This window comes from Ralstonia sp. 25mfcol4.1 (assembly GCF_900104095.1).
Lineage (GTDB): Bacteria > Pseudomonadota > Gammaproteobacteria > Burkholderiales > Burkholderiaceae > Cupriavidus.
The window spans coordinates 1-56,433 of sequence record NZ_FNJO01000005.1 but is presented as its reverse complement, the minus strand read 5'-3'; the positions used below and the strand labels follow the sequence as shown (position 1 = coordinate 56,433).

The following is a 56,433-nucleotide window of genomic DNA, read 5'->3' as shown; positions in this document are numbered from 1 at the left end:
CGATCAAGACGCTGGACGGCGGCCACGACGTGAACGAGACCTGGTTCGAGGACGTCGAGGTGCCGGTGGAAAACCTGCTGGGCGAGGAAAACAAGGGCTGGACCTACGCCAAGTACCTGCTGGGCCACGAACGTACCGGCATTGCCGGCATCGGCCACTGCTACCGCGAACTGCGCCAGCTGCGGCACTACGCGGCCGGGACTACCGACGGCCGGGGCCGTCCGCTGATCGACGACGTGCGCATGCGCGACAAGATTGCCCGCGTGGAGATGGAACTTCTCGCGCTTGAAATGCTGCTGCTGCGCGTTGCCACCCAGGCAGCCGGCACGCCCGGCCCCGAGGCGTCGATCGTCAAGATTCGGGGCTCCGAACTGCAGCAGGACATTGCGATGCTGCAGATGGAAGTGGCCGGCCCGAACGGCTGGCCGTACTCGCCGGACTGGATGGAGCCCGGCGCGCCGCAGCCCGTGAGCGGCCCGGACTGGGCCGCGCCCGCGGCTTCAACCTACTACGACATGCGCAAGACCACGATCTACGGCGGCTCCACCGAGGTCCAGAAAAACATCATCTCGAAGATGATCATCGGTTTCTAACGCAGGGGACGACAGGCATGGATTTCACCTACAGCGAAGAACAGCAGATGCTGGCCGACAGCCTGCGCCGCTTTGTCGCATCCGAGTATTCGTTCGAGCATCGCCGCCGCAATGCGCGCGAGCATGGCGGCTTCGACCGCGCCACGTGGCAGCAACTGGCCGACATGGGCGTGCTGGGCCTGACCGTTCCGGCGGACCACGGCGGCTTTGGCGAGGGCCCCGCCAGCCAGGTGGTGGTGCAACGCGAACTGGGCCGCGGGCTGGTGCAGGAACCCGTGATTCCGGCGGCCATCGCCACGGCCATCCTGGCGCACCATGCGCCGGCCGCGCAGCAGGCCGAATGGCTACCGGCCATCGCCGATGGCAGCAAGGTGCTTGCGCTGGCCTATCTGGAACCCGCCACACGCTATCGGCTGGACGCGGCCGAGACCGTGGCACGCCAGCGCGAGCCGAACGGCTACGTGCTGAGCGGCGCGAAGTCGGTGGTATGGCATGGCGGCGCGGCCGATACCTATCTGGTCTCTGCGAAGCTCGATGGCACGCTGGCGCTGTTCCTGGTCAGCCGCGACGCCCCGGGGCTGACCGTGACCGCCTACCCGACCATCGACCGTCTGTCCGGCGCCGACCTGAAGCTGGCCGATGTGCCGGCCACGCTGGTGACGGTCAACGGGCTGCAGGCGCTGGAACTCGGCATCGACCACGGCATTGCGGCGCAGTGCGCGGCCGCGGCCGGCGCGATGGAGCGCCTGATCGAGGTGACCGCCGAATACCTGGGCGCGCGCAAGCAGTTCGGCAAGCCACTGGCATCGTTCCAGGCGCTGCAGCACCGCATGGCCGACATGCTGCTGCAGAAGGAGCTGGCGCTGTCGATGGCCTACGTGGCCGCCCAGGGCCTGGACGCCACCGATGCAGACGAGCGCCGCCGCAAGGTATCGGCCGCCAAGGTGATCACGGCACGCGCCGCACGCTTTGTCGGGCAGCAGGCCGTGCAACTGCACGGCGGCATGGGCATGACCGACGAGCTTGAGGTCGGCGACTATTTCAAGGCGCTGGCCATGACCGATGTGCTGCTCGGCGACACCGACCTGCACATGGAACGCTACAGCGCCAGCATGGCCGCGATCGCGGCCTGATCCGCACACCAGACATCAGAAGGAAGACACACCCATGAGCATCCATGGCAAGGCATACATCGTCGGGGCCTACGAGCACCCGACCCGCAAGGCACCGGACAAGACCGTGCCGCAACTGCACGCCGAGAGCGCCCGCGGCGCGCTAGAAGACGCCGGCCTGACGCTGGCCGACGTGGACGGCTACTTCTGCGCCGGTGACGCGCCCGGACTGGGCATGGTCAACATGGTCGACTACCTGGGCCTGAACGCGCGCCACGTCGATTCGAGCGAAATGGGCGGATCGTCCTATATCGCGCACGTCTCGCACGCGGCGCAGGCGATTGCCGCCGGCAAGTGCAACGTGGCGCTGATCACGCTGGCCGGGCGCCCGCGCTCGGAGGGCTCCAGCGGCATGCAGGCCCGCAACTGGGGCGCGAACCTGCCCGACCAGCCGTTCGAGGCGCCGTTCAGCCCGGTGACGGTCAACCTGTACGCGATGGTGGCGCAGCGCCACATGTACGAGTTCGGCACCACGCCCGAGCAGCTTGCGTGGATCAAGGTGGCGGCCTCGCATCACGCGCAGCACAACCCGAACGCGATGTTGCGTGAACGGGTGACGGTCGAGGACGTGCTGAACTCGCCGATGATCTCCGATCCGCTGCACCGGCTGGACTGCTGCGTGGTATCCGACGGCGGCGGTGCGCTGGTGGTGGCACGCCCCGAGATCGCGGCGAAGCTGAACCGGCCGAAGATCAAGGTGCTGGGCGCGGGCGAACACGTCAAGGGCCTGCTGGGCGGCCAGGTGGACCTGTCCTGGTCGGCCGCACGCGTGTCCGGTGCGGCAGCATTTGCCGAGGCTGGCGTCACCCCGTCCGATATCCAGTACGCGTCGATCTACGACAGCTTCACCATCACCGTGCTGATGCAGCTCGAAGACCTGGGGTTCTGCAAGAAGGGCGAAGGCGGAAAGTTCGTGATGGACGGCAACCTGATCTCGGGCGTGGGCAAGCTGCCGGTCAACACCGATGGCGGCGGGCTGTGCAACAACCACCCGGCCAATCGCGGCGGCATCACCAAGGTGATCGAGGCCGTACGACAGCTGCGCGGCGAAGCCCATCCGGCCGTGCAGGTCAAGAACTGCCAGCTTGCGCTGGCCCAGGGGACCGGCGGCTACATGGGATCGCGCCATGGCTCGGCCACCCTGATCCTGGAACGCGAATAAGCGCGAGGCTAACGATGACCACTCCCTACGTTCCCACCGTTCTCAAGGCTCCGGACGAACTGCCGGACAACGCCCCCTTCTGGCAAGCCGCCCGCGAAGGCCGCCTGCTGGTGCGCCACTGCAAGTCGTGCGGCAAGCCCCACTGGTATCCACGTGCGCTGTGCCCGTTTTGCCTGGGCGACACCGACTGGAAGGACGCCAGCGGCCTGGGCGAGATCTACTCGTTCAGCATCACCCGCCGCGCCGGTCCCAATCCGTTCTGCATCGCCTATGTGAAGCTCGATGAAGGCGTGACCATGCTCACCCATATCGTCGATACCGACCTGGACAGCGTGCGTATCGGCCAGCGCGTGAAGGTGCGCTTTGCCGAGACAGAAGGCGGCGCGCCCGTGCCCGTCTTCGCGCCGGTCGAAGCGGCCTGAGCGGAGCAGCCGATGGCAATCCACTACCAGCACCTGCGCAACCGCGTCTTTCCCCCGGTGCGCCAGCACTACACGATGCGCGACACCATGCTGTACGCGCTGAGCCTGGGCCTGGGCAACGACCCGATGAACGCGTCGGCCCTCCCCTTCGTCTACGAAGGCACGCCGGGCGGGCTGCGCGCGCTGCCCTCGCAGGCAGTAGTGCTGGGCTATCCGGGCTTCTGGGCCCGCGAGCCCGATACCGGCATCGACTGGGTCAAGCTGTTGCACGGTGAACAGCGGCTGCGGCTGCATCGGCCGCTGCCTGCGGATGCCGAGGTGGTAGGTCATAACCGCATCACCCATCTGACCGACAAGGGCGCGGGCAAGGGCGCCATCATGGTCACCGAGCGCCGGCTGGAAACCGTACAGGGCGAGCTGCTGGCCACGATCCAGCAAGTGTCGTTCCTGCGCGGCGACGGCGGCTACAGCGCACTGGATGGTGGCCAGCCCAGCGACGAACCGCTGCCGGCACTGCCGCCGGTGCCCGAAGACCGTCCGCCGGATTTCGTCGATACCCAGCCCACGCGGCCAGAGGCGGCGCTGCTGTACCGCCTGATGGGCGACTTCAATCCGCTGCACGCCGATCCCGCCGTGGCAGGTGCCGCCGGATTCGAGCGGCCCATCCTGCATGGCCTGGCCAGCTACGGGCTGGTGGCCCACGCGTTGCTGCGGCAGTGCGCGGACCATGACCCGGCGCGGCTGCGCGCGTTCGATATCCGCTTTGCCGCGCCTGTGTTCCCCGGCGAGACGCTGGTGACCGAGATCTGGCGCGATCCGCAACATGCCGGCCAGTTCCAGTTGCGCGCCAGGGTGCTGGAACGCGACAAGGTCGTGCTCAGCCATGGCTGGGCCGAGATTGCCTGATTGCGCCCCTCCGAATTCGTCTGATTCCTTCGTCATGACCGCTTCCAACGAACCTACCCCCGGCCTGCCGCCGCCGTCGCCGCAGACCGGCGCACTGAGCCATCTCCGCGTGCTGGACCTGTCGCGCGTGCTGGCGGGCCCATGGTGTACCCAGAACCTGGCCGACATGGGCGCCGACGTCATCAAGATCGAGAAGCCCGGCGCCGGCGACGACACCCGCCATTGGGGGCCGCCGTACCTGGAAGGCGATGACGGGCCCACGCGCCAGGCCAGCTACTTCGCGGCGTGCAACCGCAACAAACGCTCGGTGACGGTGGACATCGCCACGGCCGAGGGCCAGAAGCTGGTGCGCGACCTGGCGCAGCAGAGCGACGTGGTCATCGAGAACTACAAGACCGGCAGCCTCAAACGCTACGGGCTCGACTACGAGACGCTCAGCGCGCTGAACCCGCGCCTGGTCTACTGCTCGATTACCGGCTTCGGCCAGACCGGGCCCTATGCCGCGCGGCCCGGTTACGACCTGCTGGTGCAGGCCATGAGCGGGTTGATGAGCATCACGGGCCAGCCCGATGGCGAACCGGGCGGCGGCCCGTTGCGCGTGGGCGTGGCGGTGATCGACGTGTTCACGGGCATGTATGCCACCACGGCCATCCTTGGCGCGATCGAGGCCCGCCACCACACCGGGCGCGGCCAGCGCATCGACATCGCGCTGCTCGACGTGGCCATGGCGGTACTGGCCAACCAGGGGGCGGGCTACCTGAACGCCGGCGTGGTGCCGACGCGCCAGGGCAATGTACATCCGAGCGTGGTGCCCTACCAGGACTTTCCGACCCGGGACGGCAACATGCTGCTGGCCATCGGCAATGACGGGCAGTTCGCGCGCTTTTGCGAGGTAGCCGGTGTCGACTGGGCACGCGACGAGCGTTACGCCACCAACAGCGCCCGCGTCGTTCATCGCGACACGCTGATTCCGATGATGAGCGATGTCACACGCGCCAGGCCGACGCACGAATGGATCGGCCTGCTTGAGGCGGCTTCGGTGCCCTGCGGCCCGATCAACGACATCGGGCAGGCGTTCGCCGACGAGCACGTGCAGCATCGCGGACTGCGCGTGGAGCAGTATCGCTATGCGACCTCCGACCGTCCCGAGGCCGATACCGTGAACCGGATCTGCTCCACCGCCAGCCCGCTACGGTTGTCCGACACGCCGCCCACGCTGCGCCACGCGCCGCCCGCGCTGGGCCAGCACACGGACGAAGTGCTGCGCGATTGCCTGGGCCTCGGCCCGCAGGACGTGGCGGACCTGCGCGCCAAGGGCGTACTCTAGCCGGCGGCGGACATGCGGCTCAGCATCGAGTCGGTGTTGCATCTGCGCGTGGCGCGGCTTGCGCCGGCGTTCCCGGTAACGGTCACGGCCACGCGTGGCACGGCCGTTTTACGGCGCGACGGCTTCGACCGCATGCTGGTGCCACGCCTGCCGTGCCGGGTCGAAGCGTTCCAGGGCTTCGACCTGCTGATGGCCGGCAGCATGGCGCAGCCAGCCGGTTGCCGGATCGACATCGCGCCAGCAACCGACCATTCCGATCAGCCGCTGCTCCATCGCGTGCTGTCGCGGCGCATTTTCCTGCAACCCGATCTGCCATGGAGTGCCGGGTTCGCTGCCGGCTTGCTGGGCGTGTCGCCCGAACGTATCCGGCGCGCACTGTTTGCGGAAGGCGCGGCCTTCGGAGACCTGTGCCGGACGCAGCGGCTGATGCGGCTGCTGTTCGAGGCGCCACACGAGCGCGCCGGCCTGCCGTCGCTGAAACGCGGCGTAGGCTGGCCGCCGGGCCAAGACGTGGAATCATCATTCCATGACAGATTCGGCATCACGCTCGATCTGCTGCGACATGTCACGGCCGCCGACGATGTGCTGCGTCATGCGGGGCCACCCCTACGGGCCGCGCCGCCTGCCGCGCACTATTGGCCCAGCCTATCCCCCGCATAACAAACCGGTCTTGGACGCTATACCCGGAAAGGCGGATCATCGCGATCAACGGTTTTCCCCACCCACCGGAGTCTTCGATGAAGTCCGCCCTGCTCGCCCTGTGTGGCGCAGCCTCCCTCCTTGCCTCGCTGTCCGCCGTTGCCGGTCCCGACTTTGCCGTGATCGAGCGCGCGCGTGCCAACGCCCATCAGCGTCAGCAGGTCAAGCCCGCCGCATGCCATTGCGACACCGCGGCCGGCACCGGCCCGGGCGCCACCACCGGCATCCCGTCGGCCAGCGCGCCGAAGGCGGCTCTCGCGCCGATCCATACCAGCTGACACCGCCGGCAGGCAAATTCCTGCTCAGGCCCCTGTCAGCGCCGCCACACGGCCCGCTTCGGCCACGAAATCGATGAACCGACGCACCCGCACCGGAATATGGGTGCGGTGCGGGTAGTACATATAGAGACCGACATTGTTGCTGTCGAACTGCCGCAGGATGGGTATCAGGCGGCCGGCGGCGACGTCGTCGCGAACCAGGAACATCGACAGCTGGCCGATCCCCATGCCGGCCCGCACGGCGGCGATCTCGGTCTGCACGTCGTTGAAGGTTGCCACGGCGGGCACGTCCTGGAATACCAGGTCGCCGTCGATGCTCAGTTCCCACGGCACCATGCGGCCTGTCACGGGCCGCCGGAAGCCGGTGCAGGCGTGCCGCAGCAGTTCGTCCAGCGTGCGGGGTTCGCCATGCCGTTCCAGGTAGGCCGGCGCCGCGCAGATGACCAGCGGCAGGTCGGCCAGCCGGCGCGCCACCAGGTTCTGGCCCGGGCTTGTGCCCGACCGGAAGCCGACATCGATGCGTGATTCGACCAGGTCCGTAAAAAGATCGCTCAGTTGCAGGTCGAACGTGATGCCTGGATGCGTCGCCCGGAACTGCTGCATCAGCGGCACCAGCACGTGGGTGCCGACCGATGGCGGCGCGGTCAGCCGGATCAGGCCATCGTCCTCGCTTTTGGCACTGCGCACCTGCGCCAGGGCTTCGTCGAGCTGACGCAGCCCGGGGTCGGCCAGTTCGAACAGCCGGGCGCCTTCGTCCGTCAGGCTCAGCTTGCGGGTGGTGCGATGCAACAGCCGCACGCCCAGGTCTTCCTCCAGCGTGCGCACGGCCTTGCTGACGGCCTGGGGCGTGACGCCGGCCTCCACTGCGGCACGGGCAAAACTCCTGGCCCGTACCACGCCCAGAAACAGTGTCAAGACGCGTGCCCTGTCCATAATCCTCGCGATGTATTCACAACCTGCGGTTGGCAATGGTGCAAGAATACCTGACCGGGAATCCGGGGCGGCCGCCTGAATCTCCTAAGTCGCTTTTCGAAAACATTCACTTCGGCGCTGGCGGGCAATCGGGGAACATCGGTTCCATCCGCATCGATCCCCAGGAATCCAGCCACCCATGTCCGCCTGCGGCAGCCAGCGCGGCGCCACCGTCCGACTGTCCCTGCGCCACAGGCTGGCCGGCCTGACGGCTGCGGCGGCGCTCGCCCTCCCGGGCATTGCCCACGCATGGACGGCCGGCGGCAGCGGCGGCGCGGCGGCAGCGACGGCATCGCCCGATACGCATTCGGGTCCGTATCGCGGCATCGTCGGCCCGGTGGGAACCCCGGAACCCGCGCCGCCCGAACCGCCGCTGTGGGACCGCGCGCTGCCCTTCTTCGCCCAGCGCGTGATCGACAAGGGCTACAACCTGCCCAATCCGTACGACATCGGCTACTCGTACTTTGACGGCTACCAGCGCTACCAGCTCAGCGACCTGCAGGTATCCGCCGGCAACAATCCGCTGCGCGCGGCCGATTTTGTCCAGTTCCAGCAGTCGCGCATCCATAACACGTCGAACCAGGTGCAGGTGGGGGCCTGGCTGTTTCCGTTCATGAATGTGTACGGGATCGTCGGCAACGTGCAGGGCAGCGGATCGATCGACATCGGCTTTTCGTCGCTGACCGATCTGGAACGCTTCTTCGGCATCAACGTCGGCTGTGGCGGGCGTCGGCCACGGGCAGCGTGCAGCCAGCCGATCAAGCTGCCCACGCAACACGCCAACTACAGCGGGCACACCTACGGCGGCGGCTTCACGCTGGTGGGCACTTACAAGCATCTGTTCTTTTCGCTGCCGGTGACATACACGGTGGCGGACATCACCATGTCCGAGACGCCCATCAAGTCGATCAACATCGGGCCGCGCGTGGGCTGGAATATCCGGCTGGGCCATGGGCTGGGGCTGCTGACCCCGTATGTCGGCGCCACGTACTTTCGCACGCGCGCCACCATCACTGGCCATTTCGACGTGCCCCTGCCCGACACCGACGGCCAGACCGCGCGGCTGAACTACCAGATCGGCGAGCATGTGACGGGATACTGGAGCGGCTCTGTCGGCGCCAGCTGGACGATCAACCGCAGCTTCGGCCTGCTGATGGAGATCGGCTATGGCTATAACCGCAACAACATCATCGCCACCGGCTTCTTCCGGTTCTGACGACCATGCGCACCGCCCCGCTTACGGCTTCTCTCTGCACGATGCTGCTGGCGGGCTGCGCCGGTAGCGCCGTGGCGCAGACCGCCGCCGCCGACGCTGCGCCGGAGTCCAAACCCGGGCCCGAGCACGTGAGCTGGATCGACAAGGTGCTGAACAAGCTTGGCGCGTCGAAGGAAGTGGACCTGAGCCACGGCATCGACTGGGGCGTGCTGCCCGGGCCGTTCTACAACCCCGAGATGGGACTGGGCGTCGGGGCCGCCGCGGTAGGCCTGTACAAGCCGAAAAACGCCGGGAAGGACACGCAGCTGTCGACGCTGAACCTGCACGGCTTCCTGACCACCTCGGGCGCCGTGGGCATCGGCGTGGACAACAACACGTTCTTCGCCGACGACAGCTATCGCTTTGTCTTCAGCGGCGCCCTGATCAACATGCCGACCTCGTATTGGGGCATCGGCTACGACAACGCCATCAACGACGCCAACAAGGAAGGCTACACGCGGCGCGGCATCGTGGTGCAGCCCCGCGTCATGGTGCGGGTGCGCCCCAATATCTACGTGGGCGGCGGCTACGATTTCGAATACGACAATGCCGCCCAGCTGGACCGCGGCGCCAGCAGCGCACTGGCCACCGACCCGCACGGCACGCGCGTGCTCAGCAGCGGCCTGACCGCGCATTTCTCGTACGACACGCGCGACTTCCTGCCCAACCCTTACAAGGGTCAGGCGCTGCTGGTCAATGGCACGGTCTACCGGCGTGCCATCGGCAGCGACAACGACTTCGAAGCGCTGGAAATCATCTACGACAATTACTTCCGGATGCGCGAGCGCGATGTGCTGGCCTTCGACATCTACGGCAAGTTCAACTGGGGCGACGTGCCGTGGAGCATGATGTCCAAGCTTGGCGACAACCGGCGCATGCGCGGCTATTTCATGGGCCAGTATCGCGACAAGGCCATGCTGACCGCGCAGGTGGAATACCGCTAGCATATCGCAGGACGCCAGGGCATGGTGTTCTGGGCCGGCACCGGCGCCATCGCCGGCAACCCCGGCGCACTGACGTCGGCCCACTGGCTGCCGAACGCCGGCGTGGGTTACCGCTTCGAGTTCAAGCCACGCGTCAACGTGCGGTTCGACGTCGGCGTCGGCCGCAACACCAAGGGCGTCTACTTCCAGATCAACGAGGCGTTCTGAAGCCCCGGCGTCTTCGAGGGACAGGAAAGCGCCGCGGACCCTTCGGCCCGCGGCGCCTTGATGCGTGACGCAGCCCGGAATTACTTGCCCAGCTTCATGCTGGTGGGATCGGCGGTCAGGTAACCGACCGAGGCGCCCAGGCCGTTCTTGTAGTTGGCGAACACCAGCGGCTCCACCTGCGCCTTGACCTGCGTCTTGATGCCGTCACCAGCGTGCTGGAAGTTGCTCATGATGTAGGTCCAGCCGTTGATCTCGTCCACGGCGTGCAGGCCCGTCGATTCCGCGCCCGCCGGCACCGACATCAGGCGCGACAGCTTCTTCGTGTCGACGTTGTACGCCCACAGGAAGTTGTTGGTGTGGCGGCTGCTGTCCTCGCCGATGAACAGCGTGCGCAGCTTTTCCGAGAACTTGAGGTTGTCCGGGTTGCCGAGGGTTTCCGGGTCCGACGTATTGCCCAGCGCATCAGCCGTGATGTCCTTGCCGACGATCAGCGCCTGGGTATGCACAGGCATCCATTCGCTGTTGATGGCGGCGCCAGACGTATCCTTCTGGCCGCCTGCCAGCTTGTGCTGCAGCACGCCGCCCGAGTTGATCGCAGCCGGCACGCCGATACCGCTCTCGGCGTACCAGCCCTTGGCCGTATTGTTTATCACCATCGAATCGACGATGTTCTGCAGCGCGGAGTAGGCGATCTTGTCCTTGATATTGACCGTCGTGCCTTCCATCTTGGTGAAGCCCATGCTGCCGCCCATCAGGGCTGCGTAGCGGTGGGTTTCCAGGAATGCGGCGACCAGTTCCTTGCCCGGCTTGACGCGGACCCACTGCGCGGCACCGCTCAGCATGATCTTCGTGTACGTCGTATCGGCCGGATCGGTACCCGAGTAATCCATGATGTCGGCGAACGTGTGCGACTTGGCCCAGGCTTCCACCTGCGCGCTCGTGGCATGGCCCAGCTTGATCCAGGTGAGGTCGGCGCCGGCGGCAGCAGGGTCCACCGAGAAGCCCGAACCGACCTTGGCCACGTAGAGCGTACCGGCCGACAGGTCCTTTTCCTTGTCGGCGACGAACACGAACAGGCCGCTGTTGGTGGCGTCGTCGCCCATCAGCACAGTGCGGTTGTCAGGCATCACCTGCACCAGCTCGTGCGAGATACGGCCCACGCAGTAGTGTTTCTTGATGGAGCCCGTGCCGTCGGGGTTGACCGTGACTTCCGGCAGGTGGCCGTACAGGTACGGGTTGAACTTGACCGTCGAGGTACCGTACAGGTTCAGCGCATAGTCGATGCACTGCTGGTTCGTGTCGGCGGTGCGCGCGTCCGGCTCGTACTCTTCGCTCGACAGGTGGGTGTTCCACGGCGACAGGCTGGCGCCGCAGGTGATCCACAGGCCGTTGGCCCCCGACGTGTCCACGTTGTGGTACTTCACCAGCGTCAGCTTGCCGGTGGCGGGGTCCTGGTCCAGCGTCAGTACGGCAATCGGGGACGGCAGGCGGCCGTACATGTCCTTGGCCTTGGCCTGGTCCCACGTCGTGTATTCGAACTGCACCACGGCGAAGACCGTGTTGCCCTTCACGCCGGCAACCTTGGCGCCGTCGATCTTCAGCAGCGACGTGCCGTCCGGCGAATCGGAGAAGAACTGTTTGGCGCCGGTCACCGACGGATCGATGATCGGGCTGTTGTTGATGTTGAAGTAGCCGCCGGCCAGGATCTGGCCGCCATTGCCGTCCGGCACCATGTCGCCGGTCATGAAGAACGGCTGGTACGCCAGCTTGTAGGTCTGCGTGCTGCCGTCGCTCAGCTTCACCGACAGGCTGGAGCCGACCGTGGTCGTGGCCATGGCGGCCGGGTTGCTCAGCGAAGGCGCGGCCATGCCCGTGAACTCGGCCGAAACGAAGCTCGGCGTGACCGTGGCCGGGGGCGTGGTACCGCCCGGGGTCACCGCTGCAGGCGCATCGTCGCCGCCGCCGCAACCAGCCAGCAGCGAGGTGGAAGCCAGGCCCAGCGGCAGCATCGGCGCGCCGGCCAGGAGTTTCAGGGCCTTGCGGCGCGAAGCGTCAGGTTTTTCGAACATCTGTATGGTTCCCGTCTGGTTGTTATCGAACGCGCCCTGCCAATGGCCGGCCATTCGCCTTGTGAGGTCGGCGGCACAAGGCCGCGCCGGAACGCATCCTATGGCGCGTTTATGACAACAAGTTGAACCCGACGTGAATGACCCATACATCCAACACCCTGTTGCATGTCCCGCCGCGGGCCGGTACAAATCGCGGGCGAAAAAAACGCCGCAGCCAGGATCTGGCCGCAGCGTGTCAATTCGCCGGTCCGCACGACACCCACTATGTCGCCCGTTGCACCCCATTTCTGGTTCGACCGGCTTGTCCTTTCATGGCAGAGGAAAACCGCCACGGAACGGATCGTAATGGCCGCCGATGTCCGTCTCATGACAACGTGTCTTGACATACGGTCAGGCCAATCCATGGCCGATGTTTGACCTGGGAGAGCGGTAGACCGGGCTTCGAATGGCTACCGGAGTGTGGTGAAAATCAAACGGATACCGGAAACCACTCCGGATTTTTTCTCATGAGCACCACAAATTCAGGTATCTGGGGAATATGTCATCTTTAGCCTATTGAAGTGATCAATCGGGCCGGCTATGGTTCTGCGCATAATATTTTCCCCGGCAATATATGCAACCCTGTGCATATATTGTTCGCCCCAGTCGGAAAAACAATGATCCATTCCATGACGGGACGCTCCCTGCGTCTCCAGCCGCCCTCATCCCCGGCCCCTTCGGGTCACGCCGGCGCGCGTCCGCGCGCCCGATTCCGTTTATCCGTTTTGTAGCAACCCGTAGCAACCGTCGCCATTCCCGGGCCAAAACGTCTCTGAAAGCCCGGCACGGCGACAACCTCTGGAGGTAATCCGCGCCGAGGGTGTGACGGGGTCAACCGACGGGCCACCCAGACCCGGCGGACGCGCCAGACTGCACGGACGGATTACCGAGGATCCACGACTGGAGAACATCCAATGAGCAGTGTTATGAATGAAGGTGGCATGCCGTCCCAAGGGCCGGCGCCGTTCTTCTCGAAAGAAGCGACCTACGCCAAACCGGGATTTTCGCGCTGGATGGTGCCGCCCGCCGCGCTTGCGGTACATCTCTGTATCGGCCAGGCCTATGCATTCTCGGTTTTCAATGCCCCCCTTTCCAAGGTGATCGGCATTACCGAATCCGTGGCTGACGACTGGAAGCTGACCACGCTGGGCTGGATTTTCTCGCTGGCGATTTTCTTCCTGGGCATTTCGGCCGCATTTGCCGGCAAATGGCTGGAGCGCGTCGGCCCGCGCCGCACGATGTTCACGGCGGCCTGCTGCTTTGGCGGCGGCTTCCTGATTTCCGCGCTGGGCGTCTATACCCATCAGATCGTCCTGCTTTACCTGGGGTACGGCGTGCTGGGCGGCATCGGTCTGGGTCTGGGCTATGTGTCGCCGGTGTCGACGCTGATCCGCTGGTTCCCCGACCGTCGCGGCATGGCGACCGGCATGGCCATCATGGGCTTCGGCGGCGGCGCGATGATCGCCGCGCCGCTGTCGGTGGCGCTGATGAACTACTTCAAGAGCGCCACCTCGGTGGGCGTGACCCAGACCTTCCTGGTCATGGGCGTGGGCTACTTCATCTCGATGACCATCGGCTCGCTGGCGATCCGCGTCCCGCCGCCGGGCTGGAAGCCCGAAGGCTGGACCCCGCCCGTGGTCGAGAACAAGATGATCACGCGTAACCACGTGCATATCGACGAGGCACTGAAGACGCCGCAGTTCTACCTGCTGTGGCTGGTGCTGTTCCTGAACGTGACGGCCGGCATCGGCGTGCTCGGCCAGGCGTCGCTGCTGATCCAGGAAAGCTTCAAGGGCAGCGTGACCGCCGCGGCCGCCGCCGGCTTCGTGGGCCTGCTGTCGCTGTTCAACATGGGTGGCCGCTTCTTCTGGGCCTCGTCGTCGGACTGGATCGGCCGCAAGAACACCTACTTCGTGTTCTTCGCGCTGGGTGCCGTGCTGTACTGGCTGGTGCCGCAACTGGGCGCCAGCGGCAATATCGCGCTGTTCGTGCTGGGCTACTGCGTGATCATGTCGATGTACGGCGGCGGTTTCGCCACCATCCCGGCCTACCTGGCCGACATGTTCGGTACCGCCTTCGTGGGCGGCATCCACGGCCGCCTGCTGACCGCCTGGGCGGCGGCAGGCATCGCCGGCCCGGTGCTGGTGAATTACATCCGCGAATACCAGGTGGCGCACGGCGTGACGGGGGCCGAAGCCTACGCCATGACGCTGCACATCATGGCCGGCCTGCTGGTGGTGGGCTTCATCTGCAACCTGCTGGTGTCGCGCGTCAACGCGAAGCACCACATGAGCGATGCCGACGTGGCCCGGCTGGGCGCCAGCGCCGGCGCGGCCCATTGATCAGGAGTCACAAATGGATAACCAGAACCTCAACGCGCAACCGACCAACAAGGGCCTGCTGGCCGCCTTCTGGCTCTATGTGCTTGTCCCGCTGGTCTGGGGGGTGTCAAACACCATCACCCAGGCGATGAAGCTGTTCCAGTAAGCGCCTGCCCGCGCCGGGCAAGCACCGAAGGCCGCAATCGCTTGCGGCCTTTTTTTGTTTTTTGCGGCAACGCACGGCTGAAATGCTGCATTCCCCACGCCAGCCTTGCACATTGCCGCCGGCTTCATACACTTGACGGGGCCTACCTACCCTTGGAGTTCACATGAAGATCGACCTGTCGGGCAAGACCGCCCTGGTAACCGGATCCACCGCCGGCATCGGCTTTGCCACGGCGCGCGGCCTGGCCGGCTCGGGCGCACGCGTGATTCTCAATGGCCGCAGCCAGGCCAGTGTCGACAAGGCCATCGCGGCGCTGAAGGCCGCCGTGCCCGATGCCAACGTGGCTGGCTTTGCCGGCGACCTGGTCGATGCCGGGGTCTGCGACACGCTCGTCAAGACCCATCCCGACGTCGACATCCTGGTGAACAACCTGGGCATCTTCCAGCCGCAGGACTTCTTCGAGATCCCGGACAGCGAATGGTCGCGCTTCTTCGAGGTCAACGTGCTGACCGGGGTGCGGCTGTCGCGTGCCTATGCGCCGGGCATGGTCCAGCGCAAATGGGGCCGCATCGTATTCGTGGCCTCGGAGTCGGGCGTCAACATCCCGGTGGAGATGATCCACTACGGGTTCACCAAGACCGCCCAGCTGGCGGTGTCGCGCGGCCTGGCCAAGCGGCTGGCCGGCACCGGCGTAACGGTGAACTCGGTGCTGCCCGGCCCCACGCTGTCCGAGGGCGTGGAAGCCATGCTCAAGGATGACATCGCAAAGACCGGCAAATCCGCCGAAGAGGTGGCGGCCGATTTCGTCAAGGCACACCGGAGCACCTCGCTGATCCAGCGCGCGGCCACGGTCGACGAGGTGGCCAACATGATCGTCTACGCGTGCTCGAAGCAGGCGTCGGCCACCACGGGCGCCGCGCTGCGCGTGGATGGCGGCGTGGTCGACACCATCCTCTGAACGAAGGGCTGCCGGCAGCCTACCCGCGGCGGTGGCGCACCAGCGCGGCCGCCATGGCCGCAGAGGCGCCCACCACCAGCGCCGTCGTCAGGACCGGATGGCGGGTGGAGGCCGTATAGGGACACGATTTCATTGTCCGGCGGTCTCCGGTCCGCTCTATCAGACTGTTGCCGGCGGCGTGCAGCGCGTTGTCGTCGCGCGGCCCCGCCGGCATGTCGGTCTGCTGGGCGCGGCCCATGAAGCGCCGCATGAAGCGGTCGAACGCGTGCGGCGCGTAGTACGCCGCTGCCGAATACGCCTTGGCGGCTGCCCCGACGAACATGTCGCGACGCGGGTGCTCCGCGGCAAACAGGATCGCTTCCGCGGCCATCGATGGGTCGTAGAGCGGCGACGCCTGCTTTGGCTCCACGTGCAGGAAGTTCTTCGCATGGGTGACGATGGGCGTATCCATCCCAGCGGCCTTGATCAGCGTGACCGATACCGGCGCCTTTTCCTGCTCCAGCTCCAGCCGCAGCGTGTCGGTAAAGCCCTTGATCGCATGTTGCGACGCCACATACGCGCTTTGCAGCGGCAGCGGACAGTCGCAGGACTCGCTTCCCATGTTGATGATGGCCCCGCCGTTCTGGCGCAGGTGCGCCACGGCGGCCAGCGATCCGTGGACCACGCCCCAGTAGTTCGTTTCGAACAGCCGCCGGTGATCTTCGAGGGGCACATCGTCATGACGGCCGAAGATCGTCACGCCGGCATTGTTGATCCAGGTATCGAAGCCGCCAAAGCGGTCAATGGCCGACTGCGCCACCTGCGCCACGTCCTCGTGCTTGCCGACATCGGCGGCGACGGTGATGACCTCGGTACCGTGTTCGCGAAGTTCCTCGGCCAGTTTTTGCAATGCATCCTCGCCGCGGGCCACCAGAACCAGCTTGGCGCCCAGCCCGGCCGCCTTGCGCGCCGTGATAAGCCCCACGCCGCTCGTAGCGCCCGTCAGCACGATGACCTGTGAGCCAATCTTCTTCAGCATCTTCATGTTGCCCCTCTAGCTGCGATGAAAAGGAATTGGGCCGCGCCCCTGGCTGTCGTCGCACATCCCGTGCCCGCGCAGGGCGACCCCTCGCGCCAATGTGCGGCGCAGCAAGCCCGGTCAGGAATTACAAACCCGGAAACAACCCCGGGAAAAATCCGCCCCCCGTTGTAGGACGGCTCCCGCTTTCGCGCGTGGGGCGCGCTGCATAAGCTGAAATGACTCCACCGCCTCAGATTCCGTCCCATGGCCAAGTCCGCTGCAGCCCCCGACCCATCAGACGCCCCGCTGGGCAAGTACCAGCGCAAGCGCGACTTCGCGGCCACGCCGGAGCCGAGCGGCAAGCGAGCCCCCGGGACCACGAAGGCGGCGAAGGCCAGCAAGTCCGCCAGTCGCAGCGGCGCCCATGCGTTTGTCATCCAGAAGCATGCGGCGCGGCGCCTGCACTACGACTTCCGGCTGGAACTGGACGGCACGCTCAAGAGCTGGGCCGTGCCAAAGGGGCCCAGCTACGATCCGGCCGACAAGCGCATGGCCGTGCACGTGGAAGACCATCCGCTCGATTACGCCGATTTCGAGGGGGTCATCCCCGCCGGCCACTACGGTGCGGGCACGGTGATCGTCTGGGATCGCGGCGAGTGGATTCCCGATACGGACCCTGAGGCCGGCTATCGGGACGGCAAGCTCAAGTTCGAACTGCGTGGTGAAAAGCTGCAGGGCCACTGGACGCTTGTACGCATGGGCGGCAGGAAGGCGCGCGACGACAACGCGTGGCTGCTGATCAAGGAGCGCGACGAATACGCGCGGCCCGCGTCGGAGTTCGACGTGGTGGATGCCATGCCCGACAGCGTGCTGGCCGGCACGGCGAAGGCGCCCACGAACCAGACCGCTACCGGGAAGGACAAGCAAGCCTCGAAAAAGACGTCGAAGACGGGCAGCAAAGGCGGCAAGGATGGCAGCGGGATGCCCGCGCTGCCAGCGGGCGCCAGGAAGGCTGCCCTGCCCCTGGCGCTGGCGCCCCAGCTGGCCACACTGGTCGATCAGCCGCCCGCCGACCCCAGCCGATGGCAATACGAGATCAAGTTCGATGGCTACCGCATCGTGGCGCGCATCGATGGCGCCGATGTACGGCTGTTCACGCGCAATGGCAACGACTGGACCGCGAAACTGCGCCCGCTCGCGGCCGAGATCGCCGCACTGGGCTGGCCGGACGGATGGCTCGACGGCGAGATCGTCGTGGTGGACAAGCACGGCATCACCGACTTTCAGGCGCTGCAGAACGCCTTCGAAACCGCGCATGCCGAATCGATCCAGTTCTACGCGTTCGACCTGCCCTGGTTTGCCGGGCACGACCTCCGCGCGGTGCCGCTGGCCGAGCGACGGGCCTTGCTGCACGGGCTGCTGGCCGGTCACACGTCGGGCCGCGTGCGCTTCAGCGACAACTTCGAAGGCGACCCGGCCGACATGCTCGATGCGGCGTGCCGCATGAAACTCGAAGGCATCATCGGCAAGCGCGTGGACGCGCCCTACGTGAGTTCACGCGCGCCGTCGTGGATCAAGCTCAAATGCCAGAACCGGCAGGAATTCGTGATCGGCGGCTACACCGACCCCAAGGGCAGCCGCAGTGGACTGGGATCGCTGCTGCTCGGCGTGCATGATGCCGACGGCAAACTGCGCTATGTCGGCAATGTCGGCACCGGCTTCGACACGGCGATGCTCGATGCGCTGCGCAAGCAGCTGGAACCGCTGCGCACGGACGACACGCCGTTCGACCCGCTGCCGCGCGGCATCAAGGGCCATTGGGTCAAGCCCAGGCTGGTGGCCGAGGTGACCTTCGGCGCCTGGACCCGCGAAGGCCGCATCCGCCATTCCGTGTTCCACGCCCTGCGCACCGACAAGCCGGCCGCCACCGTCACGCTGGAGGTGCCCGCGAAGGCGGATGCATCGAACCGTACGCCCTCGGAAAAGACTGCCGTGAAAGCCACCGCAAAAACCGCCGCCAAGGCCGGAACGAAGGCCGCCGCAAAGACGGGCACAACGCGGGCCACCCGCGCCGCCATCGGCAATGTCGTGGTCAGCCATGCCGACCGCGTGATCGACAAGTCCACCGGGCTGACCAAGGGCGATCTGGTTGGCTACTACGCCCACGCCGCCGACCTGATGCTGCCGTTCCTGCGCGGGCGTCCGCTGGCGCTGGTTCGCGCGCCGGCCGGCATCGATAGCGAGCAGTTCTTCCAGCGCCATGGCTACACGCTGCACGTGAAAGGCGTCACGGCCCTGGACCCCGAACTTTGGCCGGGCCATCCGCCCCTGCTGGAAATTACCTCGGCGGCCGCCATCGTCGAAGCCGCGCAGTTGAACGTCGTGGAATTCCACACCTGGAATGCCAGGGCGCGCAACATCGACAAGCCCGACCAGATCGTCTTCGACATCGACCCGGGCGAAGGCGTCAGCTGGCGCGAGATCCAGGAGGCGGCCAGCCTGGTCAAGGCACTGCTCGACGCGCTGTCGCTGCAGAGCTTCCTGAAAACAAGCGGCGGCAAGGGGCTGCATGTGGTGGTGCCGCTGTCCGCGCGCGCGGGCTGGGATGCCGTGCGCGACTTCGCGCAGGACGCGGTGACGCACATGGCCCGGACGATCCCCGAACGCTTTGTGGCAAAGAGCGGTCCGCGCAACCGGGTTGGCAAGATTTTCATCGATTACCTGCGCAACGGTGTCGGCGCTACCACGGCGGCAGCCTTCTCGGCGCGGGCGCGTCCCGGCCTCGGGGTGTCCATTCCGGTGAGCTGGGATGAACTGGACGACCTGACGGGCGCCGCGCAGTGGACGATCGCCAACGTGGGAGAACGCCTCGACGAACTGGCGCGCCATGATCCCTGGGCTGGCCACGACAAGGTTCGCCAGACCCTCACCCAGGCCCGCAAGCGGCTCGACGCCGCCTGAGACGCGCCACACGCAGTCCCCGCGCCACACCGCCCGGCACCCTGTCGGCGTCCGTCTGTCAGCCATCGCGCCATCTGCGGCACGGTTCTTGCCACACTGCACCCAGAACCTGGGCCTGTAGCCGCCCGGGGCGGAACGAAAAACGATGAGACAAGACCCCGATCCCTGGTATTCGAGCGAATTCTGGCAGCGTGCCCTGATCGGCGTGCTGATGCTGGCACTGGCTTATTTGCTGGCTTCCCCGGCCGATGCTCGCGCTGCCGGTTCGTGGCTGCCCGTGCACGCGCCGGGCCGTTGACTTCTGCGGGACGCGCAACGCGCAAATGTCATAAATACAACCGATATGGGCGGAATGAAGGTAAAAATTACAAATCAGGATAGGTCGGCGCCACCTGGGAACGCCGCAGCGGTCCAGGTTACGCCGTGCCGTGCCCTGAGCGCACCGGTCTTTGCCATTATCAAAGCCAAAGCGGCGTTGTCTGCCGCCTGTCAGCCATGAATGCCACGCCTGCCCACCACCCGACGCGTCGACCGCTAGTCCTCAATGTCGAGGGCCGCGAGGGGCCGCGCTACGTCAAGAGCCGTATCCTGAACCGCGCCGACTTCGCCGTGCTTGAGGCATCCGACGGCCAGGCCGCGCTGTCATTGGTTCGCCAGCACGCACCCGACCTGGTACTGCTCGCGGGACCGCTTTCCGACATCGATGGCCTCGACGTATGCCGCCTGATCAAGAGCGATCCGCAGACCGCCCGGACCATGGTGCTGCTGACATCGCCCGGCGTGACGGACTCGCATCGCCGCGTGCAGGCGCTGGACGGCGGCGCGGACAGCTTTCTGGTGGAGCCGGTGGAGCCCGAGGAACTGGTGTCGAACATCAACGCGCTGCTGCGCATGCGCGGGGCCGAGGATGCCTTCCGGCGCACTTCCCAGGCGCTGCACGAGAACGAAGACCTGTTCCGCCAGCTGGCCGAGGCCTTCGCCGATGTGGTCTGGATCATCGATCCCGCGGCACACCGCTTCCTGTTCGTGAGCCCGTCCTTCGAGGCCTTGTGGGGCCGCCCGGCGGATTCGGTCAAGCACGACCCCACCTGCTGGCTGAAGTGGGTGACCCCCGACGATCGCGCGCGCCTGGAAGTCGAATGGGAAAGCATGCTGCGTGACGGCCGCCTGGATTCGGAATTCCAGCTCGAACGGCCGAACGGCGAGATCCGCGAAGTGCATATGCGGGCGTTCCCGGTACGCGGCGCCGATGGGCGATGCCTGCGCGTGGCCGGTATCTGCCAGGACGTCACGCGCCACAACCGCGCCGAGCGCACGCTGCATAACGAAGAGCGCCGCAAGGACGAATTCCTGGCCATGCTGGCGCACGAACTGCGCAACCCGCTGGCGCCGATGCGCAGCGCCGTAGACCTGCTCCAGCAGTTTTCTCCAAGCCGCGAAGACATGTTCCGGGCGCGCGACATCATCAGCCGGCAGTTGCATCACCTCACCCGCCTGGTGGACGAACTGCTCGATGTGTCGCGCTTCAACCAGGGCAAGATCACCCTGCGCCGCGATCTGGTGGAACTGCGCGGCGCGCTGAACACGGCGGTGGAAACCGTGCGTCCGCTGCTGGAATCGCGCCGCCACACGCTGCGCCTGGCGCTGCCGGAGCAACCGCTGCCCGTGCGGGGCGATATGGTGCGGCTCACGCAGATCTTTGCCAACCTGCTGCACAACGCGGCCAAGTTCACGCCCGAAGGCGGCCAGATCGCCGTCGAAGCCACGGCCTCCGACGGCAAGGTCGTAGTGCGCGTGCGCGACAACGGCAACGGGCTCTCGCCAGACATGCAACGCCAGCTGTTCGACCCGCTCGCGCCGGGCGCGGGCGGCGGCGACGCGGGCGCACACGGTGCCAGCGAACACGATGACCGGCCGGCCGCCGAACGCGAGACGCAGCAGCCCGCTCAGCCAATGCAGCAGGCCCAGCCCGAAGATGAGCATCCGGGCATCACGGACCCCGATGCCTTTGCCGCGCGAGAAGGCGCCGGCATCGGCCTGACGCTGGTCCAGAAGCTGGTAACGCTGCACGGCGGACGCATCAGCGCCGAAAGCCCGGGCCGGAACCTTGGCAGTACCTTCATCGTCGAACTGCCGGTGGAACCCTGGCAGACCTGGCATCCGACCAGCGGCAAGACCCGCGTGGCCCCCACGGCCGCGCACACGATCATGCTCGTGGATGACAACATCGACGCCCTCGAGGCCATGACGATGACGCTGGAAACGCTGGGCCACACCGTGGTCACCGCGCCCGACGGCCAGAGCGCCATCGCGTGCGCCGCCAGCGTGCGACCGGACGTCGTCCTCCTGGATCTGGGCATGCCGACCATGGACGGCTTCGAAACCGCCAGGCGGCTGCGCGAGATTCCCGAATTGCGCAATGCCCGGCTGGTGGCGCTGACCGGATTCGGCCAGCCCGACGACCGGCGCCGTACCCGTGCCGCCGGCTTCGACCTGCATCTGGTGAAGCCAGCGGATCTCAACGCACTGACGCGCCTGCTCGAGGAACTCGACGCCTGAGGGGCAAGCGCCCGCACAAGGACCGCAATGCATATCACACCCGAACCGGATATCACGCCGCCGAAGCCGGAAACACCGCCGCCGGAGCCGCCCGACACGACGCCGGAGCCGGTCAACGATCCACCTCCGGGCGACTTGCCCCCTCCGCCGCCGCAGCGTGCGCACCGAGCGGCGTGATCGGCTGACCCGCCATGTCGCGCGCGATCTGGAAGGGCGCCATCAGCTTCGGGCTGGTGAACATCCCCATATCGGTCAAGCCTGCGTCACGTACGCATTCGCTGGATCTCGACCTGCTGGACAAGCGCGACATGGCGCCGGTGGGCTATCAGCGCATCAACAAGCACACCGGCAAGCCGGTGGAGCGCGACGACATCGTCAAGGGCTACGAGTACGAAAAGGACGAGTACGTCGTTCTGACTGACGAGGACTTCAGGCAGGCCAACGTCGAAGCCACGCAGACGGTGGATATCGTCAGCTTTGTCGACGCCGCCGCGATCCCGCCTTATTTTTTCGACACCCCCTACTACCTGGAACCGGACAAGCGCGGCGAACGCGGCTATGCACTGCTGCACGAAACCATGCGCAAGACAGGACGCGCGGCCCTGGCGCTGGTGGTGCTGCGCAACCGCCAGCATCTGGCGGCATTACTGGTCGCAGGCAAGGCGCTGGTGCTGAACACGATGCGCTTCGCGGACGAAGTGGTGCCGGTGGCCGACCTGAGCCTGCCCGGCGGCAAGAAGCACGCCGCCAGCGCCCGAGAGGTACAGATGGCGACCAGGCTCGTGGAAGACATGAGCGAGGACTTCAAACCCGAGCAATACCACGACACCTATCGCGAGGACTTGCTGGCCCGCATTCAGGCCCGGGTCAAGGCCGGCAAGACGCATCTGCTGACGTCCGCGGCCGACGAGACCGCCGCGCCCGCCCGCAAGGGTGCCAAGGTGATCGACATGATGGCGCTGCTCAAGCAGAGCCTGGGGCAACGGGGCAAGCGCGGCGCACCCGCTGACGCGACGTCAGCCGATGAGGGCGAGCCCGCCGAAGCCGCTACCGCAGCGCCAAAAAAGAAGGCCGTCAGACGCGGGGCAGCTGGCGACCGCAAAGCGGGCACCACCAGGCGGCCAGCAGCCAAGAAGGCCGCGTCAAAGTCGTCTGCCAGCGGCAAGCGCAGCGCCAGCACCGCTAGCACCGCCAAGAAGACCCCCGCGCGCAAGGCAACCGCGAAGAAAACGGTCAAGGCCCCCGCACGCACCACCACCCGCAGGGCCGCCTGATCACGTGCATCCGTGAAGCACGTCGCCGCACGGACAACGCTGCCCGGCGCACACGAAAAAGAGCCGCGACACGTGGGAGAGTCGCGGCTCAGCGCAGTGGCGACCTGGGTCGCCGCGCATCATCAACCGTTAGTATTGACCTCGGACGGCAACACCTGCCTGCCTTAGCGTGACGACACCTTCAGGTTGTCATTCACGGAATCCACGCCTTCCACCGACTTCACCGTCTCCAGCGCCATCTGCTTCTGTTCGGCGCTTGGCACCGAACCGGTCAGGTTCACCACCCGATCCTTGGTCTTGACGTGGATGCCGGTGGACTTCAGATCCTTCGTCGCCAGCAGCTTGGTCTTGATCTTCGTTGTCAGGGCCCCGTCCGTCACGGCCTGCTTGGCATTGTCCGCGCCGGCGTCCGTCCTGGATTCGGTCGTGGCCCCGGTCGTGCGGTCGCCCTCGGTACGGCTGGGCATGCCCGACGCATTGTTGGCCGGGGCGGGATGCATCGCCGATCCGCTCGTCGTGTTCGTATCGGCAACCTTCATGTAGCCGCCGTTGTCGAGGGCGTGGGCGCCGCCTGCGGCAGCGACCGCAGCAATCGTCAGGGCAATGCGAAGCTTGGGTACGATTTTCATGTGCACTCTCCTTGTCAGCGTATCAATCACAGAGGGACGAATGCCGAAACCACGTAGGCAGCGCGCCTGGCGCTTTGAACGCTTGCACGGTAACCGGCACCTTACCCATGACTCTGCAAGGAGCGTTCCAAAGACCCGGCCGGGCCGACATGTCTTTTACCGAAGTCCGTACGGCAGGCTGATCCCCAAGAGCATGCGCCCACGTCGGTAGAGGTCTTGGAGCCCGTGCCGCCCTTCTCGCGTGAAAAGCCTGCATGCGTTGTAAATCGCGGCACATCCGATGTCTCGCATGGGCTACCTGTATGTCTGACAGATGCCATACCCCCGACTTTGATGCGTGGCACGCGGATTGCTGCTTTATCCATGCGGCAGCCCGCCGCGACTTGGACTTGGAGACAGCAATGGGACAGCAGCAAGGTAGCCAATCCGGACAGCAAGGTGGCCAATCCCAATCGGGACAAAGGCAGCAGGAGCAGCAAGGCGGCCAGCGCGGCAACCAGCAGCAAGGTAGCCAGGATCAGCAACGCCAGCAGGGTGGTGGTCAGATGGGCAACCAGGACAAGAGCTCGGGCCAGCACCAGCAGCAAAGCGGCACAGGCAGCCAGCAGGGATCGCAGCAAGGTTCCCAGCAGCAGAAGAACCGTCAGCAGTAATACTGCCGACTTCCTCACCTTTCCGGGCCCCGCAGTGACATCTCCACGGTTGTCACACCACGTCTGAAGTCAGGACGTGGCCTCATGCAAACGGGGTCCCGCGCCGGAACATCCGCCATGGATGTTCCGGCGTCTTTCGTTCGAGTTGGCCAGGCGTATCGGAGTGGCCGACCGATGCTACACGCTTGCACCCTCCGCTCAGCCCAGCCGGCCCGACACCACCGCCAACGCTTGGCGCCACACTTCGCGCTGCTGGTCGAGATAGTCGATGGCCTGACGGCCGGTCAGGCTCAGCGGCTCGGCGCCGTCCTGTGCCAGGCGCTGCCGCAGCGATGGCTCGCGCAGCAGTCGGGTCAGTCGTGCTGACAACGCGATGCGGCGTGCCTCTGGCACGCCAGGAGACGCCAGCACGCCATACCAGGCGTCTTGCTGCATGCCGACGATGCCCGCTTCGGCGAATGTCGGGACCGCCGGCGCCAGCGGACTTCGCACCCTGCCCGTCACCGCCAGGGCACGCACGCGGCCCTGCCGCATCAGTGGCAACGCGGCCTGCAGCGTACTGACGAGCACAGCCACGTGTCCGCCCTGCAAGTCCACCAGCGCACGCGCGCTGCCGGGATACGGAACATGTGCCAGGGAAACGCCGGCCTGCCGGCACATCAGTTCACCCACCAGATGAGCGCTGGAATGAATGCCAAGCGAGGCATAGGCGATTTCGCCGGGACGTTGCCGCGCATCGTCGAGCAGGCGTTGCAACGTCGCGCGTGCCTGCTCCGGCTGCGCGTGTGTGCCGTCGCCAGCCATCAGCAACACGTGAGGCGTGCTGGCAACGATCGCCAGCGGTTGTAGTTGGCGCGCCGGCGCCTCGGGGCTGCTGGCCAGCAGCGGCCCGATACTAACGGAGCCGACCGTGCCCAGCAGCAGCGTCTGGCGGTCGGCGCCGGCGCGTGCGGCTTCGTGCATCGCAATCTGGCCGGAGGCGCCCGGTCGATTGTCGACGATCGTGGGCTCGCCGTCGCCGCCAAGACTGTCCGCCACGATGCGTGCGACGTGGTCCGCACCGCCACCGGCGGCATAGCCTACCAATAGATGCAGGGGCGGAACGTGAGACGGGAACGGGGCAGCGGCGGCAGGCCGCCAGGGACGCGCGAACGGCATGGCCAGCAATGCCGCGGTGACGCGCCGGCGAGCGGGAACTGACATGAAGGCGGCGGCACGAATCGGGAAAACTGCGGCATCGTAGCACCGCCGGCCAACGTCCGCCGCCGGGACAAACCCGCCCGGACGACGTCAACGTGTCCGAGCGCCCGTCATCTCACTGCTGCGGGGCGCGACAGGCCGCCCCCTTCCCGTTGACTGCGGGGTCCATGCCGAAGACCGCCTGCGCGCCGCACTGCGAACCAAACATGCGGGCCTGGTCATGCCCCACGCCCACCACCTCGAACGACCGGTGCGCGCTGGCCTGCCCCGGCGCGGCCAGCACCTGCTCGTAGCGCCAGTAAGCGCGTGCCCGCTGCAGGCGCGTGGGGCCTTCCGCTTCAGCGCCGCAAGCCTTGTCCAGCACCCGATGGTTCGGATCGTTGTCGTCGCTGCCCACCATGTAAGTGACCTGGCGCTGCATGTAGCGCCGATAAAGCGTCATGCCATCGGCGCCGCGCGCGTAAGCCACCATGTCGCGCATGCCATAGCGGTACTTGTCGTAGTCGGCGCAGGTACTGGCGCTGTATGGCGCGAAGCGGCGGTAGTCAGGCGCCACCGGGCGATCCGGCGTGAAGTACAGATAGGACGACGGATTGGCCACGACGTAGCGCAGGTCGATGCCGGACGCCCGCACCTTTTCGTCCACGTTGTTCAGCACGGCATACCGATGCACGATCTGCGCCCCGCCCGAATGGCCGGCCACGGTGACCTGGCGCACCATCGGCAGGCGCTGCCTGTCGGTGACGAAGGCCAGCAGATCGTCGAGCACCTGCAGCGAACTGACGCCGGCGCCGGGGCCGGACACCGCGTCGTCGCCGCCGATCCAGCCCTGCACGGTCCACACCGGCATGTTGTCGAAATGCTTGGCGGCGTCGGGCGTGCCCGGGAAATTGGGCGCCACCAGCAGCACCTCGTCGGGGTTCCGGCCGCTGGCCTTCAACAAGCCTGCGCCAGCGTCGTAATAGTCGTCGCCATTGCGCTGCAAGCCATGCTGGACGAATACCACCTCCCGGATCGCGCGCAGGTCGCCATTGAGCGCGTGATTCGCATAGACCGGGAAGTCATAGCCCGCCCCTTTGCCCAGGTGCACGCGCTGCCATTGCGGCTTGACCGCGGCCGCGCCCGGTGTGGCAGCCGTGGCCGCCGTGGCCGCCGTTGTGCCGGTCTGGCCGGCACAACCGGCCAGCACCGCGCCCGCCGCGACCACGGCGATGACGGGCAAATATTGCGTAATGCGGCGCATGAAGGTGTCTCCTTTGATGTTCTGGCCGCCCGCGCGCATCGGGCGAAACGCCAATACTACGACCATGCCGGCCGCACGTAAAATATATGCATCACAAGACTTCCATATTTCTTGGATATATATCGATGGAGCTGAGACACCTGCGTTACTTCCTGGCCGTGGCGGAGACCCGTTCCGTCACGCGCGCCGCCGAACAGCTCGGCATCCAGCAGCCTCCTCTTTCGCAGCAGCTCAAGGTGCTGGAAGCGGAACTCGGCGTGACCCTGTTCGAACGGCTGCCGCGCGGCGTGGCGCTGACGCCTGCCGGCACTGCGCTCCATGCCGATGCGGTGGACCTGTTCGCCCGGATCGATCAGATGCGCGCACGCATGCAGCGCATGGCGCGGGGAGACGAAGGCGCCCTGGCCATCGGCTTCACCAGTTCCGCGGCCGCGCACAAGCTCACGCCCGAAGTACTGCGGGCATGCCGCCGGCACTTTCCGCGTGTGGCGCTGTCCCTGACCGAATGCAACGCGGCGGAAGCGATCGAACGGCTTGCCGACGGCACGCTGAACGCCGCCCTGCTGCGCGCGCCGGTACTGCATCCCGAGGGCGTGCGCTTCGACCTGTTGCTGGAAGAGGAGATGGTGATTGCGTTGCCGCTCGATCACGCCCTGCTGCGGCGCCGTGCCTTGCGCGGGCAGAACGCTGCGGCACCTGTGTCGCTGAGCGAGCTGGCATCCGATCCGTTCATCCTGGTGCGGCGACCGGGCGCACCGGGCATGTACGGCGACCTGCTGCGCGAATGCGAGGCCCTGGGCTTCACGCCGCGCATCGGCGCAGAAGTCGAACGGATGCTGACCAACCTGAATCTCGTGGCGGCCGGCGCTGGCGTCAGTGTGGTGCCGGCATCGATGGCCGGCCTGAACCGTCACGGCGTGGCCTACTGCCGGATGGTCGAGGCCGACCGGCTTCGCGCGCCGCTGACGCTCGGCTACCGCGAGGGCCAGGATGACGCCGCGCTGACGGCGCTGGTGGCACTGACCCACCGCATCGCCACGCGCCATCGCAAGAAATCGCAGGACGAAGAATAGCTGCCAGCCGGGATCGCCCCACTCCCCCGCGAGCACAGGGGCGGTCCCTTGGCAGCGCGGCGGGCGTCAGTGCAGCAACCCGATCTCGAAACGCCCGGCGGCCGTGCCGATCAGCAGGCCGCTGTTGTACAGGTAGGACGCCACCACCCCACCCGTTGCTCCGATCACGCCTGGCACCGGACTGTTGTAGGCCAGCGCGCCCGACGCTCCGTTACGCACGATGCTCGTGCCGTTCAGGGCGGCATTGACCTGTTCGCCGGTGGTGGCCATCACGCGATAGGCACCATCGGCCGCGCCGGTCGCCAGGCCCGCCGTCGATTGCTGGGCGTAGATGTTCATGCCGTACGCTGTGGCCGACCGCGTCAGGAGCACCGGTACCGGCGCACCATTGACCATGCCGCTGATCAGCGACCCGCTCAACACGCCATCGCCCGCCGCGATGGTGCCGCCCACGAAGTAATCGAACGCGTTGCGCGCAGCGTTCCATACGATGTAGCCCTTGGTCGTGTTCGTGCAGGCCGCGTCATAGACGATATAGCCGCCGCTGGCCGTGGCCGCGCACGTCTGCCAGGTGGCCGCCGACGACCGCAGCCGCGCCGAGCCATTTCGCACCGTGACCGATCCGTCTGCGACGGCCGTCTGGATACCGTTGACGTTGTAGATATCGGCCACCGCCTTGTAGTCGGCAGAGACGGTCTGGAACGCCACCAGCGGCAGGAAACCGCCGCCCGATACCGGCTTGACGCCGCCCGCCAGCACACCGCCTCCGGTCAACGAGAACTGCGCGCCATTTTCGTCGCTGGCGTACGTGCAGCCACCCTGCGAGACGAGCTGTCCGCTCAGCACGGTGCTGGCCGCACGCTGGGCGCTGGCATCGATCGTCACCGTGTACTTGAGCGTGGCGGGATCGATGCGGACCGACAATTCCTCGCCGTTGGTGTTGCCGCCCTTCCAGGTGGTGGCCACCGACGGCAGGTTCAGGCAGGACTGCACGATGCCCGAAGCGCCTTCGCACGTGTAGTTGATGGCCGCGTCGGCGCTGCCGGTGCCCTTGTACTTGGGCCACGACGGGTACTGGCACAGTGGCCGCGTGCGGCCGTAGGTGCCCGCGTTGGTGTCCATCACTTCACGGGTGCCCGGCGCCACGCCCATCTCGACCCAGTTTTCGAGTGCGGTCAGCGAATTCCACGCTGGCAGGAAGCTGCCCGTACCGTGGCCCATGCCGGGTACGGTGTAGAACCGGATGCCCTGGTCCACGGCCGCCTGCCCCACCCGCGCGATGACGGCCTTGTACCACGCGATGGTGGAATTCGGGCTGATGACCTCGTCGGCCAGACCGTGCAGCATGATCAGCCGGCCGCCCCTGGCCAGGAACGCGGACAGGTCGGGGTTCGTGGCGTCGGTCAGCGCCGACACGGCCTGCACGCGCGACGTCCAGCTACCCGGGCTGGCCGGATCGAAGGTCAGCGCGTCGAACGTGGCATTGCGGGTGACGAAGTATTTGACCCACTGGTCGCCGGTCACGTACATGTTGGCGTCGGCCGTGGTGGCCGGATTGCCAGGCACCGCCCGCGTGCCGAGGTCGCGCGTGGTGAACGGCCCCGCCACCAGCGCGCCTTCCATGAGGTTGTAGCCGCCGGCAACCGTCACGCCATTGGCCAGCGGATAGCCGAGCTGCAGCGGCTGCTCGATGGTCTTGACCGTGGCGATCTGCGCATCGGACAGGCAGGTGTCGCCGGTATCGGCGCCGCCCGCACAACGCAGGCCGGCCAGCACCTGCATGGCGCCCACGCGGCAGCCTTCCACATTGCTCACGACCTTGTCGGCCACGCCGTCGAGCGTGTCGCACGCATCCATGGCCGCCTTCTGCACCATCAGCGTCTTGTTGATATTGAGCCAGCCTGCGCCGCCATTGAGGTACAGCGCCCGGCCCACGGCCACGTTTGACAGCCGCGTACCCGTGTAGTTGAGCGCGGGCTCATTGGCGATCACGCCAGCGTAGTCCGCCGGCCATCGCTGGATATAGCTCAGCGCATCGCGGCCTCCCGTCGAGGTGCCGAGGAAATACGCGCGCACCGGCGCCTTGCCATAGCGTTGGGTGATCAGCGCGATCGCCACATCGTGCGTCTTCTTGAGCGTGTCGCCGCCGTAGTTGGCCAGTTGCTCGTCATTGGTGGCAAAGCGGCCATCGGTGATGCTGGAACTCTGGTGACCCGAATCGTCGCCCCACGTGGCGTAGCCGCGCGACAGCGGTGCAGGGTCGCCGGGCAAGGCAAAACGCACGGTCTCGGTGCCGTCGATCAGCGTGCCGTCAAAACCGCCGCCGCCGAACTGGATGCCCTTGCCATTCCACTGCGTGGGCAGGTTGACGGCGAAGTTGATGCTGGACGCCGACGCATCGACCGGCGCAATCGCGCCGCGCACCTGGCAGTACTCGCCCAGCGTGTTGCCGGTGGCATCGGCCGCGATCAGCGTGGCCTTGCTGACGGTGGCGCCGCCCGAAGCCAAGGCCAGGCTCGATGCCGGCAGGCTTGCACCGTTCAGCGCGTTGCAGGCCTCCAGCGCACTGAGCGCCGGGACGGCCGGTGCCGTTCCCGTGTCACCGCCGACCCCGGCGTTGCCCGTATTTCCTGTGCCGGCCGTGGCGGGTGCATCATCGCCGCCGCCGCAGGCGGTGACCAGCAGCGCCACTGAAAATGCAGCGGCCAGCCGCCACGCCGGGCGGCAGCCCTTGTATCCGGTTGTCATCGTTTGCCTCCTCCAGTACTGCCGGTACTTGTGCCGGCATGCTGGAGCGAGACGGTATCACCGGGGTGATGCCACGTAAAATATATGCCAATCTACCTATTCATATTCCAAAAGTATGGATATGAGCCTTCAGCGCGGCAGCCCGACATAATTTTCCGCCAGCGACCGGCACGCAGCCTCGGAGCCGACCAGGTACTCAAGCTCGGCCTGCTGGATGCGGTGCGCAAAATCGTCGGCGTCGGGAAAGCGGTGCAGCAGCGATGTCATCCACCACGAAAACCGCTCGGCCTTCCACACCCGGCCCAGGCACTTCGCGGAATAGCGGTCGAGTTCGTGCGAATCGTCGTGCAGGTAGTGCGCGATAAAGCCGTCAGCCAGATAGAGCACGTCGCTGGCGGCCAGATTCAGGCCCTTGGCACCGGTCGGCGGCACGATGTGCGCGGCGTCTCCGGCCAGGAACAGCCGCCCATATCGCATCGGCTCGCAAACGAAGCTGCGCAGCGGCGCGATGCTCTTTTCGATGCTGGGGCCCGTGACCAGCGATTCGGCCGCCTGGGGGTCCAGCCGGCTGCGCAGTTCATCCCAGAAACGTGCATCGGACCAGTCCTGCGGCTTTTCGGTCGACGGCACCTGCACGTAGTACCGGCTGCGCGGCTTGGAGCGCATGCTGCACAGCGCAAAGCCTCGTTCGTGACTGGCGTAGATCAATTCGTCGGCCACGGGCGGCGTGTCCGAAAGGACGCCCAGCCAGCCAAACGGATATACCCGTTCGAAGATCCGCTTCGACGGTTCAGGCACGCTGGCCCGGCTGACCCCGTGGAATCCGTCGCAGCCGGCGATGAAGTCGCAGACCACCTCGTGCTCGACGCCATCCTTGCGATACGACACGCGCGGACGGCCGCCATCGAAATCGTGCAGTGCAACGTCCTGGGCCTCGTAGACGGTCGGCACGCCGGCCGCCCGGCGCGCCGCCATCAGATCGCGCGTGACCTCGGTCTGGCCGTACACGGTCACGTCGCGGCCGATCAGCGCGTGGAAGTCGATCCGGTGCCGCGCACCACCAAACGACAGTTCGATGCCGTGGTGCACCAATCCTTCCTCGCGCAGGCGCCCATCCACGCCCGCGCGCCGCAGCGCGTCCACGGTCACGCATTCGAGGATACCCGCCCGAATGCGGCCCAGCACGTACTCGGGGCTGCGCTGTTCGATGACGATATTGTCGATGCCGGCCACGGTCAGCAACTGGCCAAGCAGCAGGCCGGCAGGGCCGGCGCCGACGATGGCAACGCGGGTGGAACGGGAATGCGGCGAGCCATTGGGGGCCATGGCGTGTCTCCTGATTGGAATGTGGTTATTGGCCTCAACGATAGAGCCTAGCGTGCCCGGCCGGAATGGACAGATCGAACCAAGAACGTGAAAATCCGAACATTCCCGGAAGCATGCAGCGCGCCCCCATGAGAACCGTCCCCACCTATTCGCTCTACGGCGTCAATTCCGCCGAGCCGTTGCTGGACCAGCTCCATTTCGAATCGATCGCGTCGCGCAGCCAGCTCTACGCATGGGAGATCAAACCCCACCGGCATGAGCGATTCCTTCAAATTCTGTACATCCACAGCGGCAGCGGCGAGGCGCTGCTCGACGGCCGGCGCGAACGCCTGGCCAGCGGATCGCTGATCTGCGTGCCGCCCCACCATGTGCATGGGTTCGTGTTCTCGCCGGATGTGGACGGCATCATCGTGACGATGACCGACAGCTACCTGCGCACGCTGCTGGCCGGTGTGCCGGGCACGCTGCCGCTGTTCGAGCATCCGCGCCACGAGCGCGTGGCGCGCAAGCACCCGCTGGCCAGTGCGCTGGCGATGTTCAGGATGGAGATGGCCTCGGTGGCCCCTTGGCGCGGCGCCGCGCTGTCGGCGCTGCTCACGCTGGTGCTGGTGGGCATCGCGCGCATTGCCGAGGCATCGGCACCCGCCACCACGCGTGCCAGCAGCCGGCCCGCGCGGCATTTCCAGCAGTTCCAGCAACTGCTGGAGACCGACTATCGCGAACAGAAGGAGATGACGTACTACGCCGACACGATCGGCATCACGCCCACCCAGCTCAACCGCATCTGCCGCCAGTTGGCCGGGCAGAGCGCGCTGCAGCTGATTCACGCACGCGTGCTGGCGGAAGCCCAGCGCGACCTGCTGTTCAGCGATCTCGATATCAAGCAGATCGCCATGACGCTGGGATTTTCGGACGCGGGCTACTTCTCGCGCTTCTTTGCGCGGCTCGCGGGCCAGACGCCCACCGCGTTCCGCGAATCGGGGCGTGCGCGCCTTCCCGCGTTCGCCACGCGGGAAGGCTGAGCCCCGATGCGGCTGCGGCGCGCGTCAGGCGCGCGCGCTGTCCACTTCCGCGAAGACTTCCTCGGCCATATGGAAGGCCGAATTGGCGGCCGGCACGCCGCAGTAGATGGCGGTCTGCAGCAGCACCTCCTTGATCTCGTCGCGCGTCACCCCGTTGTTGGCCGCCGCGCGCAGATGCAGCTTCAGTTCCTCCGAACGGTTCAGCGCCACCATCATCGCGATGGTCACCAGGCTGCGCGTATGGCGCGGCAGGCCTTCGCGCGTCCAGATCTCGCCCCATGCATAGCGCGTGATCAGGTTCTGGAATTCCTCGTTGAGCGGCGTCAGTTTCTGCAGCGAACGGTCCACGTGGGCGCTGCCAAGCACCGCGCGTCGCACCGACAGCCCCGCCTCGTAGCGCGCGTGGTCATCGGTCACGGGCAGGCGGCCATGGATGAAGTCCAGCAGCGCCGCCGTGAATCGCCCCGGCTGCTCGCGGTTGGAAAGATGCGCGGCCGGCAGCTCGACATAGCGTGCGCCGGGGATGGCATCGGCCAGCGCCCTGCCCTCGGCGGCGGTGGTCGACGGATCGTCGCTGCCCGCGATCACCAGTACCGGCACCTTGATCGTCTTGACGGCCTCGCGCAGGTCGGCGTCGCGCAGCGCCGTGCACCCCAGCGCGTAGCCGCGCGGGTCCAGTCCCTGCAGCACCGCGCGCAGGTCGTCCAGCGCGCCGCCCGCGGTATTGCGGAAGGTCTCGGTGAACCAGCGGCCCAGCGACGCATCGACCAGCGGCGCCATGCCGTCGCGCAAGACGCCGTCGATGCGCGCGCTCCACGCTTCCGCCGTGCCGATCTTCGGCGCCGTATTCGCGACGATGACCTTCGAGAACCGCCCCGGCGCGTTCACGGCCAGCCATTGGCCAATCAGGCCACCGATCGACAGGCCGCAGAACACCGCCTGCTCAACCTGCAGCGCGTCCAGGATTGCCAGGACGTCGCGCCCCAGCACATCAACCGTTGCTTCGGACGCCTCGGTCGATGACCGGCCGTGTCCGCGCATGTCGTGGCGCACCACGCGGAAGCGGCCCGCCAGCGCATCGGCCTGCGGCTTCCACATCGTGTGGTCGGTACCCATCGAGTTCGAAAAGATGATGACGGGCGCGGTATCGGGGCCGTCGACGGTGTAGAACAGCCGGGCACCGGCATGATCGAGGTAAGGCAAGGTTGTCTCCAGTCAGGCGTGGTTGCGGTGCGTCCGCGCGTGCCGCCAGGCTTGCACGGCGGCATCGGCGAAGCTGGTGGATTGGCCCGCGTACTGCGCGGGGTCGCTGAGCCGGTCGAGCGTGGCGTCGTCGAGCAGGCCCTGGTGCGATGGATCGTCGGCCAGCGTGCGCGCCAGCGCGTCGCGCAGCGTGGTGCCATCAGCCACGGCGCGGCGCGACGCCTGCTCCACCAGATGGTGGGCGGGCAGCCGGCCGATGCGCCGGCCGAGTTCGAGCATGGCGGCTTCGCCAAGGATCAGCCCATGCGTGATATCCAGGTTCTGGCGCATGCGGGCAGCGTCGACCTGCAGGCCGGCCACCACGTCGGTCATCTGCCGCAACGCGCCGGCTGCCAGCGTGACGATCTGCGGCAGCGTGTCCCACTCGGCCTGCCAGCCGCCGAGCGCGCGCTCGTGCTCCTGCGTCATGCCGGCCAGCATCGTGGCGACCAGGGGCGGCACCCGCACGGCCGCGGTCAGCACCGCTGCGCAGCCCACGGGGTTGCGCTTGTGCGGCATCGTGCTGGAACCACCGCGCCCCGGTCCCGATGGCTCCGCCACCTCTGCCACTTCAGTCTGCATCAGCAGCGAGATATCGCGCGCCATCTTTCCCAGGGTGCCGGTCAGCATGCCAAGCGTGGTAGCCACTTCCACCATGCGGTCGCGGTGCGCGTGCCACGGCAGCGCGGGAAGATCGAGTTGCAGCACCTGCGCAAGCTGCGCGGCCACCGCCGGCGCATCGTTGCCCAGGCTGGCCAGCGTGCCGGCCGCACCGCCGAACTGCAGCGCCCGCCCGTGCGTGCGCGCCAGGTCAAGCCGGGCCAGATCGCGGCGCAAGGCGTCGAGCCAGCCGGCGGCCTTCAGGCCAAACGTGGTGGGCAGCGCGTGCTGCAGCCAGGTGCGCGCCACCATCGGCGTGGCACGATGGGCGACGGCCTGCGCGGCACAGGCATCGCCAAGCGCCAGCAGGCCGGCGTCGATGTCCTGCAAGGCGTCGGCAAGCTGCAGCACCAGCGCCGTATCGATGATGTCCTGGCTCGTGGCGCCCCAGTGCACGTAGCGGCCCGCCTCGGCATCGCGCCGGGTCACGGCGGCCGTCAACTGCTTGACGAACGGGATCGCCAGGTTGCCGGCCGAGGCGGCGGCCTGCGCAAGCGCGTCGAAGTCGATGACCTGGGCCGGCTCGGCGGCACAGACCTGTTCGATGATCCGGGCGGCCGCTTCGGGAATGACGCCGCAGCGCGCCTCCGCGCGCGCCAGCGCGGCTTCCACATCGAGCATGCGGCGCACCGTCCCGGTGTCGGAAAAGATATCGAGCACGGCGGGGCTGCCGAACATCGGATCGGTCAGGCGGGAAAACGTTGGCATGGTCGGTTGGGGGCGAACCGTTGGAATTGCCGGCAAGGAATGCGCCGATTGTGATGCAAAACGCGGCACCGGTGTGAGCCGGCGCCGCGTTCAGGCAAGGCGGGCAACGATGGCGACGTATCAGATATCGAAGAACACCGTCTCGCCCGGACCCTGCAGCACGACGTCCCAGCGGTAGCGGTTCTGGCCCTCGGCCCTTGCAATCAGCGTGTCGCGCCGATCGGCGGGCACCAGAGACAGCACCGCATCGGCGCCGTTCGCGGCGGTGTCCTCGGGGAAGTACATGCGCGTGGCCACATGCTTGAGCAGTCCGCGCGTGAAGACCGACACCATGATGTGCGGCGCCTGCGGACGCCCGTCGCCATCGGGCACGGCGCCGGGCTTGACCGTGGTGAAGCGGAACGAGCCGTCGGCCTCGGTGGGCACACGGCCGAAGCCGGTGAAGCCCGGCACCAGCGGCAGTTCGCGGACATCTTCGGGATGACGGTAGCGGCCGGCAGGGTTGGCCTGCCAGATCTCGACCATGCCATCGGGCACGGGCTCGCCGCGACCATCGACCACGCGGCCTTCGATCACGATGCGTTGCGCGGCCAAATCGGGCGCGTCGGCGGTCAGGTCGGCGCAGTTCAGGCCGGTCAGGCCGATGTGCAGGTACGGACCTACGGTCTGGGATGCGGTGGCGTACAGCATGGCCTTACTCCATCGGCGTGGCATCGCGGCCACGCAGCACGATATCGAAACGGTAGCCGAGCGCGTACTCGGGTGCCGTGGTTTCCCAGTCGAACGTGGCGACCAGGCGATTGCGCGCCTTCTCGTCGGGCACGCACTGGAAGATCGGGTCGTATGCCAGCAGCGGATCTCCCGGGAAATACATCTGGGTGACCAGCCGCGTGGCGTAGGCGTTGCCGAACAGCGAAAAATGGATGTGCTGCGGCCGCCATGCGTTGTGGTGGTTGCGCCAGGGATAGGCGCCCGGCTTGATCGTCTTGAACCGGTAGTTCCCGTTGGCGTCGGTGATGGTGCGGCCTTCGCCGGAAAAATGCGGGTCGAGCGGCGCGTCGTGCTGGTCGCGCTTGTGCGTGTAGCGGCCGGCGGCGTTGGCCTGCCAGACCTCGATCAGCGCGTTGGGCACGGGGCGCCCGTTTTCGTCCAGCACGCGGCCCGTGACCAGCATGCGTTCGCCAATCGGCTCGCCGCCGTTGCCGACGGTCAGGTCGTTGTCGCCCTCCCGGACAAACTCGGGACCAAACGTCGGGCCGGTGACTTCGGACAGCGACTGCGGCAGCGCGATCAGCGGCTGAGCCGGCGAGCGCAGTTGCGTCGAGGCATAGGGGTCGAAGCGGTATTCGGGCTGGGTGTCCCAGTACGGCCGGCGGTACTGGGCGGGGCGATCGGAGCGGTGGGGCATCGCGCTGTCTCCGTTGTAGGTGTGAATCGATGGGGAGGACTGTATGCAACGCCAGAAGTCATGTAAATTGAGATTTGGCGTAATTACGATGAATTTTTATTATGCAACTCCCGCCCCCGCCGCAGCCGGCCATCGACGCCTTTCGCAGCCGCATCCGGCTGCGGCATCTGCACTGCTTCGTGGCGGTGGCCCAGGCGCAGCATCTGGGGCGGGCCGGCGAGCAGCTGGGCCTGACGCAGCCTGCGGTGTCGAAGACGCTGACCGAACTGGAGGAACTGGTCGGCGCCCGGCTGCTGGTGCGCCAGCGGGCCGGCACCACCCTGACCGCAGCCGGCATGCGTTTCCTGCGCCATGCGCTGCGGATCGTCGAAGACATCGACGCCGCGGCCGACAGCCTTGCGGCCACGGACGCCACACGCCACGAGCGCATCCGCGTGGGCGCCCTGCCGAGCATCGTGCCGGCGCTGCTGCTCGATGCCGTAACGGCCTTCCGCACCACGCATCCCGAGGTGGCGCTGGCCGTGCAGAGCGGCATGAACCGCACGCTGATCGACCTGCTCAAGGCGGATGTGCTCGACGTGGTGATCGGCCGCATGGACGACCCGGCGGCCATGGAAGGCTTGTGGTTCGAATCGCTTGCGGCCGAGCCGCTGGTGCTGGCCGTGCGCGCCGGACACCCGCTGGCGGCGCAGCCCCGCCCGACCCTGCGCGACGTCGTGGCGTGGCCGATGGTGGTGCCGGCCGTCGGTTCCATCCCGCGCCACAGTACCGAAAGCCTGCTGGCCCGCCACGGCTTTGCGCTGCCCGAAGGTTGCCTGGAAACCGCCGACGCCTACCTGGGCCGCCTGCTGACGCAGCAGGGCGATAGCGTGTGGGCCGCGCCGTTGTCGGCCACGCGCCGGGCGGTGGCCGGGGGCGAGATGGTGCTGCTGCCGGTCGATACCCAAGGCACCGAGGAACCGATCGGCCTGCTACGCCGCAGCGACCGCACATTGGGACCGGTGGCCGAGGCGTTGGCGGAAACCATCCGGGGCATCGCCGCCGCCCATCCGGCGGAGTCGATGACCCGGCGCTGATCCGCTGGCCTGATCGCTGTGCAGCACTTTTGCCGTGGTGCCGGGCCCGCGTCAAAACAATCTTGCGACCCCTTCCATCCCGCCGCCAGCCCTTTGGCCGCGCGGGCCGGCACGCTTTGGCCCCCGTCGCGCGTCACGCCGCTTGCGGGTTAACGCCGATATTTCGTGGCGAAAAACGCTGCGTATGATCCGTTCCTATCGAGAACATGAGTTCGCCTATAGAACAAACAAGGCGAACCGAGAACGAAAAATGCCTGACGGACTGCTCGGTCGGGCCTGTAACTGATCCGAAGAACGGAGACACCATGTCCCACACCCCGCGCCCCGCGACTGGCACGCTCGACGTGCAGTCATTTATCGACAGCCACCGGTTCTCCGCGTATCAGTGGCTCATCTTGGTTCTATGTTTCCTGATCGTCGCGATCGACGGTTTCGACACAGCCGCCATGGGATATATCGCTCCGGCCCTTGTCCAGGAGTGGGGCATCGAGAAATCGTCACTCGGCCCGGTCATGAGCGCCGCGCTGTTCGGGCTGGCATTCGGCGCGATCTTCGCCGGGCCGATGGCCGACCGCGTGGGACGCAAGCGGGTGCTGGTGCTGTCGGTGTTCTTCTTCGGCGCCTGCAGCCTAGCCACCGCCTTCGCGCCATCGGTGACATGGCTGACCGTGCTGCGATTCCTGACGGGCGTCGGGCTCGGCGCCGCGATGCCCAACGCGGTGACGCTGATGTCCGAGTACGCGCCGGCCCGCCGCCGCGCGATCCTGGTGAACACGATGTTCTGCGGCTTTCCGCTTGGGTCGGCTGGCGGCGGCTTCTTTGCGGCGGCCATCATTCCCCATTTTGGCTGGCATAGCGTGCTGGTCTTCGGCGGCATCGTGCCGCTGGTGCTGGCCGTAGTGCTGGTGGCCGCGCTGCCCGAATCGATCCGCTACATGGTGGTGCGCCAGTACCCCGCCGACCAGATCCGCAAGGTGCTGGCACGCGTGACGGGCGCCGCGCTGGGCGCCGCACAGGTCTTCACGATCAACGAGACGGCGCCGGCTGCCCGGTCTGCCGTGGGCACGGTGCTGGCGCCGCGCTATCGCGTGGGATCGGCCATGCTCTGGCTCACGTACTTCATGGGCCTGGTGATCTTCTACCTGCTGACCAGCTGGATGCCGACGCTGATGAAGGACGCCGGATTCACGCTGCAGCGCGCCTCGCTGCTGACCGCGCTGTTCCCGCTGGGCGGTGGTATCGGTACGATTGCTGCCGGCTGGTTCATGGACCGCTTCAACCCGAACAAGGTGATTGCGTTCACCTATGCGCTGACCGGCGTGTTGATCTACACGGTGGGCCATGGCGCGGGCGGCGACCAGTTCGTACTGGGCCTGCTGATCTTCCTGGCCGGCACGGCCATGAATGGCGCGCAGTCGTCGATGCCCACGCTGGCAGCGAGCTTCTACCCCACGCAGGGCCGTGCCACCGGCGTGGCCTGGATGCTCGGCATCGGCCGCTTTGGCGGCATTGCAGGTGCGCTGCTGGGCGCCGAACTGCTGCGCATGCATCTGGGCTTCGACGCCATCTTCACGCTGCTGGCGGTGCCGGCGTTCATCGCGGCCGGGGCGCTGGTGGTCAAGCAGTTCTCCGGGGCGGGTGCCGCAGCGGATGCCGCAGAACCGGCCAGCAAGACCGTGCCCGGTCACTGAGAGGCGGCCGCGGCGGCACGGGCCGAAGCGGCGCCGATTCGGCTTCGTCCCGCCAATCCGCTGCGCTATGGCGAAAACGCCATTACGTGCTACCGTTGCGAAGAATGGGATGGCACGCTGCGGCGCATACTTTTGGAACCCCGATCCACGTCAGACAACCTCTTTTTCATCGGCTTCATGGGCGCCGGCAAGACGACGATCGGGCGAACCGTCGCGCGTCGGCTTGGCCGTCCGTTCTTCGATACCGATCACGAGATCGAATCGCGCTGCGGGGTGCGCATCACCACCATCTTCGAGCTGGAAGGCGAAGAAGGTTTCCGCCGCCGTGAAACCCGCATCCTGGACGAACTGACGCAACGCAGCGGCATTGTGCTGGCCACCGGCGGCGGCATCGTGCTGAGGCCGGAGAACCGCGAAATGCTGCGCGCGCGGGGCCACGTGATCTATCTGGACGCCACTCTGCCCGAACTGTGGCGCCGCGTGCGGCGCAACCGCAACCGTCCGCTGCTGCAGGTGGACAACCCGCGCGCCCGGCTCGAAGCCCTGTTCTGCGAGCGCGATCCGCTCTATCGCGACATCGCCCACCTGATCATGCCGGCCCATGCGGGCACCGTGGCACAGGCCGCCGCCAACGTTCTGGCCCTGCTCGGACTGGCGACCGACCCTACCGACCCTGGCGACCCTGGCGACCCTGCCGACGCTTCCGACGCTTCCGACGCGTCCGACCCTGGCGCCCCTTCCAACCCTGGCGACGCTCCCGACGCTGACGGCCAGACCGCCGCCCCCGACCCCGCCACGCACGATTGAGCCGCAGGCCGACACCAGATTCGGACTGTGCCTATACCGGCCCGCCGTCGGGCGTGGCAAGGTCGGAACATGTTGTGGCGCCGTTTGAACTTCGCGTCCGGCGCGTGGCTCTGACGGTGACACCACCCTGAATGCAGGAGGTTCCCCATGCGGCTGCAAGGCAAGACTGCCCTGGTAACGGGTGGCGCGGGTGGCATCGGCCGCGCCATAGCGTTGCGCCTGGCGCAGGAAGGCGCCGATATCGTTGTTGCGGTGCACAAGCTTGACGCCGAGTCGGCAGAAACGGCCGATGGCGTGCGCGCCGCCGGCCGCAGCGCCCATGTGGTGGCGGGCGATATCGGCAATGTGGCGCAGGCTTTTGCCATCGTCGACCAGGCCGTGGCGGCGGTCGCTCCCGCTGGCAGTCTCGACATCCTGGTCAACAACGCCGGCGTCGAAGTGCGGGCCCCGTTTGCCGAGGTGAGCGAGGCCGACTACGACCGCGTGCTCGATACCAATCTCAAGGGGCCTTTCTTCCTCACGCAGCAATTCGTGAAGCACCGGCTGGCGCGCAAGCTCGGGGGCAAGGTCATCAACATCAGCTCCGTGCACGAAGACCTGCCCTTTCCGCATTTCACGAGCTACTGCGCCAGCAAGGGCGGCCTGCGCATGATGATGCGCAACCTGGCCATCGAACTGGCGCCGGCCGGCATCACGGTCAACAACATCGCACCGGGCGCCATCCAGACGCCGATCAACCGCAAGCTGATGGCCGACCGCGCGGAACTGCAGGCATTGCTGGCCAACATCCCGCTGGGGCGGCTCGGCCAGCCCGACGAAGTCGCCGGACTGGTGGCCTACCTGGCAAGCGCCGATGCCGACTACATCACCGGCACCACGCTCGTGATCGATGGCGGACTGCTCTGGAACTATGCGGAACAATAACGTCGACTCGGCCGGCGGCACCCCACACGTTTCCACTCGAACCCAGCCCGCCACGGCGGATGCCGCGCCGCATCCGGCTGCCCCCGCTTCTGCGCCGGCCGCCACGACGGCGGCCCCGGGCCCCGGTCCCGAGCCCGCGCCGGGCCAGCCACCGTTGCAACGGCATTGCCACCGGCACGCGCCAGCGGTCACCCATTTGCCCATCCCCGCCCCGTGCACGCTGCCCGGGTGCGCGGACGCCGACACCATGTCGCCGGCGGAACGCTATGCCGAACTGTTCGTCGACGTGCAGGCCAGCGGCATGTTCGCGGACAGCAAGACCTTTCCCGACTGCATTCCGCTCGACGCGCCCGAGGCCATCCTGTCGCGCTACCGCGCCGAGCGGGAGGCGCCCGGCTTCTCGCTGGAGGCCTTCGTGCGCAACTTTTTTGCCCGCGAGACGGTTTCGGACGACCACTACCAGTCCAATCCGGACAATTCGATGCGCGAGCACATCGACGGGCTGTGGCCCGTGCTCACGCGCGAACCCGCCGAGCATCCGCCGCGATGTTCGCTGCTGCCGCTACCCCGGCCCTATGTCGTGCCTGGCGGGCGCTTTCGCGAGCTGTACTACTGGGATTCGTATTTCACCATGCTGGGCCTGTCGGCCAGCGGCCGGCACGACCTGCTGCGCGCCATGGCCGACAACTTCGCCTACCTGCTGGACACCTACGGGCTGGTGCCCAACGGCACGCGGTCGTACTACCTGAGCCGTTCGCAGCCGCCCGTGTTTGCGCTGATGACCGATCTGTTCGAAGACCAGGGCGTCGATGCGGCCGTACGCTATTTGCCCCAGCTCGAGCGCGAATATGCGTTCTGGATGGACGGCGCCGCGCACCTGGCCCGCGGCAACGCCTACCGGCGCCTGGTGCGCCTGCCCGGCGGCGCATTGCTCAACCGTTACTGGGACGACCGCGCCCATCCGCGCGAGGAAGCCTACCTGGAAGATGTGGCCACGGCCCGGCGCGCCGACCGGCCCGCGCACCTGGTATTCCGCGACCTGCGCGCCGCGGCGGAATCTGGCTGGGACTTCAGCTCGCGCTGGTGCGAACCAGGCCTGGCCGGCGGTCAGCCAACCTGCGACCTGGCCACCATCCGCACCACGGCAATCCTGCCCATCGACCTGAACGCCCTGCTCTGGCATACCGAATGCCGCCTGGGCGAACTCTGCGAGCGCGCCGGCGACATCGACCGCGCCACGCGCTATCGCGAAGCGGCGGACCGTCGCCGGCAGGCAATCGCCGCGATCATGTGGGACGCCGGCACGGGCGCCTTCGTCGACTTCGATTGGCATCGCGGCACACCGCGTTCCTGTCTGAGCGCAGCCACCCTGATGCCGCTGTTCCTGGGCCTGGCCACCGCGGGGCAAGCCGCACAGGTGGCCGACGTGGTGGCCGCCCGGCTGATCGAGGAAGGCGGCCTGGCCACCACGGAGATCGATTCCGGCGAGCAATGGGACCGTCCGAACGGCTGGGCACCGCTGCAGTGGATCGGCATCGTTGGCCTGCGGCGCTATGGCTGCGACGCGCTGGCGGACGAGATTGCGCACCGGTGGCTCCGGACGGTGGCCAGCCTCTATGTCTCGGAATACAAGATGGTGGAAAAATACCGGCTGCAGCGACGCCGCACCGGCGGCGCCGAAGGCGGGGGCGGGGGCGAATACCCGCTGCAGGACGGCTTCGGCTGGACCAACGGTGTGGTCAGCGCACTACTGGCGATGTATCCAGGGCACCCGGCGCAACGCAGCAAGGCGGGCCGCCCCGAAACCGGCGATCGATGGTCTGGGCGGGCGCGGATCGCGATGAAACAACGGCTGGGGCGGCGCGTACGTCCCACATTCGGAATTTCGTTCCTTTGTTCAGAATTCTGCGATGCAATACTGCATCCGCCAGCGATTGTTCCGGATACGCCAATAACTCATGTGAGTTATTGGCGTAGCAGGTAGGGAACGTCACACTGACGCAGGGTCATTTCGACACGACCCCAAACGACTTGGCAACTCTTACTACCCCGACGATCCCGCGCGTCGGGGTATTTCTTTTTGGGGGCGGATTTGGCGTCCCCCGCGCTCGCCGGCCACCCCATTGCGCTGGATCAACAGTCGATCACCCGTCACATCCGGACACAAATTTCAGCCCTTCCGGCATGCAAGATGGCGCCTCGCTCATTCACTCATGACGGAGGTCCAGCATGAAGCAGCACGACAAATCCAATGCCGGTGGTCTCGATGAAGGCACGGCCGGCGCTGACGCGGGCGGTCAGTCACGCAGCGGCGGCAAATCGCGTACGAGCCGCGCCAAATCGGCCCGCAAGCCCACGTTCGCGGCATTCCTCAAGACGATTCCGCCTGGCGACGCGTACGACGACCAGGACTTCGCACGAATTCACTGACGCGGGGCCGGCACATGTACCTGATCGATACCGATGTCATCAGCGAAAGCCGCAAGGGGCGCCGGGCCGATCCCGGCGTGCAGGCCTTCTTCGACAATGCCGAGGCCGATGGCCACGCCCTGTTCGTGTCGGTGGTGACGATGGGGGAATTGCGGCGCGGCGTGGAACTGAAGCGCTTCCGGGGCGACCGGCAGCAATGCCAGGCGCTGGATGAATGGCTGCTGGCGGTCCAACGCCGCTACGCGCACAACATCCTTGGGGTGGACGCGCGCGTGGTCGAGCTATGGGGCCACCTGCGGGTGCCCCATCCGGAGAACCCGCTGGACAAGCTGATCGCGGCCACCGCGATGATCCACGGGCTGGCCGTGGTCACGCGCAACGTACGTGACTTCGCCCAGACCGGCGTGCGGCTGGTCGATCCCTTCGGCAGGGGGCCGCCCGCGCGACGCATGCCGGCCCCCCCTTGCCGAATTCACGTGCCGGGCCACTGCCCGGGGCGACCCGCCTCAGCTTGCACTGATGCCCTTTGCCTTGACGATGGCGCTCCACCGGTCGTAGTCCTTGTTGAGCCGCGCCTGCATCTGCTTGCCGTCCTGGAACGACGCGATGGCGCCCGCGCTGACCAGCTTCTGCTGCAGCTCCTTGTCCTTGCCGAGGATGTCGCGCGTTTCGCCGGCGATGCGATCGACGATGGGCTGCGGGGTGTCCAGCGGCGCGATCAGGCCGCCCCAGGAATCGAAGTCGAATCCCGGGAAGCCTTGCTCCGAGACGGTCTTCACGCCCGGCAGCAGTACCCGGGCGTTGGGCGAGCTGAGTGCGATGGCCTTGAGCTTGCCGGCGCGGATATGCGGCAGCGCGGCGACCACGTCGGCAAACATGATGCCCACCTGGCCGCCGAGCAGGTCGGCCACGGCCGGGGCGCTGCCACGGTAGGGCACGTGCAGCACGTCGAAGCCGCCCAGGTCCTTGAGCTGCTCCATGGCGAGGTGACCAAAGCTGCCGGTGCCCGAGCTGGTATAGCTCAACGGGGTTTTGCTGGCCTTGGCAAAGCGGATCAGGTCCGCCAGCGTATCGACATGCGGCACCACTGCCGGGTTGATGACGATGGCCATCGGCAGCACATAGACCGTGGCCACGGACAGGAAGTCCTTCTTGACGTCGTAGGCGTTGGTCTTGTACATCAGCGGCGCCAGCAGGGCCGGCATGCCGAACATCGACAGGTTGTAGCCATCGGCCGGACTGCGGATGAAGCTGGCCGTGCCGATCGATCCCGAAGCACCGGGCTTGTTCTCGATGATGACCTGCTGCCCGAGACGTTCCGACAGCTTCTGCGCCACGATGCGCGCGGCGGTATCGGTGGGGCCGCCGGCGGGGAATGCCACCACCATCTTGATGAACTTGTCGGGCCAGTCGGTCTTGGCCAGCACCGATGGCATCACGGCAGCCATCGACGCGGCGGCCCCCGCCTTCAGTACCTGGCGGCGGCTCAGTAGCAGCTTGGTCATTGTCTTGTCTCCTGTCGATCGAAAATTCGGGGTGTCAGATCACGCCCCGGGATTGCAGATCCGCGATGGCGTTGTCGTCGAGCTTCAGCAATTCCTTGAACACCTCGTGCGTGTGCTGTCCCATGTGGGGCGGCGGCATGCGCACCGGCAGGCGCTGACCATCGAGCGCATACGGGGGCGCCAGCACGGCCTGCGTGCCAGCCTCGCTGTCCTCGAAACGATGCAGCAGGCCCGCCTGCGCCGTGCGTTCGGATTGCAGGGCGTCCAGCATGCCCAGCACCTCGCCGCATGGGATTTGCGCAGCCGTCAGGCGCTGCAGCAGGTCGGCTCGCGTAAAGCGTTGGAGCCGTTCGCGTACCTGCGCAAGCAGCACGTCACGATGCGCCGAGCGGGCGGTGTTGGTGGCAAAGCGTTCATCGTCCGCCCATTCCGGGCAGCCGATGACCTCGCGGCAGAATCGCTGGAACTGTCCGTTGTTGCCAACCGTGATGACCAGCGGACCGTCGGCCGCTTCGAACACGCCATAGGGGACGATGGACGGATGCGCATTGCCGAACTTGGGCGGATCGCCGGCCTTCAGCAAGGCCTCCATGCCGTAGTACGACGTGATCATCACGCCGCAGTCGTAGAGCGCCATTTGCACGTGGCGGCCGCGGCCGCTGGCCTGGCGCGCGAACAGCGCGGCCAGGATCGCCTGGGCGGAATACATGCCCGTGAACATGTCCACGGCGGCCACGCCGAACTTCAGCGGGCCTTGGCCGGCCTCGCCGTTGGTCGCCATCACGCCAGACTCGCCCTGCACCACGAGGTCGTAGCCGGGCCGTTCGGCTTCCGGGGTGAACCGTGCATAGCCGGAAATCGAGCAGTAGACCAGGCGCGGATTGATCTCGCTGAACTGTTCATAGCCCAGGCCGAGTTTCTCGGCGCCGCCCACCTTGAAGTTCTGGATCACCACGTCGCACTGCGCGGCGAGTTGCCGCGCCAGCGCCAGGCCCGCTTCGGTCTGCAGGTCCAGCGTCACCGAACGCTTGTTGCGGTTGGCGCTATTGAAGTAGGAGGTATTGCGCGTGCCGATGCGCACGCCCCAGTCGCGGGTGTCGTCGCCCCGGGCGGGATGTTCGACCTTGATGACGTCCGCACCGAGGTCGGCCAGAGCCATGGCGCACATCGGCCCTGCCAGCACACGTGACAGGTCCAGCACCCGCACGCCAGCCAGCGGCAGCGATGCCATGTTTTCTTGATTCATTTTGCTGCGTCTCCCCGCGTCCGGATCTGTTCCTGCCAGGGAGGTCCGGTTGTATTGACGAGGAAGCATTGTCCATATGTTCCGAATCCTTGACAATTGCAACCAATTTTCAACATATATGAAAACTTAAAGTTGACAATGGACCTGAACGCGCTTGCACTGCTGGTCGATATCATCGACGCGGGAAACCTGAGCCGCGCCGCCAGCCAGCTTGGCATGAGCCGCGCCAATGTGAGCAAGCGGCTCAATCATTTCGAGCGGCAGCTGGGCGCCGAACTGCTCAGGCGGAGCACCCGGCAGCTGGAACCCACCGAACTGGGATGGCAACTCTACGAACATGGCCGCGCCATCCGGCAGGAACTGCTGGCCGCGCAGGAGTCGGTGCAGAGCCTGGGCAAGCGCCTGAGCGGCACGGTGCGGCTCAGCGTGCCGAGTGGGTTCGGCCAGCACACCATGTCGGCCTGGTTCATCGAATTCATGACGATGTACCCTGCCATTACGCTCAACGTCATCTTCGATAACGACATCGAGGACCTGATCAAGGGTGCGGTCGACTTCTCTATCCGCGTCATGGCAGAAGCGCCAACCAATGCGGTGGCCCACAGCCTTGGCGATGTGGAATATGTCGCCTGCGCCACCCCGCAGCTTGTGGGCCAATACGGCATGCCGCGCACGCTCGACCAGTTTCGGGACCTGCCGTTGATCACGTCGGAACTGACCGGCCAGAAATTACATGCGGCGGGCCGGGCGGGCGCGGCGGGCGGCGTGCCAAATATCCGACCACGGCTGATGTCGGCAAACTTCTTCTTCCTTCGCGACGCCATCCTGCAAGGGCTCGGCGTGGGGCTGGTGCCCCACTACATGGTCGATCGGGACCTGGCCGCCGGCGCCTTGCTCCAATTGCCGCTGCCGCCCCAGGATCTGGCGTTCCTGCGCACCACCATGTTCCTGTTATACATGCCGGCCCGCTACCAGACGCGTGCCGTCACGACGCTGGTTGCCTTCCTGCGCGACAAGGCAACCGGCCGCTGACCGATGACCGCCGAGCCCGCCCCGCGCCCGCGCGGGCCCGCCATCGGCGGCTACACTTACGGCTTTACACCCTGCCTTGCCCGGCTTTCGCCGGGTTGCCCACCCATGTCGCATCCATCGCCCCGCGCCCCCGTCTCCCTGATCGATTTCCGCGCCGAACCGGCGCCTGCCCACGACAACCCCCGTCCCGACCGCCTGGTACAGGGCAATCCGGATCGCACCACCTGGACGCACTACAGCGCCGGGCAGGGCGATTTCGACTGTGGCATCTGGGCGTGCCAGCCGGGAGCGTGGCGCATCGCCTTTCCGGCCGGCAAGGAAGAATTCTTCTGCGTGATCAGTGGCCGGCTGCGCATCACCAGCCATACTGGTAGCGCACGGGAGTTCGGCCCGGGCGATGCCTGCGTGATCCCGGCGGGCTTCGAAGGCGTCTTCGAAGTCATCGAACCCGTGCGCAAGCATTTTGTCGTGATCGATCGCAACGCGGGCTGAGCGGCCCGCAGGAGTTCCTGCCATGCCCAGCCACCTCGCCCTGCCGGCCGCCCCGCCCCTGCTGCTGGCCCTTCTGGTTCTCGCCAGCCCGGCGCACGCCGCACAGACCACAGCCATGCCGAGCTTCGACTGCAAGAAGGCGGAGGGCCAGATCGAACAGATGGTGTGCAAGGACGCCTCCCTGGCGCGGCTGGACCGCGAAACCACCCGGCTCTACGGCCTGGCGCTCGACGCGAGGTCGCTGCCGACCGCGCAGAAGAAATCGCTGATCGCCGAGCAACGGGGCTGGATCAAGGGCCGCAACGACTGCTGGAAGGCCGACGACGCGCACGCCTGCACCGCCACCACCTACCTGCAGCGCATCTCCGACCTCCGTCACAGCTACGCAGGCGCGCGCACCCAGGACGACCGTGGCATCAGCCGGGGTCCGTTCAATATCCGCTGCCCCGGCGTGGATGCGGTGATCGCCGGCACCTTCGTGCAGACCGACCCCGGCTACGCCTACCTGCGCTGGCTGGATCAGCAAATCGTGCTGCAGCAGGCCCCCGCGGCCTCGGGCGCACGCTATGCGGCCACGCTCAAGGACGGCGAGGCCCAGTTCTGGGACAAAGGCCCCGACGCCCGGCTTGTGTTGCCCGGCAAGCCCGAAATGGACTGCCGCGTGGAAATGACCGGCCACTGAAGCTGCGCCACGCCCGCTGCGTGGCAGCGGCACGACGTTCGCCATGTGCCGCCCAAGCTCCATTTGGACCGGGGACAATGGCGCTCGAACAGGCGTGCCTGGAAGCGCTGGTGCACGGGCCGCCGTCGCCGGCTTCCATTTCCTGACGCGCTGCCGGACGACGGTAGCGGACCACGGTACTGCCGGCCCGATCGTCGATCCACGTCTCGTTACACGGCCTCGCCGCTCCAGGCGCGGATGATGTCCACCGCACCACCCTTCGCCTCGCACGCGGCCTGGCCGATCTCGCGGGCCCAGTATCGTTCCGACCCGTCGGCCACGCGCCATGCGTGCAGCCGCCGCGTATAAAGCTGCAGGTCGTATTCGGCGGTAATGCCGATAGCCCCGTGCACCGCATGCGCCATCGACGTGACCGGCGCAACGGCGTCGCTGGCACCGAACTTGGCGATGGCCGCGTGCATGCGATGCGGCGTCGCGCCATCGCCGGAGAATGCGATCTGCCCGGCCATTCGGGTGGCCGCCACCTGCTCGGCCATCACGCTGATCTGGTGCTGGATCGCCTGGAACTTGCCCACAGGCCGGCCAAACTGCACGCGGTCGTTGGCGTACTGCAGGGTCAGATCGAACACACGGGCGATGGCCCCGGCCATCTGCGCGGCATGCAGTGCGGCACCTATCGTGCGCAGCGTGCCCGGCGGCAAGGCAAAGGCTGCCGCCGGCGTACCTGCGATGCTGACGGTGAGGTCAGCGTGCACCCCGGTCGGCGCCACATCGGCGGCGTCGCGAGGCAGCAGACAGACGCGATCCGCCTGCTGCGCGAGGAACCAGCTTGCCGTGGCGCCATCGGCAACCAGGGTGCGCGCTTGCAAGCCGAAACTGGCCAGTGCGATGGGGCCGTCCGGTATCGCCACGCCGGCCGCATGCAGCAGCGCGCGCGCAAAAATCGTCTGGCCCAGCGGCAGCGGTGTAGCGTACCGGCCGGTGACCAGCAGCATCGGCAGCAGGTCGCGCAGCGTCAGCCCGGCGTCGGGCAGCAGGCTATCCGCGAAGCCGCTGGCGTCGAGCTGCGCCCAGAGCGCGGCGGCAGCGGCTTCGGAACCGGCTTCGATGGCGCGCACCACGGCCGGCGTGCAGTGATCGCGCAGCACCGTTTCCAGCGCATCGGCGTAAATGTCGTCCATGCCCTTTCTCCGTGTCAGCGTAGTCCCAGGCCCCGCGCGATCATTCCGCGCAGGATCTCGCGCGTGCCGCCCCGCAGCGAATAGGTCGGTGAAATCTGGCTCACATAGGCCGCCGTGCGATACAGGTCGGCATCGGCAGCCAGGCCGGCTTCGTCGCCCAGCGCCGCCTCGGCCAGCGCGCCGATCGACTGTTCCAGTCCCGTGCCAAGGTCCTTGACCAGCGCGGCCTCGACCAGGGGGCTTTCGCCGGCCGCCAGCTTTGCGGTCACGGCCAGGGACATGGCGCGCAGCGTGGCCAGTTGCCCCATGATCCGGCCGATCGTCACCAGATCGCGCTGCACCGCCGGCTGGCGGCGCAGCGCGGCCATCCAGGCATCGAGCAGCACCACGCTCGAATACAGCCGCTCGGGGCCGCTACGCTCGAAAGCCAGTTCCGCGTTGACCTGCTCCCAGCCCGCGCCCGCCTGCCCGACCAGCGCATCGGCGGGCAACTGCACGTCTTCGAAGCTGACTTCCGAGAAATGCGCATCGCCGGCCAGGTCGTGGATCGGCCGCACGGTCACGCCCGGCAGCGACAGGTCGACAATCACCTGCGACAACCCTTTCTGCCGGTCTCCGGTCTCGCCCGATGTCCGCACCAGCGCCAGCATGAAGTGGCAGCGATCGGCATTGGTCGTCCAGATCTTGCGGCCATTCAGGCGCCACCCGCCATCGGGCAGCGGCACGGCGCGCGTGGCCACGCTGGCCAGGTCGGAGCCCGAATTGGGCTCGCTCATGCCGATGCAGAAGAACGCCTCGCCCCGGCAGATGCGCGGCAGGTAGAACGCCCGTTGCGCGTCGGTGCCGTAACGCAGGATCAGCGGCCCGCTCTGGCGGTCGGCGATCCAGTGCGCCGATACCGGCGCGCCGCAGGCCAGCAGCTCCTCTACCAGCACGAAGCGCGAGAACGCGTCGAGGCCGGCCCCGCCGTACTGCGCGGGGAGCGTGATGCCGACCCATCCGCGCCGGGCCAGCGCGCGGCTGAAGCCGGCATCGAACCCCATCCACGAGCGTGCGCGCACATCGGGCGGCAGCGCGGGCAGGTGGTCCTGCAGAAAGGCCTTGACTTCCCGCCGGAACGCAGCGGCCCCGGCAGGCAAGGCAGTCAGCGCAAACGTGCCAAACAACGGATGCAATGTCGACTCCTTTACCGATCGATTCACCGGCTGCCGGTCAGTCCAGCGTCACGCCGGTGTCCTTGACCACCTTCTGCCAGCGGTCGATTTCCTGGGTCAGGTATTTCGCGTAGGCGTCGGGGCTGGAGCCGCGCGCTTCGGCGCCCTGCGCTGCCAGGCTGGCACGCACGTCGGCCGAGCCCAGCGCCTTCAGCGCGGCGGCGTTGAGCTTGCGCACGATGTCGGGCGACGTTTTCGCCGGCACCATCATGCCCTGCCAGGCACCGACCTCGAATCCCGGCATGCCCGATTCCGCCAGCGTCGGCACGTCGGGCAGCTGCGCGCTGCGCGCGGCGCTGGTCACGGCCAGCGCCTTCATGCGCCTGTCGCGGATGAACGGCAGCGACGAATTGATCGTATCGGTCATGAACTGCACCTGGCCGCTGGCCAGATCAGTCAGCGCGGGCGCGCTGCCCTTGTACGGCGCATGCACCGCGTCCAGCCCGTTGGCCTGCAGGAACAGGAACGCGGCCAGATGCGTGACATTGCCGTTGCCGGCCGATCCATACGTCATCTTGCCGGGATGCGACTTGAGCCACGCCACGAACTCCGGCACCGTGTTCGCCGGCACCTGCGCGTTGACTTCCAGCACCAGCGGCACATTGGCCGTCATGGCCACGGGCAGCAGGTCGCGCTTGACGTCGTAGGGCAGCTTCTTGTACAGCGCCTGGCTGAGCGCGATGGACGATGTGTTGTAAAGCACCGTGTAGCCATCGGCGGGCGCCTTGGCGACGATCTCGTTGCCGATATTGCCGTTGGCGCCCGGCCGGTTGTCGACCAGCACCTGCTGGCCCAGTTCGTCCGACATCTTCCGGGCGATCACGCGCGACACCAGGTCGGTGGGCCCGCCGGGCGGGAACGGCACCACCAGCCGGATCGGCCGGTCGGGATAGGTGGCGGCCAGCGTCGCGCGAGGCAGTGCGGCTACGGCCAGCGCGCACCCCGCCAGTGCCAGCAGCCATGCGCGGCGCGTGGGAATGCTGAAGCAATGCCTGGCAATTCTGCTCTGTGTGGGCATGTTTGTCTCCTCCGGTAAAAACCGTGTCCTGACCCGGCCCCCTTCCAGGGCCGGGCAGCGCGCGACCGACGTGACCTGCCGTCACGCCGTGGGTCGTCGGGCCGTGTCAGGCCTCGCGTCCGGCCAGCAGCCGCCGCGCGGTATAGGTCATGACCAACGCCTGGCGCTGGTTGAACACCTCGATCGACGAATCCACCACGGCGCGGCCGCTCTTCGACGTCGGCCGCACGCCGGTCACGGTAATGCGCGCGTGGATCGTGTCGCCCACCAGCACCGGGCCGTGGATCTTCTGGGTCAGCTCCAGCATGGCCAGGCCCGTGCCCTGGATCATCGTCTGCAGGATGAAGCCCTCGATCAGCGCATAGGTCAGCGCGGCCGGCACCGGACGGCCCTTGATGGCGCCGGCCTCGTAGCCTTCCTCGATAAAAATGGCCTCCAGCATGCCGGTGACCGAAATGAAGTTGACCAGGTCGGTCTCGGTCACGGTACGGCGGAAGGTCTCGAATACCTGCCCATCGCGGATGTCCTGCCAGTAGAAGCCCTGTCCCAGGCGTTGCGGCTGTGCTGCGGTCATGTCGTCTCCGTGTCGTGTGTCGATGGGGGTGTTCGAGGGTCAGTCGCGCAGCGCGGCAATCTCGGCGTCGCTCAGGCCCAGGCTGCCCAACACTTCGCGCGTGTGCTCGCCCAGCCGCGGCGGCACGGCGGCATGCGCGCGCTCGCCGTCGAAGCGCACCGGCGCCCCCGGAAAGCGCAGCGTGCCCATGGCAGGGTCGTCCACCTGATCGAAGAAACCCGTGGCCCGCAGGTGCGGGTCATCGACCAGCTCATCCAGGTCGTTCACACGCGCGACCGGAATCTGCAGCGATTCGCACAGCGCCAGCCAGTCGTCGGTGCTGCGTTCGCGCACCAGTTCGCCGGTGATCTCGTAAAGCGTCTCGATATGGCGCGTGCGCGCGGCGATGTCGGTGAAGCGCGCATCGGCGGCCAGGTCGTCGCGGCCGGCGGCCTGGAAGAAGTCGCGCCAGTGGGCGTCGGTGTACGGCATCATGCAGACGTAGCCGTCGGCCGTCTGGTACGGCCGACGCAACGGCGCCAGCACGCGCGGATAACCGGCCGTGGCGCGTGGCGGCTCGAAATGCTGGCCATACAGGTGCTCGACCAGGTTGAACGCCACCATCGATTCGAACATCGGCACTTCGACCATGCCGCCCTTGCCGCCGTTGCGCTCGCGCCCGGCCAGCGCGGCGGAAATCGACAGCGCGGCCACCAGGCCGCTGGTCTTGTCCGCCGAGATGGTCGGGAAATAGCGCACGGTGCCGGTCTGCGCGGCCATCAGCGCGGCATTGCCGCACAGCCCCTGGATGATGTCGTCGTAGGCGGGCCGGCCGCCATAGGGGCCATCCTCGGCAAAGCCCAGCAGGCTCACATAGACCAGTTGCGGATGGCGCGCCATGACGCTGGCCGGATCCAGGTCCAGCCTGCCCAGCTTCTGCGGCCGCATGCTGTGCAGGAACACATCGGCCGTGTCCAGCAGCTTGTGCAGCGCCGCCTGCGCGGCCGGCTGCTTCAGGTTCAGCACCACGCTCTTCTTGCTGCGGTTCACACCCAGAAAAATGGCGGACATGCCATCTTCGGTGGCCGGGCCGGTGCGGCGCGTGGAATCGCCGTCGGGCGTTTCCACCTTGATGACTTCGGCGCCCAGGTCGGCCAGCCACTGGCTGGCGTAGGGGCCCATCACGACGGTCGACAGGTCGACGACACGGATACCTGACAATGGCAGCATCGCGGTGTCTCCTTATGGCTTTATGGATCTGATGGGGGCCTAGCGTAGTCCAGCCGGCCGCTTGCGTCTAATATTAGATATTTAGGAACTGATATCGGTTGTATATCGCCATGGACCTGCGCCAGCTTCAGCAGTTTGTCGTGCTTGCCGAAACCGGCAACTTCCACCGCGCCGCCGAGCGCCTGCACATGGCGCAACCGCCGCTGTCCATCTCGATCCGCAAGCTGGAAGCGTCGCTGGGCACGCCGCTGTTCGTGCGCACCACACGTGGCGTCCGCCTGACCCAGGCCGGCGAGGCCGCCCTGAACGATGCGCGGCGTGCGCTGTTCCATGCGGAGCAGGCCCGCGCCGCCGCGCAATCGGCGGCCCATGGCGAGCGCGGCGCGCTGCGTGTGGGATTTGTCGGATCGGCCACCTATGCGCTGCTGCCCCGGCTGATTCCGGCGTTTCGCGGCGAACACCCCGGCATCGAGCTGATCCTGCATGAATCGACCTCGGCGGCGATCCTCGACCGCATCGAGCGCGGCCAGCTCGACGCCGGCCTGGTGCGTTTTCCGATCCTGAGCAGCGGGCCTTTTCAGCTGCTGCCGCTGGAGTCCGATTCGTTCATGGCAGCCGTGCCCGCCGAGAGCCGCTTCGCCAGCCAGGACAGCATCGCGCTGAAGGCGCTGGCCGACGAGCCGTTCATCATGCATCCCAGTGCCGACGTGCCGAACCTGCAAGCCGTGGCGATGCTGCTATGCCAGCAGGCCGGCTTCGTGCCCCGCATCACGCAGGAGGCCGTGCAGGTGCAGACCATCGTCAGCCTGGTGGAGAGCGGCCTGGGCGTGGCGCTGGTGCCGGGCGTGACGGCGCGCTACACCAATCGACGCGTGCGCTTCCTGCGCCTGTCGAGCCCTCGTCCGACCAATCGCATCGGCATTGCACTGGCCACGCAACAGGACACCGACGACCGTCATGTGCAACGGTTTGTGTCAGTGGCGCGAAGGGTTGCGCAGGGAGAGCCATGGCAGGAGTCAGGCAGCGATTAGCGTTCCGCGCGGCCGTTGGCGATTGTTCATGGACTAATACTGATAAACCACCTGCATCCCCGCCGTCACCCCGGCGGTATTGAACTGCTCCGGCTTGTACACGGGCGTGCCCAGGAACACGTCATACGAGACGCCGCCGAACGTTTGCGAGCCGACGCCGCCGCGCATGCCGATCACCGCGCCAGCCAGTTGCGTGCCGACCAGTGCCTGGGTCGATGGTCCGTACACGCGGCCATAATCGAGGCCGACGTAAAGCGCCTGGCCGCTGGTCCCTAGCGGCGCCTGCAGTTCATTGCGCCAATAGAAGCCACGCTCGCCCGCAAGCTGGCTTTCGCCATCGAAGCCCCGTACGGTATATCGGCTGCCAATCGTCAAGTCATCCACGTAATAGAGCCGGTCATTGGTGAATTGCCCCCGGATCGTCGTGACGTAGCGGAATGGCTGTTCTGCCAGTTTGAAAGGCACCGAGGTTGGCGTCGAGCACCATCATGCGGTAGCGCCAGGTCGGGCCATCGAACGACGCCAGCGTGTCGTCCTGCGCGCCGAAGGCGCCAATGCCCTGGCGGAATGACAGCGTGGCGTCGAGCTGCGACGGGCCGAAGTAATGGCGGTCCGTCACCCCGACTTCGAGGAGGGTGTTATTCCGGCGCTGCTGGGGAATCTCGGTGTCATCGATATAGCTCGTGCCGAACCGGCGCGTCAGTCGCACATGCATGCCCAACACGTCGTTCTGACTGCGGCGCAGCACACGGTGCAGCTTCAGATCGACGTTCTGCGATTTTCCGCTCGACACGAACGTCGTATTTACGCCAGCAATCTGCTGGAAGTAGTTGCTGCTGTAGGCCGACAGCGTGGCCGTCCAGTAGCCCCACGGAATCGAATAAAAGCCATTCCAGCCGCGGGTGCCGTGTTCCTTGTTGCTGAACACCAGATCCTGGTTGTAGCCGATGTTGAACATGTCGCTGAGGCCTAGCGGATTGTCGATGCCAACGCTCACATTGCCTTGCCACTTGCCGGTGGAACGCGAGCCCGAATTGTCGACGGAGGCTACCAGCGTCCACGGCTTGCCGCGTTTGACGGCGATCACGACATCGCTACGCCCGGGCGTGGAAGTCGGCACAATTT

At 66.9% G+C, this 56,433-nt stretch carries 50 protein-coding genes and 2 pseudogenes (1 of these 52 only partly in view); 32 read left to right on the top strand and 20 right to left on the bottom strand.

The window, feature by feature from the left end; genetic code table 11:
- The 8 genes from BLQ58_RS10680 to BLQ58_RS10645 form a co-directional block, all read left to right on the top strand.
- Positions 1–593: the end of an acyl-CoA dehydrogenase family protein gene (locus BLQ58_RS10680; protein WP_092597543.1), read on the top strand. 601 nt of this gene lie to the left of the window's left edge; 593 of the gene's 1,194 nt are visible here — the last part of the coding sequence; its start codon lies off the left edge, out of view; its stop codon occupies positions 591–593.
- A gap of 17 nt (positions 594–610) precedes the next feature.
- The gene (locus tag BLQ58_RS10675; RefSeq protein WP_092597540.1) at positions 611–1,726 is read left to right on the top strand and encodes an acyl-CoA dehydrogenase family protein; all 1,116 of its coding nucleotides are present in this window, start codon (positions 611–613) and stop codon (positions 1,724–1,726) included.
- Positions 1,727–1,760: 34 nt separating this feature from the next.
- Complete coding sequence (locus BLQ58_RS10670) at positions 1,761–2,927, top strand: thiolase domain-containing protein (protein WP_092597537.1); 1,167 nt, start codon at positions 1,761–1,763, stop codon at positions 2,925–2,927.
- Positions 2,928–2,941: 14 nt separating this feature from the next.
- The gene (locus BLQ58_RS10665; protein ID WP_092597534.1) at positions 2,942–3,349 is read left to right on the top strand and encodes a Zn-ribbon domain-containing OB-fold protein; all 408 of its coding nucleotides are present in this window, start codon (positions 2,942–2,944) and stop codon (positions 3,347–3,349) included.
- A gap of 12 nt (positions 3,350–3,361) precedes the next feature.
- Positions 3,362–4,255: a MaoC family dehydratase gene (locus BLQ58_RS10660; RefSeq protein WP_092597531.1), complete on the top strand. Its 894-nt coding sequence runs from the start codon at positions 3,362–3,364 to the stop codon at positions 4,253–4,255.
- Between the two features lie 34 nt (positions 4,256–4,289).
- A complete protein-coding gene (locus tag BLQ58_RS10655) occupies positions 4,290–5,582 on the top strand; it encodes a CaiB/BaiF CoA transferase family protein (protein ID WP_092597528.1) in 1,293 nt (430 codons plus the stop codon).
- A gap of 12 nt (positions 5,583–5,594) precedes the next feature.
- Positions 5,595–6,242, top strand: coding sequence for a hypothetical protein (locus tag BLQ58_RS10650; protein ID WP_092597525.1), 648 nt, complete (start codon positions 5,595–5,597; stop codon positions 6,240–6,242).
- 77 nt (positions 6,243–6,319) lie between these two features.
- Complete coding sequence (locus BLQ58_RS10645) at positions 6,320–6,559, top strand: hypothetical protein (RefSeq protein ID WP_092597522.1); 240 nt, start codon at positions 6,320–6,322, stop codon at positions 6,557–6,559.
- A gap of 24 nt (positions 6,560–6,583) precedes the next feature.
- Here the strand turns inward: BLQ58_RS10645 and BLQ58_RS10640 are convergent, their stop codons facing one another.
- A complete protein-coding gene (locus tag BLQ58_RS10640) occupies positions 6,584–7,492 on the bottom strand; it encodes a LysR family transcriptional regulator (RefSeq protein ID WP_092597519.1) in 909 nt (302 codons plus the stop codon).
- Between the two features lie 178 nt (positions 7,493–7,670).
- Between BLQ58_RS10640 and BLQ58_RS10635 the strand changes: the two genes are divergently transcribed.
- The 3 genes from BLQ58_RS10635 to BLQ58_RS29455 are packed head-to-tail and all read left to right on the top strand — an operon-like array spanning position 7,671 to position 9,937.
- Entirely contained in the window at positions 7,671–8,747 is a 1,077-nt protein-coding gene (locus tag BLQ58_RS10635) for a hypothetical protein (RefSeq protein WP_254775890.1), read from the top strand.
- A gap of 5 nt (positions 8,748–8,752) precedes the next feature.
- Complete coding sequence (locus tag BLQ58_RS10630) at positions 8,753–9,730, top strand: BamA/TamA family outer membrane protein (RefSeq protein WP_254775889.1); 978 nt, start codon at positions 8,753–8,755, stop codon at positions 9,728–9,730.
- A gap of 21 nt (positions 9,731–9,751) precedes the next feature.
- Positions 9,752–9,937 carry a hypothetical protein gene (locus tag BLQ58_RS29455; protein ID WP_254775888.1) on the top strand — a complete coding sequence of 62 codons (186 nt, stop codon included), beginning with the start codon at positions 9,752–9,754 and terminating at the stop codon, positions 9,935–9,937.
- 80 nt (positions 9,938–10,017) lie between these two features.
- Here BLQ58_RS29455 and BLQ58_RS10625 read toward each other — a convergent pair whose 3' ends face one another.
- The gene (locus BLQ58_RS10625) at positions 10,018–12,006 is read right to left on the bottom strand and encodes a PhoX family protein (protein WP_092598062.1); all 1,989 of its coding nucleotides are present in this window, start codon (positions 12,004–12,006) and stop codon (positions 10,018–10,020) included.
- Positions 12,007–12,959: 953 nt separating this feature from the next.
- Between BLQ58_RS10625 and BLQ58_RS10620 the strand changes: the two genes are divergently transcribed.
- From BLQ58_RS10620 to BLQ58_RS10610, 3 genes are all read left to right on the top strand, one after another.
- Positions 12,960–14,387, top strand: coding sequence for an L-lactate MFS transporter (locus tag BLQ58_RS10620; protein ID WP_092597516.1), 1,428 nt, complete (start codon positions 12,960–12,962; stop codon positions 14,385–14,387).
- Positions 14,388–14,400: 13 nt separating this feature from the next.
- On the top strand, positions 14,401–14,532 hold the full coding sequence (locus tag BLQ58_RS10615) for an MFS transporter small subunit (RefSeq protein ID WP_092597513.1): 132 nt from the start codon (positions 14,401–14,403) through the stop codon (positions 14,530–14,532).
- Between the two features lie 163 nt (positions 14,533–14,695).
- Complete coding sequence (locus tag BLQ58_RS10610; RefSeq protein WP_092597510.1) at positions 14,696–15,490, top strand: SDR family NAD(P)-dependent oxidoreductase; 795 nt, start codon at positions 14,696–14,698, stop codon at positions 15,488–15,490.
- A gap of 19 nt (positions 15,491–15,509) precedes the next feature.
- On the opposite strand, the gene BLQ58_RS10605 is transcribed toward BLQ58_RS10610, so the two are convergent.
- Positions 15,510–16,514: an SDR family oxidoreductase gene (locus BLQ58_RS10605; protein ID WP_092597507.1), complete on the bottom strand. Its 1,005-nt coding sequence runs from the start codon at positions 16,512–16,514 to the stop codon at positions 15,510–15,512.
- Between the two features lie 240 nt (positions 16,515–16,754).
- Here BLQ58_RS10605 and ligD point away from each other — a divergent pair, with 240 nt between their 5' ends.
- The 4 genes from ligD (at position 16,755) to BLQ58_RS10590 (ending at position 23,284) form a co-directional block, all read left to right on the top strand.
- The gene (ligD, locus tag BLQ58_RS10600; protein ID WP_092597504.1) at positions 16,755–19,451 is read left to right on the top strand and encodes a DNA ligase D; all 2,697 of its coding nucleotides are present in this window, start codon (positions 16,755–16,757) and stop codon (positions 19,449–19,451) included.
- A 145-nt stretch (positions 19,452–19,596) separates the two neighbouring features.
- A complete protein-coding gene (locus tag BLQ58_RS29105) occupies positions 19,597–19,749 on the top strand; it encodes a hypothetical protein (RefSeq protein WP_175459883.1) in 153 nt (50 codons plus the stop codon).
- Between the two features lie 197 nt (positions 19,750–19,946).
- Entirely contained in the window at positions 19,947–22,010 is a 2,064-nt protein-coding gene (locus tag BLQ58_RS10595; protein WP_092597501.1) for a response regulator, read from the top strand.
- Between the two features lie 191 nt (positions 22,011–22,201).
- Complete coding sequence (locus tag BLQ58_RS10590; protein WP_092597498.1) at positions 22,202–23,284, top strand: non-homologous end joining protein Ku; 1,083 nt, start codon at positions 22,202–22,204, stop codon at positions 23,282–23,284.
- 164 nt (positions 23,285–23,448) lie between these two features.
- Here the strand turns inward: BLQ58_RS10590 and BLQ58_RS10585 are convergent, their stop codons facing one another.
- Positions 23,449–23,913: a BON domain-containing protein gene (locus BLQ58_RS10585; RefSeq protein ID WP_092597495.1), complete on the bottom strand. Its 465-nt coding sequence runs from the start codon at positions 23,911–23,913 to the stop codon at positions 23,449–23,451.
- 401 nt (positions 23,914–24,314) lie between these two features.
- On the opposite strand from BLQ58_RS10585, the gene BLQ58_RS10580 reads away from it, so the two are divergent.
- A complete protein-coding gene (locus BLQ58_RS10580; protein ID WP_092597492.1) occupies positions 24,315–24,566 on the top strand; it encodes a hypothetical protein in 252 nt (83 codons plus the stop codon).
- Positions 24,567–24,764: 198 nt separating this feature from the next.
- Here BLQ58_RS10580 and BLQ58_RS10575 read toward each other — a convergent pair whose 3' ends face one another.
- Together BLQ58_RS10575 and BLQ58_RS10570 are read right to left on the bottom strand one after the other, a co-directional pair.
- The gene (locus BLQ58_RS10575; RefSeq protein WP_092597489.1) at positions 24,765–25,769 is read right to left on the bottom strand and encodes a tripartite tricarboxylate transporter substrate binding protein; all 1,005 of its coding nucleotides are present in this window, start codon (positions 25,767–25,769) and stop codon (positions 24,765–24,767) included.
- Positions 25,770–25,881: 112 nt separating this feature from the next.
- Entirely contained in the window at positions 25,882–27,009 is a 1,128-nt protein-coding gene (locus tag BLQ58_RS10570; RefSeq protein WP_092598059.1) for an alpha/beta fold hydrolase, read from the bottom strand.
- Positions 27,010–27,134: 125 nt separating this feature from the next.
- Between BLQ58_RS10570 and BLQ58_RS10565 the strand changes: the two genes are divergently transcribed.
- Positions 27,135–28,082 carry a LysR family transcriptional regulator gene (locus BLQ58_RS10565; protein ID WP_092597486.1) on the top strand — a complete coding sequence of 316 codons (948 nt, stop codon included), beginning with the start codon at positions 27,135–27,137 and terminating at the stop codon, positions 28,080–28,082.
- Positions 28,083–28,148: 66 nt separating this feature from the next.
- On the opposite strand, the gene BLQ58_RS10560 is transcribed toward BLQ58_RS10565, so the two are convergent.
- Together BLQ58_RS10560 and pobA are read right to left on the bottom strand one after the other, a co-directional pair.
- Positions 28,149–30,830 carry a tannase/feruloyl esterase family alpha/beta hydrolase gene (locus BLQ58_RS10560; RefSeq protein ID WP_092597483.1) on the bottom strand — a complete coding sequence of 894 codons (2,682 nt, stop codon included), beginning with the start codon at positions 30,828–30,830 and terminating at the stop codon, positions 28,149–28,151.
- 129 nt (positions 30,831–30,959) lie between these two features.
- On the bottom strand, positions 30,960–32,156 hold the full coding sequence (gene pobA, locus BLQ58_RS10555; RefSeq protein ID WP_092597480.1) for a 4-hydroxybenzoate 3-monooxygenase: 1,197 nt from the start codon (positions 32,154–32,156) through the stop codon (positions 30,960–30,962).
- 128 nt (positions 32,157–32,284) lie between these two features.
- Here pobA and BLQ58_RS10550 point away from each other — a divergent pair, with 128 nt between their 5' ends.
- Positions 32,285–33,178: a helix-turn-helix domain-containing protein gene (locus BLQ58_RS10550; protein WP_092597477.1), complete on the top strand. Its 894-nt coding sequence runs from the start codon at positions 32,285–32,287 to the stop codon at positions 33,176–33,178.
- Positions 33,179–33,202: 24 nt separating this feature from the next.
- On the opposite strand, the gene pcaD is transcribed toward BLQ58_RS10550, so the two are convergent.
- From pcaD to pcaH, 4 genes are all read right to left on the bottom strand, one after another.
- Positions 33,203–34,381 (bottom strand): bifunctional 3-oxoadipate enol-lactonase/4-carboxymuconolactone decarboxylase PcaDC, encoded by a 1,179-nt coding sequence (gene pcaD, locus BLQ58_RS10545; RefSeq protein WP_092597474.1) that lies wholly within the window; start codon positions 34,379–34,381, stop codon positions 33,203–33,205.
- A gap of 12 nt (positions 34,382–34,393) precedes the next feature.
- A complete protein-coding gene (locus BLQ58_RS10540) occupies positions 34,394–35,788 on the bottom strand; it encodes a 3-carboxy-cis,cis-muconate cycloisomerase (protein WP_092597471.1) in 1,395 nt (464 codons plus the stop codon).
- 120 nt (positions 35,789–35,908) lie between these two features.
- Entirely contained in the window at positions 35,909–36,478 is a 570-nt protein-coding gene (gene pcaG, locus BLQ58_RS10535; RefSeq protein ID WP_092597468.1) for a protocatechuate 3,4-dioxygenase subunit alpha, read from the bottom strand.
- A 4-nt stretch (positions 36,479–36,482) separates the two neighbouring features.
- Positions 36,483–37,196, bottom strand: a complete 714-nt coding sequence (gene pcaH, locus BLQ58_RS10530; RefSeq protein WP_092597465.1) for a protocatechuate 3,4-dioxygenase subunit beta — start codon at positions 37,194–37,196, stop codon at positions 36,483–36,485.
- 101 nt (positions 37,197–37,297) lie between these two features.
- Here pcaH and BLQ58_RS10525 point away from each other — a divergent pair, with 101 nt between their 5' ends.
- The 7 genes and pseudogenes from BLQ58_RS10525 to BLQ58_RS10495 form a co-directional block, all read left to right on the top strand.
- Entirely contained in the window at positions 37,298–38,272 is a 975-nt protein-coding gene (locus BLQ58_RS10525) for a LysR substrate-binding domain-containing protein (protein WP_092597462.1), read from the top strand.
- Between the two features lie 305 nt (positions 38,273–38,577).
- Complete coding sequence (locus BLQ58_RS10520; protein ID WP_092597459.1) at positions 38,578–39,963, top strand: MFS transporter; 1,386 nt, start codon at positions 38,578–38,580, stop codon at positions 39,961–39,963.
- A 177-nt stretch (positions 39,964–40,140) separates the two neighbouring features.
- A complete protein-coding gene (locus BLQ58_RS10515; protein WP_092598056.1) occupies positions 40,141–40,770 on the top strand; it encodes a shikimate kinase in 630 nt (209 codons plus the stop codon).
- A 147-nt stretch (positions 40,771–40,917) separates the two neighbouring features.
- Positions 40,918–41,694 (top strand): SDR family NAD(P)-dependent oxidoreductase, encoded by a 777-nt coding sequence (locus BLQ58_RS10510; protein WP_092597456.1) that lies wholly within the window; start codon positions 40,918–40,920, stop codon positions 41,692–41,694.
- A gap of 196 nt (positions 41,695–41,890) precedes the next feature.
- Entirely contained in the window at positions 41,891–43,678 is a 1,788-nt protein-coding gene (gene treF, locus BLQ58_RS10505) for an alpha,alpha-trehalase TreF (protein WP_254775887.1), read from the top strand.
- Positions 43,679–43,923: 245 nt separating this feature from the next.
- Complete coding sequence (locus tag BLQ58_RS10500) at positions 43,924–44,124, top strand: hypothetical protein (protein WP_092597450.1); 201 nt, start codon at positions 43,924–43,926, stop codon at positions 44,122–44,124.
- 14 nt (positions 44,125–44,138) lie between these two features.
- Positions 44,139–44,549 (top strand): annotated as a pseudogene (locus tag BLQ58_RS10495) (type II toxin-antitoxin system VapC family toxin); the annotation flags it as partial.
- An 81-nt stretch (positions 44,550–44,630) separates the two neighbouring features.
- On the opposite strand, the gene BLQ58_RS10490 reads toward BLQ58_RS10495, so the two are convergent.
- Positions 44,631–45,629, bottom strand: coding sequence for a Bug family tripartite tricarboxylate transporter substrate binding protein (locus tag BLQ58_RS10490; protein ID WP_092597447.1), 999 nt, complete (start codon positions 45,627–45,629; stop codon positions 44,631–44,633).
- 34 nt (positions 45,630–45,663) lie between these two features.
- Positions 45,664–46,875, bottom strand: a complete 1,212-nt coding sequence (locus BLQ58_RS10485; protein ID WP_092597445.1) for a CaiB/BaiF CoA transferase family protein — start codon at positions 46,873–46,875, stop codon at positions 45,664–45,666.
- A gap of 138 nt (positions 46,876–47,013) precedes the next feature.
- On the opposite strand from BLQ58_RS10485, the gene BLQ58_RS10480 reads away from it, so the two are divergent.
- From BLQ58_RS10480 to BLQ58_RS10470, 3 genes are all read left to right on the top strand, one after another.
- On the top strand, positions 47,014–47,907 hold the full coding sequence (locus BLQ58_RS10480) for a LysR family transcriptional regulator (RefSeq protein ID WP_092597442.1): 894 nt from the start codon (positions 47,014–47,016) through the stop codon (positions 47,905–47,907).
- Positions 47,908–48,012: 105 nt separating this feature from the next.
- The gene (locus BLQ58_RS10475) at positions 48,013–48,399 is read left to right on the top strand and encodes a cupin domain-containing protein (protein ID WP_092597439.1); all 387 of its coding nucleotides are present in this window, start codon (positions 48,013–48,015) and stop codon (positions 48,397–48,399) included.
- Positions 48,400–48,421: 22 nt separating this feature from the next.
- Positions 48,422–49,081: an MliC family protein gene (locus BLQ58_RS10470; protein WP_092597436.1), complete on the top strand. Its 660-nt coding sequence runs from the start codon at positions 48,422–48,424 to the stop codon at positions 49,079–49,081.
- 209 nt (positions 49,082–49,290) lie between these two features.
- Here the strand turns inward: BLQ58_RS10470 and BLQ58_RS10465 are convergent, their stop codons facing one another.
- The 5 genes from BLQ58_RS10465 to BLQ58_RS10445 form a co-directional block, all read right to left on the bottom strand.
- Positions 49,291–50,262, bottom strand: a complete 972-nt coding sequence (locus BLQ58_RS10465) for an acyl-CoA dehydrogenase family protein (RefSeq protein ID WP_092597433.1) — start codon at positions 50,260–50,262, stop codon at positions 49,291–49,293.
- Positions 50,263–50,276: 14 nt separating this feature from the next.
- Positions 50,277–51,437 (bottom strand): acyl-CoA dehydrogenase family protein, encoded by a 1,161-nt coding sequence (locus tag BLQ58_RS10460; protein WP_092597430.1) that lies wholly within the window; start codon positions 51,435–51,437, stop codon positions 50,277–50,279.
- Positions 51,438–51,474: 37 nt separating this feature from the next.
- Positions 51,475–52,494 carry a Bug family tripartite tricarboxylate transporter substrate binding protein gene (locus BLQ58_RS10455; RefSeq protein WP_092597427.1) on the bottom strand — a complete coding sequence of 340 codons (1,020 nt, stop codon included), beginning with the start codon at positions 52,492–52,494 and terminating at the stop codon, positions 51,475–51,477.
- Between the two features lie 106 nt (positions 52,495–52,600).
- Entirely contained in the window at positions 52,601–53,068 is a 468-nt protein-coding gene (locus BLQ58_RS10450) for a MaoC family dehydratase (RefSeq protein ID WP_092597424.1), read from the bottom strand.
- Positions 53,069–53,107: 39 nt separating this feature from the next.
- Entirely contained in the window at positions 53,108–54,277 is a 1,170-nt protein-coding gene (locus BLQ58_RS10445) for a CaiB/BaiF CoA transferase family protein (RefSeq protein WP_092597419.1), read from the bottom strand.
- A gap of 110 nt (positions 54,278–54,387) precedes the next feature.
- Between BLQ58_RS10445 and BLQ58_RS10440 the strand changes: the two genes are divergently transcribed.
- Positions 54,388–55,308, top strand: a complete 921-nt coding sequence (locus BLQ58_RS10440; protein WP_092598053.1) for a LysR family transcriptional regulator — start codon at positions 54,388–54,390, stop codon at positions 55,306–55,308.
- 33 nt (positions 55,309–55,341) lie between these two features.
- Here the strand turns inward: BLQ58_RS10440 and BLQ58_RS10435 are convergent.
- Positions 55,342–56,433, bottom strand: a pseudogene (locus tag BLQ58_RS10435) (ShlB/FhaC/HecB family hemolysin secretion/activation protein); the annotation flags it as partial.

What these genes read in the sequence shown, in the direction of transcription:
- BLQ58_RS10595 (WP_092597501.1), top strand. Translation starts at nt 19,947, where the DNA reads ATGAATGCCACGCCTGCCCACCACCCGACGCGTCGACCGCTAGTCCTC.
- BLQ58_RS10615 (WP_092597513.1), top strand. Translation starts at nt 14,401, where the DNA reads ATGGATAACCAGAACCTCAACGCGCAACCGACCAACAAGGGCCTGCTG.
- BLQ58_RS10440 (WP_092598053.1), top strand. Translation starts at nt 54,388, where the DNA reads ATGGACCTGCGCCAGCTTCAGCAGTTTGTCGTGCTTGCCGAAACCGGC.
- BLQ58_RS10560 (WP_092597483.1), bottom strand. Translation starts at nt 30,830, where the DNA reads ATGACAACCGGATACAAGGGCTGCCGCCCGGCGTGGCGGCTGGCCGCT.
- BLQ58_RS10580 (WP_092597492.1), top strand. Translation starts at nt 24,315, where the DNA reads ATGGGACAGCAGCAAGGTAGCCAATCCGGACAGCAAGGTGGCCAATCC.
- BLQ58_RS10445 (WP_092597419.1), bottom strand. Translation starts at nt 54,277, where the DNA reads ATGCTGCCATTGTCAGGTATCCGTGTCGTCGACCTGTCGACCGTCGTG.
- pcaH (WP_092597465.1), bottom strand. Translation starts at nt 37,196, where the DNA reads ATGCCCCACCGCTCCGATCGCCCCGCCCAGTACCGCCGGCCGTACTGG.
- ligD (WP_092597504.1), top strand. Translation starts at nt 16,755, where the DNA reads ATGGCCAAGTCCGCTGCAGCCCCCGACCCATCAGACGCCCCGCTGGGC.
- BLQ58_RS10550 (WP_092597477.1), top strand. Translation starts at nt 32,285, where the DNA reads ATGAGAACCGTCCCCACCTATTCGCTCTACGGCGTCAATTCCGCCGAG.
- BLQ58_RS10565 (WP_092597486.1), top strand. Translation starts at nt 27,135, where the DNA reads ATGGAGCTGAGACACCTGCGTTACTTCCTGGCCGTGGCGGAGACCCGT.
- BLQ58_RS10675 (WP_092597540.1), top strand. Translation starts at nt 611, where the DNA reads ATGGATTTCACCTACAGCGAAGAACAGCAGATGCTGGCCGACAGCCTG.
- BLQ58_RS29455 (WP_254775888.1), top strand. Translation starts at nt 9,752, where the DNA reads ATGGTGTTCTGGGCCGGCACCGGCGCCATCGCCGGCAACCCCGGCGCA.
- BLQ58_RS10605 (WP_092597507.1), bottom strand. Translation starts at nt 16,514, where the DNA reads ATGAAGATGCTGAAGAAGATTGGCTCACAGGTCATCGTGCTGACGGGC.
- BLQ58_RS10450 (WP_092597424.1), bottom strand. Translation starts at nt 53,068, where the DNA reads ATGACCGCAGCACAGCCGCAACGCCTGGGACAGGGCTTCTACTGGCAG.
- BLQ58_RS10665 (WP_092597534.1), top strand. Translation starts at nt 2,942, where the DNA reads ATGACCACTCCCTACGTTCCCACCGTTCTCAAGGCTCCGGACGAACTG.
- BLQ58_RS29105 (WP_175459883.1), top strand. Translation starts at nt 19,597, where the DNA reads ATGAGACAAGACCCCGATCCCTGGTATTCGAGCGAATTCTGGCAGCGT.
- BLQ58_RS10670 (WP_092597537.1), top strand. Translation starts at nt 1,761, where the DNA reads ATGAGCATCCATGGCAAGGCATACATCGTCGGGGCCTACGAGCACCCG.
- BLQ58_RS10660 (WP_092597531.1), top strand. Translation starts at nt 3,362, where the DNA reads ATGGCAATCCACTACCAGCACCTGCGCAACCGCGTCTTTCCCCCGGTG.
- BLQ58_RS10485 (WP_092597445.1), bottom strand. Translation starts at nt 46,875, where the DNA reads ATGAATCAAGAAAACATGGCATCGCTGCCGCTGGCTGGCGTGCGGGTG.
- BLQ58_RS10620 (WP_092597516.1), top strand. Translation starts at nt 12,960, where the DNA reads ATGAGCAGTGTTATGAATGAAGGTGGCATGCCGTCCCAAGGGCCGGCG.
- BLQ58_RS10645 (WP_092597522.1), top strand. Translation starts at nt 6,320, where the DNA reads ATGAAGTCCGCCCTGCTCGCCCTGTGTGGCGCAGCCTCCCTCCTTGCC.
- BLQ58_RS10455 (WP_092597427.1), bottom strand. Translation starts at nt 52,494, where the DNA reads ATGCCCACACAGAGCAGAATTGCCAGGCATTGCTTCAGCATTCCCACG.
- BLQ58_RS10610 (WP_092597510.1), top strand. Translation starts at nt 14,696, where the DNA reads ATGAAGATCGACCTGTCGGGCAAGACCGCCCTGGTAACCGGATCCACC.
- BLQ58_RS10655 (WP_092597528.1), top strand. Translation starts at nt 4,290, where the DNA reads ATGACCGCTTCCAACGAACCTACCCCCGGCCTGCCGCCGCCGTCGCCG.
- BLQ58_RS10640 (WP_092597519.1), bottom strand. Translation starts at nt 7,492, where the DNA reads ATGGACAGGGCACGCGTCTTGACACTGTTTCTGGGCGTGGTACGGGCC.
- BLQ58_RS10515 (WP_092598056.1), top strand. Translation starts at nt 40,141, where the DNA reads ATGGGCGCCGGCAAGACGACGATCGGGCGAACCGTCGCGCGTCGGCTT.
- BLQ58_RS10470 (WP_092597436.1), top strand. Translation starts at nt 48,422, where the DNA reads ATGCCCAGCCACCTCGCCCTGCCGGCCGCCCCGCCCCTGCTGCTGGCC.
- BLQ58_RS10575 (WP_092597489.1), bottom strand. Translation starts at nt 25,769, where the DNA reads ATGTCAGTTCCCGCTCGCCGGCGCGTCACCGCGGCATTGCTGGCCATG.
- BLQ58_RS10540 (WP_092597471.1), bottom strand. Translation starts at nt 35,788, where the DNA reads ATGCCAACGTTTTCCCGCCTGACCGATCCGATGTTCGGCAGCCCCGCC.
- BLQ58_RS10520 (WP_092597459.1), top strand. Translation starts at nt 38,578, where the DNA reads ATGTCCCACACCCCGCGCCCCGCGACTGGCACGCTCGACGTGCAGTCA.
- BLQ58_RS10630 (WP_254775889.1), top strand. Translation starts at nt 8,753, where the DNA reads ATGCGCACCGCCCCGCTTACGGCTTCTCTCTGCACGATGCTGCTGGCG.
- BLQ58_RS10500 (WP_092597450.1), top strand. Translation starts at nt 43,924, where the DNA reads ATGAAGCAGCACGACAAATCCAATGCCGGTGGTCTCGATGAAGGCACG.
- BLQ58_RS10510 (WP_092597456.1), top strand. Translation starts at nt 40,918, where the DNA reads ATGCGGCTGCAAGGCAAGACTGCCCTGGTAACGGGTGGCGCGGGTGGC.
- BLQ58_RS10490 (WP_092597447.1), bottom strand. Translation starts at nt 45,629, where the DNA reads ATGACCAAGCTGCTACTGAGCCGCCGCCAGGTACTGAAGGCGGGGGCC.
- pobA (WP_092597480.1), bottom strand. Translation starts at nt 32,156, where the DNA reads ATGGCCCCCAATGGCTCGCCGCATTCCCGTTCCACCCGCGTTGCCATC.
- pcaG (WP_092597468.1), bottom strand. Translation starts at nt 36,478, where the DNA reads ATGCTGTACGCCACCGCATCCCAGACCGTAGGTCCGTACCTGCACATC.
- BLQ58_RS10625 (WP_092598062.1), bottom strand. Translation starts at nt 12,006, where the DNA reads ATGTTCGAAAAACCTGACGCTTCGCGCCGCAAGGCCCTGAAACTCCTG.
- BLQ58_RS10525 (WP_092597462.1), top strand. Translation starts at nt 37,298, where the DNA reads ATGCAACTCCCGCCCCCGCCGCAGCCGGCCATCGACGCCTTTCGCAGC.
- BLQ58_RS10465 (WP_092597433.1), bottom strand. Translation starts at nt 50,262, where the DNA reads ATGGACGACATTTACGCCGATGCGCTGGAAACGGTGCTGCGCGATCAC.
- BLQ58_RS10635 (WP_254775890.1), top strand. Translation starts at nt 7,671, where the DNA reads ATGTCCGCCTGCGGCAGCCAGCGCGGCGCCACCGTCCGACTGTCCCTG.
- BLQ58_RS10480 (WP_092597442.1), top strand. Translation starts at nt 47,014, where the DNA reads ATGGACCTGAACGCGCTTGCACTGCTGGTCGATATCATCGACGCGGGA.
- BLQ58_RS10475 (WP_092597439.1), top strand. Translation starts at nt 48,013, where the DNA reads ATGTCGCATCCATCGCCCCGCGCCCCCGTCTCCCTGATCGATTTCCGC.
- BLQ58_RS10590 (WP_092597498.1), top strand. Translation starts at nt 22,202, where the DNA reads ATGTCGCGCGCGATCTGGAAGGGCGCCATCAGCTTCGGGCTGGTGAAC.
- BLQ58_RS10570 (WP_092598059.1), bottom strand. Translation starts at nt 27,009, where the DNA reads ATGCGCCGCATTACGCAATATTTGCCCGTCATCGCCGTGGTCGCGGCG.
- BLQ58_RS10585 (WP_092597495.1), bottom strand. Translation starts at nt 23,913, where the DNA reads ATGAAAATCGTACCCAAGCTTCGCATTGCCCTGACGATTGCTGCGGTC.
- BLQ58_RS10650 (WP_092597525.1), top strand. Translation starts at nt 5,595, where the DNA reads ATGCGGCTCAGCATCGAGTCGGTGTTGCATCTGCGCGTGGCGCGGCTT.